The sequence below is a fragment of the Streptomyces sp. NPDC000134 genome, assembly GCF_042899225.1.
In the GTDB taxonomy this organism is placed as follows: Bacteria; Actinomycetota; Actinomycetes; order Streptomycetales; family Streptomycetaceae; genus Streptomyces.
The window spans coordinates 57,672-114,385 of the sequence record NZ_JBIAZN010000017.1; the positions used below are offsets into that span (position 1 = coordinate 57,672).

The 56,714-nt window shown below is 73.0% G+C and carries 46 protein-coding genes, 1 tRNA gene and 1 pseudogene (2 of these 48 cut by a window edge); 31 read left to right on the forward strand and 17 right to left on the reverse strand.

The window, feature by feature from the left end; all coding sequences use genetic code 11:
• A protein-coding gene (locus ACFY32_RS24480; protein WP_390675260.1) for a metallophosphoesterase crosses the window boundary here: on the reverse strand, positions 1-208 show its start. Its footprint begins 722 nt before the window's first position; only the first 208 of its 930 coding nucleotides appear in the window; the start codon lies at positions 206-208; its stop codon lies beyond the left edge, outside the window.
• 144 nt (positions 209-352) lie between these two features.
• Here ACFY32_RS24480 and ACFY32_RS24485 point away from each other — a divergent pair, with 144 nt between their 5' ends.
• A complete protein-coding gene (locus ACFY32_RS24485) occupies positions 353-817 on the forward strand; it encodes a GatB/YqeY domain-containing protein (protein ID WP_359203634.1) in 465 nt (154 codons plus the stop codon).
• A 257-nt stretch (positions 818-1,074) separates the two neighbouring features.
• On the opposite strand, the gene ACFY32_RS24490 is transcribed toward ACFY32_RS24485, so the two are convergent.
• The gene (locus ACFY32_RS24490) at positions 1,075-3,414 is read right to left on the reverse strand and encodes a transglycosylase domain-containing protein (protein ID WP_390675261.1); all 2,340 of its coding nucleotides are present in this window, start codon (positions 3,412-3,414) and stop codon (positions 1,075-1,077) included.
• Positions 3,415-3,873: 459 nt separating this feature from the next.
• Here ACFY32_RS24490 and wblA point away from each other — a divergent pair, with 459 nt between their 5' ends.
• Positions 3,874-4,209 (forward strand): transcriptional regulator WblA, encoded by a 336-nt coding sequence (gene wblA, locus ACFY32_RS24495; RefSeq protein ID WP_190202869.1) that lies wholly within the window; start codon positions 3,874-3,876, stop codon positions 4,207-4,209.
• Between the two features lie 64 nt (positions 4,210-4,273).
• Here the strand turns inward: wblA and ACFY32_RS24500 are convergent, their stop codons facing one another.
• Together ACFY32_RS24500 and ACFY32_RS24505 are read right to left on the reverse strand one after the other, a co-directional pair.
• On the reverse strand, positions 4,274-5,647 hold the full coding sequence (locus ACFY32_RS24500; protein ID WP_390675262.1) for an ArsA family ATPase: 1,374 nt from the start codon (positions 5,645-5,647) through the stop codon (positions 4,274-4,276).
• On the reverse strand, positions 5,644-6,621 hold the full coding sequence (locus ACFY32_RS24505) for an ArsA-related P-loop ATPase (protein WP_359203645.1): 978 nt from the start codon (positions 6,619-6,621) through the stop codon (positions 5,644-5,646). The genes ACFY32_RS24500 and ACFY32_RS24505 overlap by 4 nt, the downstream gene beginning before the upstream one ends.
• Before the next feature lie 71 nt (positions 6,622-6,692).
• Between ACFY32_RS24505 and ACFY32_RS24510 the strand changes: the two genes are divergently transcribed.
• The 5 genes from ACFY32_RS24510 (at position 6,693) to ACFY32_RS24530 (ending at position 10,402) form a co-directional block, all read left to right on the forward strand.
• Positions 6,693-6,851, forward strand: a complete 159-nt coding sequence (locus tag ACFY32_RS24510; protein ID WP_073947089.1) for a DUF4177 domain-containing protein — start codon at positions 6,693-6,695, stop codon at positions 6,849-6,851.
• Positions 6,848-7,315 (forward strand): RidA family protein, encoded by a 468-nt coding sequence (locus tag ACFY32_RS24515; RefSeq protein WP_359203649.1) that lies wholly within the window; start codon positions 6,848-6,850, stop codon positions 7,313-7,315. The genes ACFY32_RS24510 and ACFY32_RS24515 overlap by 4 nt, the downstream gene beginning before the upstream one ends.
• Before the next feature lie 290 nt (positions 7,316-7,605).
• Positions 7,606-8,601, forward strand: coding sequence for an alpha/beta fold hydrolase (locus tag ACFY32_RS24520; RefSeq protein ID WP_390675263.1), 996 nt, complete (start codon positions 7,606-7,608; stop codon positions 8,599-8,601).
• Between the two features lie 101 nt (positions 8,602-8,702).
• Positions 8,703-9,575, forward strand: a complete 873-nt coding sequence (locus ACFY32_RS24525) for an NUDIX hydrolase (RefSeq protein ID WP_390675264.1) — start codon at positions 8,703-8,705, stop codon at positions 9,573-9,575.
• On the forward strand, positions 9,572-10,402 hold the full coding sequence (locus ACFY32_RS24530) for an MBL fold metallo-hydrolase (protein ID WP_390675265.1): 831 nt from the start codon (positions 9,572-9,574) through the stop codon (positions 10,400-10,402). The genes ACFY32_RS24525 and ACFY32_RS24530 overlap by 4 nt, the downstream gene beginning before the upstream one ends.
• A gap of 24 nt (positions 10,403-10,426) precedes the next feature.
• Here the strand turns inward: ACFY32_RS24530 and ACFY32_RS24535 are convergent, their stop codons facing one another.
• A complete protein-coding gene (locus ACFY32_RS24535) occupies positions 10,427-11,101 on the reverse strand; it encodes a Crp/Fnr family transcriptional regulator (protein ID WP_190202863.1) in 675 nt (224 codons plus the stop codon).
• Positions 11,102-11,437: 336 nt separating this feature from the next.
• On the opposite strand from ACFY32_RS24535, the gene nth reads away from it, so the two are divergent.
• The 3 genes from nth (at position 11,438) to ACFY32_RS24550 (ending at position 14,537) form a co-directional block, all read left to right on the forward strand.
• Positions 11,438-12,502 (forward strand): endonuclease III, encoded by a 1,065-nt coding sequence (gene nth, locus ACFY32_RS24540; RefSeq protein WP_390675266.1) that lies wholly within the window; start codon positions 11,438-11,440, stop codon positions 12,500-12,502.
• Positions 12,503-12,554: 52 nt separating this feature from the next.
• Entirely contained in the window at positions 12,555-13,244 is a 690-nt protein-coding gene (locus ACFY32_RS24545) for a CoA pyrophosphatase (RefSeq protein WP_359203663.1), read from the forward strand.
• Between the two features lie 93 nt (positions 13,245-13,337).
• Complete coding sequence (locus ACFY32_RS24550; protein ID WP_359203666.1) at positions 13,338-14,537, forward strand: MarP family serine protease; 1,200 nt, start codon at positions 13,338-13,340, stop codon at positions 14,535-14,537.
• A gap of 9 nt (positions 14,538-14,546) precedes the next feature.
• Here the strand turns inward: ACFY32_RS24550 and ACFY32_RS24555 are convergent, their stop codons facing one another.
• The 6 genes from ACFY32_RS24555 to ACFY32_RS24580 form a co-directional block, all read right to left on the reverse strand.
• Positions 14,547-14,729, reverse strand: a complete 183-nt coding sequence (locus ACFY32_RS24555; protein WP_359203669.1) for a hypothetical protein — start codon at positions 14,727-14,729, stop codon at positions 14,547-14,549.
• A 148-nt stretch (positions 14,730-14,877) separates the two neighbouring features.
• Complete coding sequence (locus ACFY32_RS24560; RefSeq protein WP_390675267.1) at positions 14,878-15,828, reverse strand: alpha/beta fold hydrolase; 951 nt, start codon at positions 15,826-15,828, stop codon at positions 14,878-14,880.
• Positions 15,825-16,313, reverse strand: coding sequence for a phage holin family protein (locus tag ACFY32_RS24565; protein WP_359203675.1), 489 nt, complete (start codon positions 16,311-16,313; stop codon positions 15,825-15,827). The genes ACFY32_RS24560 and ACFY32_RS24565 overlap by 4 nt, the downstream gene beginning before the upstream one ends.
• A gap of 171 nt (positions 16,314-16,484) precedes the next feature.
• Positions 16,485-17,909 (reverse strand): Na+/H+ antiporter NhaA, encoded by a 1,425-nt coding sequence (gene nhaA, locus ACFY32_RS24570; protein WP_390675268.1) that lies wholly within the window; start codon positions 17,907-17,909, stop codon positions 16,485-16,487.
• Positions 17,910-18,173: 264 nt separating this feature from the next.
• Positions 18,174-20,129 (reverse strand): acetate--CoA ligase, encoded by a 1,956-nt coding sequence (gene acs / locus ACFY32_RS24575; RefSeq protein ID WP_390675269.1) that lies wholly within the window; start codon positions 20,127-20,129, stop codon positions 18,174-18,176.
• A gap of 276 nt (positions 20,130-20,405) precedes the next feature.
• Positions 20,406-22,742 (reverse strand): bifunctional SulP family inorganic anion transporter/carbonic anhydrase, encoded by a 2,337-nt coding sequence (locus ACFY32_RS24580; RefSeq protein WP_390675270.1) that lies wholly within the window; start codon positions 22,740-22,742, stop codon positions 20,406-20,408.
• Between the two features lie 312 nt (positions 22,743-23,054).
• On the opposite strand from ACFY32_RS24580, the gene ACFY32_RS24585 reads away from it, so the two are divergent.
• Entirely contained in the window at positions 23,055-24,323 is a 1,269-nt protein-coding gene (locus ACFY32_RS24585) for a hypothetical protein (protein ID WP_390675271.1), read from the forward strand.
• Positions 24,324-24,353: 30 nt separating this feature from the next.
• On the opposite strand, the gene ACFY32_RS24590 is transcribed toward ACFY32_RS24585, so the two are convergent.
• The gene (locus tag ACFY32_RS24590) at positions 24,354-25,343 is read right to left on the reverse strand and encodes an ATP-binding protein (RefSeq protein WP_359203686.1); all 990 of its coding nucleotides are present in this window, start codon (positions 25,341-25,343) and stop codon (positions 24,354-24,356) included.
• Positions 25,344-25,444: 101 nt separating this feature from the next.
• On the opposite strand from ACFY32_RS24590, the gene ACFY32_RS24595 reads away from it, so the two are divergent.
• Positions 25,445-26,284 carry an oxidoreductase gene (locus tag ACFY32_RS24595; RefSeq protein WP_359203689.1) on the forward strand — a complete coding sequence of 280 codons (840 nt, stop codon included), beginning with the start codon at positions 25,445-25,447 and terminating at the stop codon, positions 26,282-26,284.
• Positions 26,285-26,643: 359 nt separating this feature from the next.
• On the opposite strand, the gene ACFY32_RS24600 is transcribed toward ACFY32_RS24595, so the two are convergent.
• Entirely contained in the window at positions 26,644-27,477 is an 834-nt protein-coding gene (locus ACFY32_RS24600; protein WP_390675272.1) for an HAD family hydrolase, read from the reverse strand.
• Between the two features lie 595 nt (positions 27,478-28,072).
• Between ACFY32_RS24600 and ssd the strand changes: the two genes are divergently transcribed.
• The 7 genes and pseudogenes from ssd to ACFY32_RS24635 form a co-directional block, all read left to right on the forward strand.
• The gene (ssd, locus tag ACFY32_RS24605; protein WP_359203695.1) at positions 28,073-29,176 is read left to right on the forward strand and encodes a septum site-determining protein Ssd; all 1,104 of its coding nucleotides are present in this window, start codon (positions 28,073-28,075) and stop codon (positions 29,174-29,176) included.
• A gap of 20 nt (positions 29,177-29,196) precedes the next feature.
• Positions 29,197-30,576, forward strand: coding sequence for a TadA family conjugal transfer-associated ATPase (locus ACFY32_RS24610; protein WP_390675273.1), 1,380 nt, complete (start codon positions 29,197-29,199; stop codon positions 30,574-30,576).
• Positions 30,577-30,581: 5 nt separating this feature from the next.
• Positions 30,582-31,454, forward strand: a complete 873-nt coding sequence (locus ACFY32_RS24615; protein WP_390675274.1) for a type II secretion system F family protein — start codon at positions 30,582-30,584, stop codon at positions 31,452-31,454.
• Positions 31,451-32,245, forward strand: a complete 795-nt coding sequence (locus ACFY32_RS24620) for a type II secretion system F family protein (RefSeq protein ID WP_390675275.1) — start codon at positions 31,451-31,453, stop codon at positions 32,243-32,245. Before ACFY32_RS24615 ends, ACFY32_RS24620 begins: the two co-directional genes overlap by 4 nt.
• Before the next feature lie 70 nt (positions 32,246-32,315).
• On the forward strand, positions 32,316-32,522 hold the full coding sequence (locus tag ACFY32_RS24625; RefSeq protein WP_359200450.1) for a DUF4244 domain-containing protein: 207 nt from the start codon (positions 32,316-32,318) through the stop codon (positions 32,520-32,522).
• Positions 32,509-32,895, forward strand: coding sequence for a TadE family type IV pilus minor pilin (locus ACFY32_RS24630; RefSeq protein WP_359200448.1), 387 nt, complete (start codon positions 32,509-32,511; stop codon positions 32,893-32,895). The genes ACFY32_RS24625 and ACFY32_RS24630 overlap by 14 nt, the downstream gene beginning before the upstream one ends.
• Before the next feature lie 173 nt (positions 32,896-33,068).
• Positions 33,069-33,458, forward strand: a pseudogene (locus tag ACFY32_RS24635) (Rv3654c family TadE-like protein); the annotation flags it as partial.
• Between the two features lie 16 nt (positions 33,459-33,474).
• On the opposite strand, the gene ACFY32_RS24640 reads toward ACFY32_RS24635, so the two are convergent.
• The gene (locus tag ACFY32_RS24640) at positions 33,475-36,045 is read right to left on the reverse strand and encodes a DEAD/DEAH box helicase (RefSeq protein WP_390675276.1); all 2,571 of its coding nucleotides are present in this window, start codon (positions 36,043-36,045) and stop codon (positions 33,475-33,477) included.
• 82 nt (positions 36,046-36,127) lie between these two features.
• On the opposite strand from ACFY32_RS24640, the gene bldG reads away from it, so the two are divergent.
• From bldG to ACFY32_RS24695, 11 genes are all read left to right on the forward strand, one after another.
• On the forward strand, positions 36,128-36,469 hold the full coding sequence (bldG, locus tag ACFY32_RS24645; RefSeq protein WP_003975386.1) for an anti-sigma factor antagonist BldG: 342 nt from the start codon (positions 36,128-36,130) through the stop codon (positions 36,467-36,469).
• 118 nt (positions 36,470-36,587) lie between these two features.
• Positions 36,588-37,019 carry an ATP-binding protein gene (locus ACFY32_RS24650; RefSeq protein ID WP_359200444.1) on the forward strand — a complete coding sequence of 144 codons (432 nt, stop codon included), beginning with the start codon at positions 36,588-36,590 and terminating at the stop codon, positions 37,017-37,019.
• A gap of 261 nt (positions 37,020-37,280) precedes the next feature.
• Positions 37,281-39,686, forward strand: a complete 2,406-nt coding sequence (locus tag ACFY32_RS24655) for a sodium-translocating pyrophosphatase (RefSeq protein ID WP_359200442.1) — start codon at positions 37,281-37,283, stop codon at positions 39,684-39,686.
• A gap of 207 nt (positions 39,687-39,893) precedes the next feature.
• Positions 39,894-40,487: a small secreted protein gene (locus ACFY32_RS24660; RefSeq protein WP_359200440.1), complete on the forward strand. Its 594-nt coding sequence runs from the start codon at positions 39,894-39,896 to the stop codon at positions 40,485-40,487.
• A 46-nt stretch (positions 40,488-40,533) separates the two neighbouring features.
• Positions 40,534-42,054, forward strand: coding sequence for a methyltransferase (locus ACFY32_RS24665; RefSeq protein ID WP_359200438.1), 1,521 nt, complete (start codon positions 40,534-40,536; stop codon positions 42,052-42,054).
• 259 nt (positions 42,055-42,313) lie between these two features.
• Entirely contained in the window at positions 42,314-42,511 is a 198-nt protein-coding gene (locus ACFY32_RS24670; RefSeq protein WP_359200436.1) for a hypothetical protein, read from the forward strand.
• 273 nt (positions 42,512-42,784) lie between these two features.
• Entirely contained in the window at positions 42,785-45,658 is a 2,874-nt protein-coding gene (topA, locus tag ACFY32_RS24675; protein ID WP_359200434.1) for a type I DNA topoisomerase, read from the forward strand.
• Between the two features lie 134 nt (positions 45,659-45,792).
• Positions 45,793-49,167, forward strand: a complete 3,375-nt coding sequence (gene tmk, locus ACFY32_RS24680) for a dTMP kinase (protein ID WP_359200432.1) — start codon at positions 45,793-45,795, stop codon at positions 49,165-49,167.
• A gap of 226 nt (positions 49,168-49,393) precedes the next feature.
• Positions 49,394-50,599, forward strand: coding sequence for a DNA polymerase III subunit delta' (locus ACFY32_RS24685; protein ID WP_359200430.1), 1,206 nt, complete (start codon positions 49,394-49,396; stop codon positions 50,597-50,599).
• 111 nt (positions 50,600-50,710) lie between these two features.
• Positions 50,711-52,285, forward strand: coding sequence for an alpha/beta hydrolase (locus ACFY32_RS24690; RefSeq protein ID WP_390675277.1), 1,575 nt, complete (start codon positions 50,711-50,713; stop codon positions 52,283-52,285).
• A 106-nt stretch (positions 52,286-52,391) separates the two neighbouring features.
• Positions 52,392-52,468: transfer RNA gene (locus tag ACFY32_RS24695), tRNA-Thr, on the forward strand.
• Between the two features lie 86 nt (positions 52,469-52,554).
• Here ACFY32_RS24695 and ACFY32_RS24700 read toward each other — a convergent pair.
• The 3 genes from ACFY32_RS24700 to ACFY32_RS24710 form a co-directional block, all read right to left on the reverse strand.
• Complete coding sequence (locus ACFY32_RS24700; RefSeq protein WP_359200426.1) at positions 52,555-54,243, reverse strand: bifunctional 3'-5' exonuclease/DNA polymerase; 1,689 nt, start codon at positions 54,241-54,243, stop codon at positions 52,555-52,557.
• Between the two features lie 345 nt (positions 54,244-54,588).
• Positions 54,589-55,374 (reverse strand): Clp protease N-terminal domain-containing protein, encoded by a 786-nt coding sequence (locus ACFY32_RS24705; protein ID WP_390675278.1) that lies wholly within the window; start codon positions 55,372-55,374, stop codon positions 54,589-54,591.
• A 3-nt stretch (positions 55,375-55,377) separates the two neighbouring features.
• Positions 55,378-55,665 (reverse strand): hypothetical protein, encoded by a 288-nt coding sequence (locus ACFY32_RS24710; protein ID WP_390675279.1) that lies wholly within the window; start codon positions 55,663-55,665, stop codon positions 55,378-55,380.
• A 6-nt stretch (positions 55,666-55,671) separates the two neighbouring features.
• On the opposite strand from ACFY32_RS24710, the gene ACFY32_RS24715 reads away from it, so the two are divergent.
• Positions 55,672-56,714, forward strand: the 5' portion of a protein-coding gene (locus ACFY32_RS24715) for a DUF2786 domain-containing protein (RefSeq protein ID WP_390675280.1). 103 nt of this gene lie beyond the right edge of the window; the window shows 1,043 of its 1,146 coding nt (coding positions 1-1,043); it begins with the start codon at positions 55,672-55,674; its stop codon lies off the right edge, out of view.

The following is a 56,714-nucleotide window of genomic DNA, read 5'->3' on the forward strand; positions in this document are numbered from 1 at the left end:
AGTGCAGCCAGCGCTGCTTCTTGCGCTGGCCGCCGACCATGTGGATGTCGGAGACCTGGAGCACGCGCAGGGGGCGTATCCCCGAGGGCAGGACGGGGACCGTCACCCGTCGGAGGCGGAAGGAACGGGCCTCGAAGCCCGCGGCGTAGACCAGACCGGCGGCTCCAGCCGCCGCGATGGACAGGGGCACTCCGTATCGCGTGCGCATACCGCCATCGTGTCAGACGGCGGCGGGCAGGGAGCCGCCGCGGGGGGGCTTAAGTCCCGGTCGATGACCGTCGATTCGCCCCTCGGTCACCGTCCGGTGAATAAGGAAGGCGGCTTCCCACCCGTACCTGCGACAATCGACCGCATGACCACGCTCAAGTCGAAGCTGCAGGATGACCTCAACGCCGCGATCAAGGAGCGCGACGAGCTGCGCTCCTCGACGCTCCGGCTGACGCTCACCGCGATCACCAAGGAGGAGGTCGCGGGCGAGACGAAGCGCGAGCTGTCCGACGACGAGGTGCAGAAGGTGATCGCCCGGGAGGCGAAGAAGCGCCGGGAGGCGGCCGAGGCGTTCGCGCAGGGCGGCCGGGCCGAGAGCGCCGAGCGGGAGAAGGCCGAGGGCGAGGTGCTGGCCGTGTACCTGCCGAAGCAGTTGTCCGACGACGAGCTGCACGCGATCGTCGCCCAGGCCGTCGCGGAGGCGAAGGCCGCCGGGGCGGAGGGGCCCCGGGCCATGGGCGCCGTCATGAAGATCGTGAACCCGAAGGTGGCCGGCCAGGCCGAGGGCGGCCGGGTCGCCGCGGTGGTCAAGAAGCTGCTCGCCAACTGAGCCACCGAAGCCGAAGCCGAAGTCGAAGCTGAAGCCGGAACTGAAGCCGGAGCCGAAGCTGGAGCCGGAGCCGGAGCCGGAGCCGGAGCCGGAGCCGAATCTGCCGGGCCGCCGGGTCGCCGCGGCCGCGTGGCCACGCGGCCATCGTGCAAAAGGCTCAGCCACCACGGCCACCGCGGCCACAAAAAGGGCGGCCCCTCACTCCCACAGAGTGAGGGGCCGCCCTCTTCGGTTCGCGACCGGAGGCCGGGGCGGGCTCAGCCTCGCCTTCCCCCGGGTCCTCCGGTTCCCCCGGGACCGTTCCCGCCGTTGGTCATCCCCTGGAACAGGTTGTCCCAGTCGAAGCCACCGCCGCCACCGTCACCTCCGCCGTTGCCGCCGTCGCCGCCGGTGTCCCCGCCGCCGATGCCGCCGACGGCACCGGTGTCACCACCGCCCCCGTTGCCGCCGTTGCCCCCGTCGTCACCGTTGCCCCCGTCGTCACCGTTGCCCCCGTCGTCGTTGCCGCCGCCCGGGTTCCGGTCGGTGTTGCCGTCGGGGATGTCGACCTGGGTGAAGTCGGGGGCCTCCTTGCCCTCCAGCGCGCCGCTCATCATGTCGCGCCAGATCGGGCCGGGGACCTCACCGCCGTACACCTTGTCGTGCCAGACGCCGCCGATGCTGATGCCGACCATCCGGCGCTCGTGCGCGGGGTCGCCGACCCAGACCGCGCCGGCCATGTTCGGCGTGTAGCCGACGAACCAGGCGGCGTAGCGGTAGTCGGTGGTACCCGTCTTGCCCGCGCTGGGCCGGCTGGTCAGGCCGGCCTCGGTGCCGGTGCCGTCCTCGACGACGCCCTTGAGGAGCGTGTTGACCGTGTCGGCGGTGGTCTCCGACATCGCCCGCGAGCAGGTCGACTTCGGGACCTCCAGCGACTTGCTCTGCTGGCCGACGCGCTGGCTGATCGACTCGATGGCGACCGGCGTGCAGTACATGCCGCGCGAGGCGAAGGTCGCGTACGCGCTGGCCATGGTCAGCGGCGACATCTCCTGGGTGCCCAGGGCGATGGACGGCGCCTGGTCCATGGTGCGGCCGTCGGCGCGCTCGACGCCCATCTTCTGGGCCATCTCCGTCACCGGGCAGATGCCGACGTCGGCGATCAACTGCACGAAGTAGGTGTTGACCGACTTGGCGGTCGCGTCCTTCATGCCGTAGGGGCCGACCTCCGACTCGTTCTCGTTGGTGAGCTTGGCGCCCTCGGTGTTCACCCAGTTCTTGCCGTCGCAGGTCCGGATCGGGCTCGGGTACTGCATCTCGTACGGCGAGGAGTACGTCTTCGTCGCCGGGGTGCCGCCCTCGATCGCGGCGGCGGCGACGATCGGCTTGAACGTCGAACCCGGCTGGTAGCCGGCGCCGCCGCCCATGGAGGCGTCGACCGAGAGGTTGATCTGCGTCTCGTTCTTCCCGAAGCCGTACGGGCGGGACTGGCCCATGGCGAGGATCTTGCCGGTGCCGGGCTCCACGACGGTGGCGGCGGTCGCCACGTCGTCGTCCTTGTTGACGTGCTCCTTGATCGACGCCTGGGCGGACTCCTGGGCCTGCGGGTCCAGGGTGGTACGGATGGTCAGGCCGCCCTGGTTCCAGATCTTGGCCCGGTCCTCCTTGGTCTTGCCGAAGACCGGGTCGCTCAGGAACACCGCGCGGACGTAGTCGCAGAAGAAGCCGGCGCCGTCGACGGCGGTGATGCAGCCGTTCTTCGGGCGGCTGATCTTCAGGGCGAGCGGGGCCTTCTGCGCCTCGGCGGCCTCCGCCTGGGAGATGTCGCCGACCTGGGCCATGCGCTGGAGCACGGTGTTGCGGCGCTTGACGGCCTCCGCCTCGTCGTTCACCGGGTCGTAGCGGCTCGGCGACTGGACGATGCCGGCCAGCAGCGCGGACTCGGGGAGGGTGAGGTCCTTGGCGTGCTTGGAGAAGTACCGCTGGGCTGCGGCCTCGACACCGTACGCCTGCTGGCCGAAGAAGGTGATGTTCAGGTAGTTCTCGAGGATCTTCTTCTTGCCCAACTCCTCCTCGACCTGGATCGCGTACTTCAGCTCGCGGATCTTGCGGCCGAGCGTCTGCTGGGTGGCCTGGGCGACCTTCGTCGGGTCGTCGCCGGCCTCCTCCACGAAGACGTTCTTCACGTACTGCTGGGTGAGGGTGGAGGCGCCCTCGGCGACACCGCCGCTCTGCGCGTTCTTGTTGAGCGCGCGCAGCACGCCCTTCAGGTCGATGGCCCCGTGCTGGTAGAAGCGCGAGTCCTCGATCGCGACGATCGCCTTCTGCAGGTACGGCGAGATGTCCTTCAGCCCGACCACCGTGCGGTCGCGCGAGTACACCGTGGCGATGGTGCCGCCCTCGGCGTCGAGGATGCTGGTGCGCTGACTCAGCGGCGGTGTCTTCAGATTGGCCGGCAGCTCGTCGAAACTCTCCACCGAGCCCTTCGCGGCCAGGCCCAGCGCGCCGACCGCGGGCAGCGCGATGCCCGCCAGGACGGCTCCCGCGAGCACACTGACACCGAGGAACTTGGCGGCCTGCTGCGTGGGTGACAGACCACCGCCCGAGCGGTTCTTTGCCATGGGGGCAGCCTACGTTCTCATTCGCCGGACACACGGATATGCCTTGGCCTAAGCTGCTCTCAACTGTCACAGCAGTGCGGCCATGTATCAATACGTCCTGCGGCGTCGGATCGTTCCGGTCGGTTCGAATTTTTTTCGGCCCGGCGTCCGGAGGGGCGTGTTGGAGCACGGGGGCGCTTACCGGAGCGTGTGAAGTATGTGCCCGAATCCGCCTTGAGTGTCGTGCGGTGTCCGTTGTGGCGCACCGGTTACGAGTCCGATGCCGGGTTCGTCACGCATGTCGCCAGCTCACTCCCCCGGGTGATCTGCCGCTTCCCCATAGTCCGTTCGGGCCATTCAAGATTGGGCCCGAAGGGGGTGTTGCGCTGTGCCCACCTTCCGTAACGTCCTCAACTGGCGGCGGTGAATATGCCGCTGCCGCCGTGGGGGAGCCTCGATTCGGGAGAGGACGGCGCCGGTATGGGCTGGGTAACCGACTGGAGTGCGCAGGCCGCCTGCCGCACTACCGATCCGGATGAACTGTTCGTTCAGGGAGCAGCGCAGAACAGGGCCAAGGCGGTGTGCACCGGATGCCCGGTGCGGACCGAGTGCCTGGCCGACGCGTTGGACAACCGCGTCGAGTTCGGCGTGTGGGGAGGCATGACGGAGCGGGAGCGGCGCGCACTGCTGCGCCGGCGGCCCACCGTCACCTCCTGGCGCCGGCTCCTGGAGACGGCACGCACGGAGTACGAGCGGGGGGCCGGTCTCGTACCCCTCGACGACGAGGTGTACGAGGACTACGCGGCCGTCGGGTAGCCGTCACGCCGCTCGCCCAGGGCTCTCACTCGGGACGTCGTCGCCCCGGGAGGCGCCGCGGCACTCACTCGGCCGGGTCGGGCAGCTCCGGCCGGACCGTCGCCAGACGGTCGCCGATGTCCCGCAGCCCCGCCAGGTCGTGCACGTCGCCGGGCAGCGCGGCCACCTCGGTCACGGCCACCTCGGGGTGCCGGGCGGTGAAGCGGTCACGGGTGCGCTGCTCGCGGGAGAGCAGGTGCATGCGGTCGGCGTGCAGTCTCAGCAGGCTCGCGGCGAGCCGGTCGGCGGAGAGGTCCGGGTCCGCGGGGGCGTCCTCGGAGGTGTTCGCGGAGGTGTCCTCGGCACTCTCCGGGCCGTGGGGGCGGCCGAGAGGGCCGGGGTCGTCGGGCGTGCCTGAACTGCCGTACGTATCGGGAGAGTTACGAAGACCAGCTTTCCCGTCGTCCTGATCCACAATGCCGGGGTCCTCAAGATTTTCCGCGGCGGCCAGCGCCCGCTCCGCCGACAGGTGGTCGGCGCCGCTGCCGTGCACCCGGTTGAGCACCAGGCCCGCCAGCGGCATGTCCTCCGCCGCCAGCCGCTCCACGAAGTAGGCGGCCTCGCGCAGCGCGTCCCGCTCCGGGGCAGCGACCACCAGGAACGCCGTGCCGGGCGCCTGGAGCAGCTTGTAGGTGGCGTCCGCGCGGGTGCGGAAGCCGCCGAACATCGAGTCCATCGCGGCGACGAAGGTCTGCACGTCCTTCAGGAACTGGCCCCCGAGCACCTTCCCCAGGACGCCCGTCATCATGGACATGCCGACGTTGAGGAACTTCATGCCCGCCCGGCCGCCGACCTTCGCCGGGGCCAGCAGGACGCGGATCAGCTTGCCGTCCAGGAAGGAACCCAGGCGCTTGGGGGCGTCCAGGAAGTCCAGGGCCGAGCGGGACGGCGGGGTGTCCACGACGATCAGGTCCCACTCGTCGCGGGCCCGCAACTGCCCCAGCTTCTCCATCGCCATGTACTCCTGCGTGCCCGCGAAGCCCGCCGAGAGCGACTGGTAGAAGGGGTTGCCCAGGATCGCGGCGGCCCGCTCGCGGTCCGCGTGCGCCTCGACGATCTCGTCGAAGGTGCGCTTCATGTCCAGCATCATCGCGTGCAGCTCGCCGCCCGCCGTGTCATCGATGCCCTTCACCCGGCGCGGGGTGTTGTCCAGGGAGTCGATGCCCATGGACTGGGCGAGCCGGCGGGCCGGGTCGATGGTCAGCACGACCACCTTGCGGCCCCGCTCGGCGGCCCTGAGGCCCAGCGCCGCCGCCGTGGTCGTCTTGCCGACCCCGCCCGAGCCGCAGCACACCACGATCCGGGTCTCCGGGTCGTCGAGCAGCGGGTCGACGGCGAGTACCCGCGCGGGGGACAGACGGCGCGCGCCCTCCTGGGCGTGGGCCGGGTCCGGACTCATGCGATCCCCTGCTTCCGCAGCTCGGTGGCGAGTTCGTACAGGCCCGCCAGGTCCATGCCCTCGGCGAGCAGCGGCAGTTCGTGCAGCGGCAGGTCCAGTCGCCCGAGCACGGACCGCTGCTCCTGCTCCAGCGCGTACCGCGCGGCGTACTCCCCGGCCTGCCCCAGCAGCGGGTCCACCAGCTTCTCGGCGCGCCCGCCGCGCCGCGCCCCGCCCAGCCCGGCGGCCGACAGCGACCGTGCGAGGGAGGACCGCGGCAGCTCCCGTACGAGATCCAGGTCGGCGGCGTCCAGGATCTCCGGGCGGACCATGTTGACGACGACCCGGCCCACCGGGAGCTTGGCCGAGCGCAGTTCGGCGATGCCGTCGGCGGTCTCCTGGACGGGCATCTCCTCCAGCAGCGTCACCAGGTGCACGGCCGTCTCGCGGGACTTCAGCACCCGCATGACCGCCTGCGCCTGGTTGTGTATCGGGCCGATCCGGGCGAGCCCGGCCACCTCGTCGTTGACGTTCAGGAAGCGGGTGATGCGGCCGGTGGGGGGCGCGTCCATGACCACGTAGTCGTAGGCGAAGCCGCCGCGGCGGTCCTTGCGGCGCACCGCCTCGCACGCCTTGCCGGTCAGCAGGACGTCCCGGACACCGGGCGCGATGGTGGTCGCGAAGTCGATGGCGCCGAGCTTCTTCAGGGCCCGGCCGGCACCGCCCAGCTTGTAGAACATCTGGAGGTAGTCCAGCAGCGCCAGCTCGGGGTCGATGGCGAGGGCGTACACCTCCCCGCCCCCGGGAGCGACGGCGATCTTCCGCTCCTCATAGGGCAGCGCTTCGGTTTCGAAGAGCTGCGCGATGCCCTGCCGGCCCTCGACCTCGACGAGGAGCGTCCGCTTCCCCTCCGTGGCCAGGGCCAGCGCTAGGGCGGCGGCCACCGTCGTCTTGCCGGTTCCGCCCTTGCCGCTGACGACCTGGAGCCTGCTCACGTATTCGAGCGTAACCAGTCCGCGGCGGGCTACGCGGGAGGGTGTGGATAACAGCGGATACAGTCGGCCGCATGACCAAGTGGGAATACGCAACCGTGCCGCTGCTCGTCCATGCCACGAAGCAGATTCTGGACACCTGGGGCGAGGACGGCTGGGAGCTGGTGCAGGTCGTGCCCGGTCCCAACCCGGAGCAGCTCGTCGCCTACCTGAAGCGGGAGAAGCAGGGATGAGCGCCGTCGAGGCGAGGCTCGCCGAACTCGGCCTGACCCTGCCGGAGGTCGTCCCGCCGCTGGCCGCGTACCAGCCGGCCGTGCGGTCCGGGGTGTACGTGTACACCTCGGGCCAGCTTCCGATGGTCGAGGGCAAGCTCCCGGTCACCGGCAAGGTGGGCGGCGAGGTGACGGCGGAGGAGGCCAAGGGACTGGCCCGGATCTGCGCGCTGAACGCCCTGGCCGCCGTGAAGTCCGTCGCCGGCGACCTCGACCGCGTCGCGCACGTGGTGAAGGTCGTCGGCTTCGTGGCGTCCGCGCCCGACTTCACCGGGCAGCCCGGCGTGATCAACGGCGCCAGCGAGCTGCTGGGCGAGGTTCTGGGCGACAAGGGCGTGCACGCGCGCAGTGCGGTCGGCGTGGCGGTACTGCCGCTGGACGCGCCGGTGGAGGTCGAGGTCCAGGTGGAGCTGAGCGGGGAGTAGTCCCGCGCGGGGGGCGCCTTCGCCGGGTCCGTCCCGCGCGGGGGGCGCCTTCGCCGGGTCCGTCCCGCGCGGGGGGCGCCTTCGCCGGTCCGTCCCGCGCGGGGGCGGGCTTTTCGGCCCTTCCCGCCTTCCCGCGCGGGGGCGTGCTTTCCGACCGTCCTCGCGCGGCGCGTGTTGCCGGCCCGGCAACAAACCTCGTGGCGGGCGCCCCGGCCGCCGCAGGATCGCCACAGGTGCCCGGGTGGAACCCTCCGGGGGCCTGAACGCTCTTCACGTGCCCGGGAGGACCCATGCCGCAGCCGTCCGTCACCGACCGTCCCGTCCACCGCCTGGTGCCCGCGCCGGCCGGCCGTATCCACCTGGTGGAGCAGGGCAGCGGCCCGCTGGTCCTGCTGGTGCACGGCTTCCCGGAGTCCTGGTACTCCTGGCGCCGCCAGTTGCCCGCGCTGGCCGCCGCGGGCTTCCGCGCCGTCGCGATCGACGTGCGCGGCTACGGCCGCTCCTCCCGGCCCGCCGAGGCGGCCGCGTACCGGATGCTGGACCTGGTGGCGGACAACGCCGCCGTGGTGGAGGCGCTCGGCGAGCGCGAGGCGGTGATCGTCGGCCATGACTGGGGCTCGAACATCGCCTCCGCCTCCGCGCTGCTGCGGCCCGACGTCTTCCGCGCGGTGGGCCTGCTGAGCGTGCCGTACACCCCGCCGGGCGGGCCGCGGCCGAGCGAGGTCTTCGCGGGCCTGGGCGGACCCGATGGCGAACAGGAGTTCTACGTCTCGTACTTCCAGGAGCCCGGCCGCGCGGAGGCGGAGATCGAGCCCGACGTACGGGGCTGGCTGGCCGGTTTCTACGCCGCCCTGTCCGCCGACACCATGCCCGCGCCCGGCGCCCCCGACCCGCACTTCGTCGGCCGGGGCGGCACCCTGCGCGACCGGTTCCCGACCGGGAGGCGGCCGGCCTGGCTCACCGAGGCGGACCTCGACGTGTACGCGGGGGAGTTCGAGCGGACCGGTCTGACCGGCGCCCTCAACCGCTACCGCAACATGGACCGGGACTGGGCCGACCTGGCCGGCCACCGCGGCGCCCCCGTCGAGCAGCCGTCCCTGTTCCTCGGCGGCACCCTGGACGCCTCCACCACCTGGCTGTCCGACGCCATCGACGCCTACCCGGTGACCCTGCCCGGCCTGACCGCCTGCCACCTCCTGGACCGCTGCGGGCACTGGCTCCAGCAGGAGCGCCCCGAGGAGACCAACCGGCTGCTGACCGACTGGCTGGCCGCGCTGCCCGCCTGACACCGACACGGCGACCGGCACAGCGGGCGGCGCGGCGACCGGGGCTACGACCGGCACAGCAGCCACTCGAACATCCGCCCGTCACCGGATAGCCTCCGGCCATGGCGAACGGTCAGTGGTACCCACCGGAGTGGCCCGACCGCATCCGCGCGCTCGCGGACGGCAGCCTCACCCCGGTCACCCCGAGACGCGCGGCCACGGTGATGCTCCTGCGGGACCCCGGCCCCGCCGTGCACATGGTGCGCCGCCGCACCTCCATGGCGTTCGCCGGGGGCGCGTACGCCTATCCGGGCGGCGGCGTCGACCCGCGCGACGACGACCGCGACATCGGCTGGGCGGGCCCCGCACGCGCGTGGTGGGCGGACCGGCTCGGCGTCGACGAGGCGAGCGCCCAGGCGATCGTCTGCGCGGCCGTGCGGGAGACGTACGAGGAGGCGGGCGTGCTGCTCGCCGGGCCGGCCGGCGACCGTGTCGTCGGCGACACCACGGGCGCCGACTGGGAGGCGGACCGGGCCGCCCTGGTCGCCCGGGACCTGTCCTTCGCCGAGTTCCTGGACCGCCGAGGCCTGGTGCTCCGCTCCGACCTGCTGGGCGCCTGGGCCCGCTGGATCACCCCGGAGTTCGAGGCCCGGCGCTACGACACCTGGTTCTTCGTCGCCGCCCTCCCCGAGGGGCAGCGCACCCGCAACGCCTCCACGGAGGCCGACCGCACGGTCTGGACCACGCCCGCCGGGGCGGCCGCCGGGTACGACCGGGGCGAGCTGCTGATGATGCCGCCGACCATCGCGACCCTGCGGGCGCTGACCGAGTACGACACGGCGGCCGGGGCGCTGGCGGCGGCGGCCGGGCGGGACCTGACACCCGTACTGGCGCGGGCCCGACTGGAGGGCGGCGGGATCGTGCTGTCCTGGCCGGGCCACGACGAGTTCACCCAGCACGTCACGACCACCGAGACCGGGGGAGCCCCCGCATGACGGACGCCACCGCCCTGCCCGGACAGCCGCGTGGCGGGGCCCTGTCGGGGCCCGCCACCGAACGGGCCGTCAACGTCCTCGCGCCCAACGCGTCGGCGATGACGCTGGACGGCACCAACACCTGGATCGTCGCCGAACCCGGCTCTGACCTGGCCGTGGTGGTCGACCCCGGTCCGCTGGACGAGGGGCATCTGCGCAACGTCGTCGACACCGCCGAACGGGCGGGCCGGCGGATCGCCCTGACCCTGCTGACCCACGGTCACCCGGACCACGCCGAGGGCGCCGCCCGCTTCGCCGAGCTGACCCGCACCAGGGTGCGCGCGCTCGACCCGGCGCTGCGGCTGGGCGACGAGGGGCTGGGCCCGGGGGACGTGGTCACGGTCGGCGGCCTGGAGCTGCGGGTCGTGCCGACGCCGGGGCACACCGCCGACTCGCTCAGCTTCCATCTGCCCGCCGACCGGGCGGTGCTGACCGGCGACACGGTCCTCGGGCGCGGTACGACCCTCGTCGCCCACCCCGACGGGCGGCTCGGCGACTACCTGGACTCGCTGCGGCGGCTCAGGTCCCTCACGGTCGACGACGGTGTGCACACGGTGCTGCCGGGGCACGGGCCCGTCCTGGAGGACGCCCAGGGGGCGGTCGAGTACTACCTCGCCCACCGCGCCACCCGGCTCGCCCAGGTGGAGACGGCCGTGGAGGACGGCCACCGGACCCCGGAGCAGGTCGTGGCCCATGTGTACGCGGACGTGGACCGCTCGCTGTGGCCGGCGGCGGAGCTGTCGGTGCGGGCGCAGTTGGAGTACCTGGAGGAGCACGGGATCATCTGACCCGCGCCCCTCCGGCGGGGGCCGTCAGCGCGAGCGCTTCGCCAGGCGCTCGACGTCCAGCAGGATCACCGCGCGGGCCTCCAGGCGGAGCCAGCCGCGCTGGGCGAAGTCGGCGAGCGCCTTGTTGACCGTCTCCCGGGAGGCGCCCACCAACTGGGCGAGTTCCTCCTGGGTGAGGTCGTGCACCACGTGGATGCCCTCCTCCGACTGCACGCCGAAGCGGCGGGAGAGGTCCAGCAGGGCGCGGGCGACCCGGCCGGGGACGTCCGAGAACACCAGGTCCGACATGGCGTCGTTGGTCTTGCGCAGCCGGCGGGCGACCGCGCGCAGCAGCGCGGAGGCCACCTCCGGACGGGCGTTCAGCCAGGGCTGGAGGTCGCCGTGGCCGAGGCCGAGCAGCTTGGCCTCGGTGAGCGCGGTGGCCGTCGCGGTGCGCGGGCCCGGGTCGAACAGCGCCAGCTCGCCGATCAGCTCGCCGGGGCCGATGACGGCCAGCATGTTCTCGCGGCCGTCGGGGGACGTGCGGTGCAGCTTGACCTTGCCCTCGGTGACCACGTAGAGGCGGTCTCCGGGGTCCCCCTCGTGGAACAGCGAGTCACCACGGGCGAGGGTCACCTCGCTCATGGAGGCGCGGAGCTCCGCGGCCTGCTCGTCGTCGAGCGCCGCGAAGAGCGGGTTGCGCCGCAGAACGTCGTCCACGAGTTCTCTCCTATTCGACCTGCTCAGGGGATCTTCTTCCCCCGGTGTACCAGGGGTCCGTGGTGCCCATTTTGCCGGACGGTCCAAACAGTGTGATCTGTCACAAGGATGCCGCACACCTGTCCCGGGGTACGCGGCAGGGGTCCAATTGGGCGCCGATCTTCGGGGTCCGGGGCGGATGTCGGTGCCGGGCCGTAGGCTGGCCGGGTGTCCAAATCGCCGGTGGGAGCGCAGGCCGAGGGGGCTGGACGGGTGGGAGTACGGCGCGGTTCCGCTGTGGGCGAACAGGGTTCTGATGGCGGTAGCAAAACGGCGAACACGACGAACGTGACGAACGTGACGAAGAGGACGGCGGCGGTGAGCGAGCCCGGGGAGCGGCCGGAGGCGGCCGGGAAGAAGACGACGGCGGCGCCCGGGAAGAAGACGGCCCCCGCGAAGAAGGCCACGGCTACCGGGAAGGCCGCCGCCAAGAAGTCGGCGACCACCAAGAAGGCGGCGGCCGCCAAGAAATCGGCGACCGCCAAGAAGGCCCCCGCGCCCCTGAAGAAACCCGCCGTCGCCCCCGAGAAGGCGTCCGCCGCCGTCAAGGGCACCCCCGTGAAGACCGTCGCCGTGAAGACGCCGCGCGAGGAGTCCCGTACCGCCCTGGTCCGCCGCGCCCGGCGGATCGACCGGGAGCTGGCCGAGGTCTATCCGTACGCCCACCCCGAGCTGGACTTCGAGAACCCCTTCCAGCTCCTGGTGGCCACCGTCCTGTCCGCCCAGACCACCGACCTCCGCGTCAACCAGACGACCCCCGCCCTCTTCGCGAAGTACCCCACCCCCGAGGACCTGGCCGCCGCCAACCCGGAGGAGGTCGAGGAGATCCTCCGCCCCACCGGTTTCTTCCGGGCCAAGACCCGGTCCGTCATAGGGCTGTCCAAGGCCCTGACGGAGGAGTTCGGCGGCGAGGTGCCCGGCCGCCTGGAGGACCTCGTCAAGCTGCCCGGCGTCGGCCGCAAGACCGCCTTCGTCGTCCTGGGCAACGCCTACGGCCGCCCCGGCATCACCGTCGACACCCACTTCCAGCGCCTGGTGCGCCGCTGGCGGTGGACCGAGGAGACCGACCCCGACAAGATCGAGGCCGCCGTCGGCGCGCTGTTCCCCAAGAGCGACTGGACCGACCTCTCGCACCACGTGATCTGGCACGGCCGCCGCATCTGCCACGCCCGCAAGCCCGCCTGCGGGGCCTGCCCCATCGCCCCGCTCTGCCCGGCGTACGGCGAGGGCGAGACGGACCCGGAGAAGGCGAAGAAGCTGCTCAAGTACGAGAAGGGCGGCTTCCCCGGCCAGCGGCTGAACCCGCCGCAGGCATACCTCGACGCGGGCGGCACACCGGCCCCGCCACTGGGGGCCGGATGACGGAACGATCCCGGGGAGTCCGGGCGTTGGACAATGCGGAACGGGGGTGGCGATGACGCGGGCGAGCGATGTCGGAGACGTGGTGCTGGACCGGACGGGCCTGCCGGACTGGCTGGACCCGGTGGTGCGGGCCGTGGCGGCGGTGCGGCCCACCCAGCTCAGCCGCTTCCTGCCCCCCGAGGACGGCGGCGGCCGGCAGTCCGCCGTGCTGATCCTGTTCGGTGCGGGCGAGCGCGGCCCCGAGCTGCTGCTGATGGAGCGGGCCGGTTCGCTGCGTTCGCACGCCGGGCAGCCCGCCTTCCCGGGCGGCGCCCTCGACCCGGAGGACGGCGATCCGGCGGGCGACGGCCCGCTGCGCGCCGCGTTGCGCGAGGCCGAGGAGGAGACCGGCCTCGACCCGGCCGGGGTGCAGCTCTTCGGGGTGCTGCCCAAGCTCTACATCCCCGTCAGCGAGTTCGTCGTCACCCCCGTACTGGCCTGGTGGCGCGAGCCCAGCCCGGTCGGCGTGGTGGACCCGAACGAGACGGCGCGGGTGTTCACCGTCCCCGTGGCGGATCTCACGGACCCGGCCAACCGGGCCACCGCCGTCCACCCCCGGGGCCACAAGGGCCCGGCATTCCTGGTCGAATCGGCCCTGGTGTGGGGGTTCACCGCCGGCATCATCGACCGTCTGCTGCACTTCGCGGGCTGGGAGCGGCCCTGGGACCGCGACCGGCAGGTCCCGCTGGACTGGCACGCATGACAAGGTGGGCGCCGGGCTGTGCCGTCCGGGGGACGGCGGCCGGGCTCCCGGCCGGGCGGAAGCGAGCGGAATGACGAGGCGAGGCTACAAGCGGTGAACGTGCTGGACATCCTGTTGCTGGTCGCCGCCGTTTGGTTCGCGGTCGTCGGCTACCGCCAGGGCTTCGTCGTCGGCATCCTTTCGGTGATCGGTTTCCTCGGCGGCGGCCTGGTCGCCGTCTACGTCCTGCCCGTCGTCTGGGACGCCCTGACGGACAACGCGGAGGTGAGCACGACCGCCGCCGTCGTCGCGGTCGTCGTGGTCATCGTCTGCGCCTCCGTCGGCCAGGCCCTGACCACCCATCTGGGCAACAAGCTGCGCCGGTACATCACCTGGTCGCCGGCGCGCGCCCTGGACGCCACCGGCGGCGCCCTGGTCAACGTGGTGGCGATGCTGCTGGTCGCCTGGCTGATCGGCTCGGCCATCGCCGGGACCACGCTGCCGACGCTCGGCAAGGAGGTCCGCGGCTCCAAGGTGCTGCTCGGCGTCGCGCGGGCGCTGCCCGCGCAGGCCGACACCTGGTTCGCGGACTTCTCCACCGTCCTCGCGCAGAACGGCTTCCCACAGGTCTTCAGCCCGTTCTCCGACGAGCCGATCACCGAGGTGCAGCCGCCCGACCCGGCACTCGCCCGCAGCGCGGTCGCCGTCCGGGCCCAGCGCTCCATCGTCAAGGTGACCGGCACCGCCACCGGCTGCGGCAAGGTGCTGGAGGGCACCGGCTTCGTCTTCGACGACCGCCGGGTCATGACCAACGCCCACGTGGTGGGCGGCGTCGACGAACCCACCGTCCAGATAGGCGGCGAGGGCCGCATGTACGACGCGACGGTCGTCCTCTACGACTGGCAGCGCGACATCGCCGTACTCGACGTACCGGAGCTGCGCGCGCCCGTGCTGCGGTTCGCCGACGAGGACGCCTCCAGCGGGGACGGCGCGATCGTCGCGGGCTTCCCGGAGAACGGGTCGTACGACGTGCGCGCGGCGCGGGTGCGCGGGCGCATCACGGCCAGCGGCCCGGACATCTACCACCGGGACACCGTCCGCCGCGACGTGTACTCGCTGTACGCGACCGTCCGCCAGGGCAACTCCGGCGGACCGCTGCTCACCCCCGACGGCGAGGTGTACGGCGTGGTGTTCGCCAAGTCCCTCGATGACGCGGAGACCGGTTACGCGCTCACCGCCGACGAGATCCGCGAGGACATCGCCGAGGGGCGGGCCGCCAACCAGCAGGTGGACAGCGACACCTGCGCCCTGTAGCAGCCGGGCTCAGTCGCGGGTATGGCGCAGGCGCACGGTGACCCAGCGGGCGCGGCGGCGAAGGATGTGCGGGATACCCACCCGGAGGTCCGTGCCCGCGAGTTGCGGGGCAGCGCCCCGCTGGTGGGGGCTCACACCGTTCGGGGAGCGACGGGTGCGTGCTGCGTCACTGTAGTCGTGCGTCCAGCCCATACCCCGACGTGTGCCCCCGCCCCAAGGTCCATAACCGCCGCCGGGGCTCCGAATTGGCCTATGCGGCGGGCATTTGGCTGTTCGTCGGAAAGGCGTCACGCTCCGGATACCGGGCGCGGGCGTTCGCCCACCGGGCGCGCCCGTCCGGTCACCGGTCGGGTTCGGGGTCCCGCAGCCAGTTGATGAGTTCCGCCGAGAAGGCCACCGGGTCCTCCTCGTGCGGGAAGTGGCCGAGCCCGTCGAACAGCCGCCAGCGGTACGGCGCTTCGACGTACTCCCCGCTGCCCGCCGCGCTCCGGGTCCGCAGCACGGGGTCGAGCGAGCCGTGCAGATGCAGCGTCGGCACCCGCACCGGCCGCTTCATGCGCCGGTTGAACTGGATGCCGTCGGGCCGGGCGAGGGAGCGCACCATCCAGCGGTACGGCTCGATCGAGCAGTGCGCCGTGGAGGGGACGCACATGGCGCGGCGGTAGACCTCCACCGCCTCGTCCTCGGGCGGCCGGGGCCCGGACCACTCGCGGATCAGCTTGCCCACCAGCGCGCCGTCGTCGGCGGTGAGCTGCCGCTCCGGGACCCAGGGCCGCTGGAACCCCCAGACGTAGGACCCGGCGCGGGTCTGCCGGGCGTCCCTCAGCATGGCCGAGCGCCAGCGGCGCGGATGCGGCATCGAGGCCACCGCGAGCCGCCGGACCAGCTTGGGCCGCATCGCGGCGGCCGTCCACGCCAGATAGCCGCCCAGGTCGTGGCCGACCAGCGCGGCGTCCGGCTCGCCGAGCGAGCGGATCACGCCGGTGATGTCCAGGGCGAGGCCCGCGGGGTCGTAACCGCGGGGGGTGCGGTCGCTGCCGCCGACGCCGCGCAGGTCCATGGCGACCGCGCGGAAGCCCGCGTCGGCGAGCGCGACGAGCTGGTGCCGCCAGGTCCACCAGAACTGCGGGAAGCCGTGCAGCAGCAGGACCAGCGGCCCGTCGCCCAGCTCGGCGATGTGGAACCGGGCGCCGTTGGCGGCGACGTCCCGGTGGATCACCTCGCGGTCGCCGGGGACGGCGAGGCGTACGACCGAGAAGGGTTGCGCCGATGGAGTGGCGGGGTCCGTCATGAGGACGAGCGTGCCACAGCCTCGATGGCGGCGGGGCCGCGGCTGTCGGGCAGTTCCGGACGCGGGTGCGGCTTGGCGTTCTGCAGCACGCCCGCCGACTGCTTCATGGAGGCGGCGACCTTCTGCGGGCCGCGGCCCTGCTTGGCCTTCTTGGCGAAGACTACGCCGATCAGCGCGAGCAGGCCGGCGACCAGCACATTGGCGGCGAAGGACAGCAGGAAGCAGACGGCGAGGTTCCAGTGGCTCCAGGTCCGGATGCCGTACGCGAGCGCGAAGTTCAGCATCGGGAGCGAGAAGATCAGCACGGCGCCCGCGAGCGAGAATGCGCCCCCACTGGTCGCCCCGCGCTTGACGTCGTTCTTGAGCTGCGCCTTCGCCAGCGCGATCTCGTCATGCACGAGCGCCGACAAGTCGGTGGTCGCCGAGGCGAAAAGCTGGCCGATGCTGCGTTCGGTGCCGACCGGGCTGCCGTCGGGTGCGCTCATCGCGGTCTCCCTCTTCTGCGAGCCCCTCAGCGGGCTCTGACTCGGGCTCTGCTTCGGGCTCGTCTGCGTGATCGTCTGCGGGTTCTGCTTCGGGTTCTGCTGCGGGTTGTGCTGCGGGGTGCTGCTGCGGGTTGTGCTGTACGGTTCCGTCTTTTGTACCGTCTCGTCAGATCATGCCGGACGGCCGCCCTCCTCGCCTGCCCCGCCCGACACTTCGGCAAGCCGCGCCCGCTCCTTCTCCCGCGCGATCCGGCGGTGTTCGGCGGCCTTCTCCTCGTGGATCGCCGCCATCCGCAAGTGGTACGCCGGGTCGTCCTCCTCGTACACATCGGGTACGCCGCTGTGGTCGTCGTCGCGCTCCTCGGCCTCGTACAGGGCGCGGTACTTGGCGTTGCGTATCTTCAGCAGCACCGTCGCCAGCACGGCCGCGACGAGCGAGCCGGTGAGGACGGCGGCCTTGACCTCCTCGGTCATCGTCGCCTCGCCCTCGAAGGCCAGCTCGCCGATGAGCAGCGACACGGTGAAGCCGATGCCGGCCAGGGTGGCCACCGCGAACACGTCCGGCCAGGAGAGGTCGTCGCTGAGCGAGGCCCGGGTGAAGCGGGCCGTCAGCCAGGTGCCGCCGAAGACGCCGACCGTCTTGCCGACGACGAGCCCGAGCAGGACACCGAGCGTCTCCGGCTTGGTGAACACGTCGGCCATCGCCTCGCCCGAGAGGGAGACACCCGCGCTGAACAGGGCGAACAGCGGCACGGCCAGTCCCGCCGACAGGGGGCGCACGAGGTGCTCGATCCGCTCGCCGGGGGAGTGTTCCTCGCCCTCGTGGCGGTGGCAGCGCAGCATCAGGCCCATGGCGACGCCGGCGATGGTGGCGTGGACGCCGCTGTTGTACATCAGCGCCCAGATGACGAGGCCGAGCGGCACGTACACGTACCAGCCGCGGACGCCCGTGCGCAGCAGCAGCCAGAAGACGGCGAGCCCGGCGACCGCGCCGCCCAGCGCGGCGAAGTCCAGCGACTCGGTGAAGAAGACCGCGATGATCAGGATCGCGAAGAGGTCGTCGACGACGGCGAGGGTGAGCAGGAAGGCGCGCAGGGCGCTGGGCAGGGAGGTGCCGATGACGGCGAGCACGGCCAGCGCGAAGGCGATGTCGGTGGCGGTGGGCACCGCCCAGCCGGCCAGTGACCCGCCGCCGGCGCTGCTGGTCAGGGTGTAGACGAGGGCGGGTGCGGCCATGCCGCACAGCGCCGCGGCCACCGGCAGCGCGGCGGCCCTGGGGTCCTTGAGGTCGCCGGCCACCAGCTCGCGTTTGAGTTCGATCCCGGCGACGAAGAAGAAGATCGCGAGCAGTCCGTCGGCGGCCCAGTGCGCGACCGAGAGGTTCAGGCCGATCGCCCCGGGGCCCAGGTGGAAGTGGCTGACGCTCTCGTAGCCGTCCCGCAGCCCCGGAATGTTCGCCCAGGCCAGCGCGGCGATCGCGGCGACGAGCAGCAGGACACCGCCGACGGTCTCGGCGCGCAGGGCGTCGGCGACATAGGTCCGCTCGGGCAGCGAGAGACGGCCGAACAGCTTGCCGGTGGTGCGGGGCGCGGTCACGGGGAGGGCCTTCCGGTGGATGGACAGCACGGATCACATGCCGACCAGACTTCCCGGCGCACCTGTTGCGTTGTCGTACTTACGCTTTCATTACCCTACCCAACGCGCGGCGAGGAGGCTCGCCGACGGGGGCGCGCGACCGTGCCGCGAGCGGGCTTCGGCAGGCGGGGGTGCACCGTGTCGCGAGCGGGCTCGCCGGCCAGGCGCACGCGCCGGGGGCACCCGGCGTGGTGATCGCCGGGTGCCCCCGTGAGCAGGTGTCCGTCAGTCCTCGCTGGGGGCCGCCGGGAGCTTGTCCTGGATGAGCTGCATGACACCGCTGTCGGTCAGCGTGGTCACGTCACCCAGGGCGCGGTTCTCCGCCACGTCCCGCAGCAGCCGGCGCATGATCTTGCCGGAGCGGGTCTTGGGCAGCTCGGCCACCGGCAGGACCCGCTTGGGCTTGGCGATCGGGCCGAGCGTGGCGCCGACGTGGTCGCGCAGCTCGGCGACCAGGGTGTCGGTCTCCGCCGCCGAACCGCGCAGGATCACGAAGGCCACGATGGCCTGCCCGGTGGTCTCGTCCGCGGCGCCGACCACGGCGGCCTCGGCGACCGACGGGTGGGAGACGAGGGCGGACTCGACCTCGGTGGTGGAGATGTTGTGCCCGGAGACCAGCATCACGTCGTCGACCCGGCCGAGCAGCCAGATGTCGCCGTCGTCGTCCTTCTTGGCGCCGTCCCCGGCGAAGTACCGGCCCTCGAACCGGGACCAGTACGTGTCGATGAACCGCTGGTCGTCGCCCCAGATGGTGCGCAGCATCGACGGCCACGGCTCGGTGAGGACCAGGTAGCCGCCCCCGCCGTTCGGCACCTCCCGGGCCTCGTCGTCCACGACGGTGGCGGAGATGCCGGGCAGCGGGCGCTGCGCGGAGCCGGGCTTGGCCTCGGTGACGCCGGGCAGCGGCGAGATCATCATCGCGCCGGTTTCGGTCTGCCACCAGGTGTCGACCACCGGGATGCGGTCCGCGCCGATGTTCTTGCGGTACCAGACCCATGCCTCGGGATTGATCGGCTCGCCGACCGAGCCGAGCACCCGCAGGGAGGACAGGTCGAACTTCGCGGGGATGTCGTCGCCCCACTTCATGAACGTCCGGATCGCGGTCGGCGCGGTGTAGAGGATCGTCACGCCGTACTTCTGCACGATCTCCCAGAACCGGCCCTGGTGCGGGGTGTTCGGCGTGCCCTCGTACATCACCTGCGTCGCGCCGTTGGCCAGCGGACCGTAGACGATGTACGAGTGCCCGGTGACCCAGCCGACGTCGGCGGTGCACCAGTAGACGTCGGTCTCCGGCTTGAGGTCGAAGACCGCCCAGTGGGTGTACGCCGTCTGCGTCAGATAGCCGCCCGAGGTGTGCAGGATGCCCTTCGGCTTCCCCGTCGTCCCGGACGTGTAGAGGATGAACAGCGGGTGCTCCGCGTCGAACGCCTCCGGCGTGTGCTCGGCGGACTGCCCGTCGACGACCTCGTGCCACCACTTGTCGCGCGTGTCGTTCCACGCGATGTCCTGGCCGGTGCGGCGGACCACGAGCACGTGCTCCACGTTCCCGGCGCGCTCGACCGCCTCGTCGACGGCCGGCTTGAGCGCGGAGGGCTTGCCGCGGCGGTAACCGCCGTCGGAGGTGATGACCACCCGCGCGTCGGCGTCCTGGATACGGGTGGCGAGCGCGTCCGCCGAGAAGCCGCCGAAGACCACGGAGTGCGCGGCGCCGATCCGGGCGCAGGCCAGCATCGCGATCGCCGTCTCGGGGATCATCGGCATGTAGACGGCGACCCGGTCGCCCTTGCGCACGCCCAGCTCCAGCAGGGCGTTGGCGGCCTTGGAGACCTCGTCCTTGAGCTGGGCGTAGGTGATGGCGCGGCTGTCGCCGGGCTCGCCCTCGAAGTGGATGGCGACCCGGTCGCCATGCCCGGCCTCGACATGCCGGTCGACGCAGTTGTACGCGACGTTCAGCGTGCCGTCCTTGAACCATTTGGCGAACGGCGGGTTCGACCAGTCCAGCGTCTCGGTCGGTTCCTTCGCCCAGGTCAGCCGGCGGGCCTGCTCGGCCCAGAAGCCGAGCCTGTCAGCCTTGGCCTGTTCGTACGCCTCTGCCGTGACGTTGGCGTGGGCGGCCAGGTCGGCGGGCGGCGCGAACCTGCGGTTCTCGGTCAGCAGGTTGGCCAAGGAGTCATTGCTCACGACATCTCCCTTTCCCAGGGTTGTCCGTTGTGTCCCAGGCCACAGCTCATCAGACCGCATGGTGCGATGACAAGGGTCGACCGCACATTGGTGTAGACCTTTCGTCGTGGCCGGGCGGGTGGAGCGGGGTGGCGCGGGGCCGGGTCCCGCTCCGGCGGCCCGGTGCCGCCGGGCTCATCCGTACCCACGGACGCCGGACCGCCGCAGTTCAGTCCGGCCCGGCCCGGCCCGGCCCCGCCCCGCCCGCCGGTCACGACGGCTGCTCCCGCCCGCCGGTCAGACGGGCTGGTCGGCCTCCCGTACGGGGTCGAAGACCTGCGCGCCCGTCGCGTCGGTGAGCAGGTACGACTGGGCCTCGCCCACGTGGAAGTACATGCCGTGCAGCTCCAGCCTGCCCTCCCGCAGGGCGCGGTCGACCGCCTCGTGGGCGCGCAGATGCTCCAACTGCTGGACCACGTTGGTCAGGCAGAGCCGCTCGGCCGCGTCGGCGGGCCGCCGCCCGGCCAGCGGCGCCCAGGAACCGTCGTCCTCGGTCATCCGCCGCACGCTCGGCTGCCCGTGCCGCAGCCACCGCTTCAACGGCGTCCGCACGCCCCCGGGTTCGGTGGTGAGCAGCGCCTGCATCGCGCCGCACCCGGAGTGCCCGCACACCGTGATGGACCGCACCTTCAGCACCTCCACGGCGTACTCGATGGCGGCCGCCACCGAGTCGTCGCCGCTCTCCGCGCCGGGCAGCGGGACGAGGTTGCCGACATTGCGGACCACGAAGAGGTCGCCGGGACCACTGGAGGTGATCATCGAGGTGACCAGCCGTGAATCGGCACAGGTCAGGAACAGTTGGGAGGGTTGCTGTCCCTCGCGGGCGAGCCGGGCCAGCTCGTCGCGCACCAGGGGCGCGGTGTTGCGCTGGAAGGTGCTGATGCCGCGGGCCAGGTCCCGTCCGCTGTGCCTGCCGGGCCGCTCGGGCTGTCCACCGGGCGGGGGCGTGGGCCGCGGGCGGTCGCACTGGTGGTTGCGCCAGGCCGTCCAGGGGCGGCAGCGGCAGTTCCCCGATTCGGCGGGCTCGGCCAGGCGGGTGCCGGGGCGGCGGCCGGTGATCTCGACGGAGCCGCCCTGCGCGGTGTGCGTCTTCTGCCAGTCCTGGAGCGTCTCGTACGCCGCGTGGTCCATGAACGAGCCGTCCAGCTCCACGACGGCGCCGACCCCTTGGGGCACGAGATGCAGGGCCCGGCTGAGCCGCGGGACCGCGAGGAACGTCAACTGGCCTCGTACCTGGACGTGATGGACTCCTTCCCTCTCGACGTGGGTGATACGGGTGCGGGTCAGGCGGTGCAGGGCGACGCCGACGGCGAAGGCGACGCCCAGCGCGACGCCCTCCAGCACCCCGAACGCCACCACCCCGCAGGTGGTGACCGCGTACACCAGCACCTCACGGTGGCGGGTCACCGTGCGGATGTGGTGCAGGGACACCATCCGAAGGCCGACCGACATGACCAGGGCCGCGAGCGAGGCGAGCGGGATCAGCTCCAGGACCGGGACCATCAGCAGTGTGGCGATCACTACGAGAACGCCGTGCAGCATCGTGGAGTTCCGGCTGACGGCACCCGCGCCGACATTGGCGGTGCTGCGTACGGCGACGCCCGCGATGGGCAGTCCGCCGAGGGCGCCGGAGACGATGTTGCCGGCGCCCTGGCCGAGGAGTTCGCGGTCGAGCCGGGTGCGCGGGACGCGGCCGGAGAGGTCCGGGCGGGCGGCGACCAGCTTGTCCACGGCGACCGCGCCGAGCAGCGACTGCACGCTGCACACGAGCGTGATGGTGAGGACGGCGGCGACCAGGCCGAGCACCGGGCCCTCGGGCAGCGCGGCCAGGGCGTGGCTGCTCCAGGACGGCAGGTCGACCTTGGGCAGGCGGAGCCCGGCGAGCGCCGCGACCGTGGTGGCCCCGGCGACGGCGACCAGCGCGGCCGGGACCCGGCTCAGCACGGCGCCGATCCGGCCGGGCAGCTTCGGCCACAGGAACAGCAGGGCGAGGGTCAGCGCGCTCACCGACACATCGGCCGCGTGCAGGCCCGCCAACTGGGCGGGCAGCGCCCGCAGGTTGTCGGGGACGGCGCTCTGCGGGGTGCCGCCGAGGACGATGTGCAACTGGGCGACGGCGATGGTGACGCCGATGCCGGCGAGCATGCCGTGCACGATGGCGGGGCTGACGGCGAGCGCGGTGCGCGCCACGCGCAGGCAGCCCAGGGCGAGTTGGGTGATGCCGGCCAGTACGGTGATGGCGCAGGTGGCGCGCCATCCGTACTGCTGGATGAGGTCGGCGGTGACCACCGTGAGTCCGGCGGCGGGTCCGCTGACCTGGAGCGGGCAGCCGCCGAGCCGCCCGACGACGATCCCGCCCACGGCGGCGGCGACGAGGCCGGCCTGGAGCGGGGCGCCGGTGGCCAGGGCGATGCCCAGGGACAGTGGGAGCGCGATCAGGAAGACCGCGACGGCGGCCGACACATCGGCGCCCGCGATCCGGAAGCGGGGGCGCCGGCCGGGCGGCGGGCTGTGCGGCGGGTGGACGTGCTGGGGCCGAGGCGAGTCGGCACGGGTGGGAACGCAGGCTGACATGGTGTCTCCCGTCTCCTCCGGGGCAGCGCGGTCGCGGTCGGGGTGGTCCCCGCGCGGGGCGGGGTGGTCGCGGCCGTGGGTCACGGCGTACAGCGGCGGGATGGCCCGCGCGAGGAATCGCGCTGGGTAAATGGATCGTAATGCGAAGTAAAGGGAGAGAATAGATTTATCGCGCAAATGGAGTAATGGCTCACTCGTAAAGGTGATCTAGCCATTTGATCGGCTTGTCGTATTAATTCCTTCTCGGTCCCGTGCGACCTTGGCCGCGCTCATCAGCGTTTGGCCCTAGAGAAGGAAGAAGGTGGGCGGAACATGGCCGCCACCCAGAGGATCGCCGCGGGCACCGCGATCGCCGCGCTCTGTGCCGCGACGCTCGCAGGCTGCGGAACCGGCAGTGAGGAAACCGGAGACGCGGCGCACGGCCCGCAGAAGGGCGGACAGGCCCCGGCGCCCAGGAACGCGGTCCGGCTGATCGGCGACGGTTCCACCGCGTACACCGGAGCGCAGCCGCACCTGCCCAGACCCGAGCGCCTCAAGCCCGGCGAGAAGCCCCCGCAGTTCGTGGTGTTCTCCTGGGACGGCGCGGGGGAGGACAGCCAGAAGCTGTTCTCCCACTTCCGCAAGGTGGCCAAGGACAACAACGCCACGATGACGTACTTCCTGAGCGGCGTGTACCTGCTCCCCGAGGAGAAACGGGACCTGTACCGGCCGCCGCAGCACCCCCCGGGCCACTCCGACATCGGCTTCAACGACGAGCAGGGCATCGCCGACACCGTCGAGCAGTTGCGCCTGGCCTGGCGGGAGGGCAACGAGATCGGCACCCACTTCAACGGCCACTTCTGCGGCCCGGGGGGCGTCGGCGAGTGGTCGGTGGAGGAGTGGAAGGACGAGATCGCCCAGGCCAAGCAGTTCGTGAAGACCTGGCGGACCAACACCGGGTCGCGGACGGCGGCGCCCCTGCCCTTCGACTACGACAAGGAACTGATCGGCGCCCGCACCCCGTGCCTGGAGGGCCGGGAGAACTTCACCGAGGCCGCCGCCGAGATGGGCTTCCGCTACGACAGCAGCGGCGTCGACAACCAGGTCTGGCCGAAGCAGAAGCACGGACTGTGGGACCTGTCCATGCAGCTCGTGCCGTTCCCCGGGCACTCCTACGAGCAGCTCACCATGGACTACAACTTCATGGTCAACCAGTCGGGCACCAGCACCCAGGGCGACCCCGACCTGCACGAGTACTGGGGCGACCAGATGCGCGACGGCCTCCTCCAGGGCTTCCGCCGGGCGTACGACGGCAACCGCGCGCCCCTGATCATCGGCAACCACTTCGAGTCCTGGAACGGCGGCACCTACATGCGCGCCGTCCAGGAGGTCGTCGAGGCGGTGTGCACCAAGGACGACGTGCGCTGCGTCTCCTTCCGGCAGCTCGTCGACTGGCTGGACGCCCAGGACCCCGCGACCCTGGGCAAGCTGCGTGCCCTGAAGGTCGGCCAGGCTCCCAAGAAGGGCTGGGCGTCCTACCTGTCGGCCGGCCCCGCTCCGGCGCCCAAGGGCGTACCGGGAGCGCCGGCCGCCAGGCCTTGAATCCCGGCGGCGGTCGCCGCACCGGGCCGGTCACACCGGGGCGGCGGCCTCCTCGCCGAGACCGCCGAGCACGAAACCGGGGTCGACCTGCGCGGCCAGGTCGGCCCCGGTGCGCTCATTGGCCCAGGCGCGGGCGTTCTTCAGATGGAAGTGCACCATCTGACGCGTGTAGCGCTCGGCGTCCCGCAGCCCGTACGTCACGTCGGCGGCCGTGTGCAGCAGGCGCAGGGCGCGGCGGTTGGCGTCCTCCAGGAGGGCGAACCGGGGCGGCCGGCCCTTCTCCATGGCGCGCACCCAGTCCGAGTGCCCCACCGTCACCAGCAGGTCCTCCCCCACCTCGTCGCGGAGGAAGTCGAGGTCGTCCTGGCCCTGCACCTTGTTGCCGACGACCTTCAGGGTGATGCCGTAGTCGCGGGCGTACTCCTTGTACTGGCGGTAGACGGAGACCCCCTTGCGGGTCGGCTCGGCGACGAGGAACGTGATGTCGAAGCGGGTGAACATGCCGGAGGCGAACGAGTCCGAGCCCGCCGTCATGTCGACGACCACGTACTCGTCCGGGCCGTCGATCAGGTGGTTGAGGCACAGCTCCACCGCGCCCGTCTTGGAGTGGTAGCAGGCCACTCCCAGGTCGGCGTCGGTGAACGGCCCGGTGACCATCAAACGGACCGTGTCCCCGTCGAGTTCCACCGGCCGGGCGCAGGCGTCGTAGACCGGGTTGTCCTCGCGCACCCGCAGCAGCGTCGAGCCCTCGCCGGGCGGGGTCGTCTTGATCATCGTCTCGGCGGAGGTGATCCGCGGGTTGGTGCCGCGCAGGTACTCCTTGATCAGCGGGAGGTGGTCGCCCAGCGCGGGCAGCCCGGCCGCCACCGCCTCGTCCAGGCCGAGCGCCGCACCCAGGTGCTGGTTGATGTCGGCGTCGATCGCGACGACGGGCGCGCCGGTGGCGGCGAGATGGCGGATCAGCAGGGCGGACAGGGTCGTCTTGCCGCTGCCGCCCTTCCCGACGAAAGCAATTTTCATGTTCACCGAGGGTAGTGCGCCGGTGGCTGTGCGGAGCGCAAGGGCGTGAGGAAGACCACTCCATCGAGGGGTGCGGCGCCCGGGTGCGTAGGGTCGTACTCATGAGTACGCCAAGCTCGCGAACGAGCTCGAGCAACGGTGACCCGCTGGCGGCCCTGGGCGCGCTGCCCGGCGTGGCCGAGTCGGTGGAGTCCGTGCGCAAGGCCGTGGACCGGGTCTACGGCCACCGGATCATGCGCCGCCGCAGCAACGAGATCACCTCGGAGGCGGCGCTGCGCGGCGCCCGTGGCTCGGGCGCGCTGTCCGGCGCGGACTGGGCCCTGGAGGAGGTGCGCCGGCGCTCCGACTTCAGCGGCGACGGCGAGGCGCGCACCGTGGGCGCGGCGCTGCGGCTGACCGCCGAGGCGGGTCAGTTGCTGTCCGTGTGGCGGCAGTCGCCGCTGCGCGTGCTGGCCCGGCTGCACCTGGTGGCGGCGGCGGACAAGGCCGATCAGGTGGGCCGTCCTCGGCAGGCCGGCGAGCCGGTCGACGAGCCGCTGGTCGAGCTGCCGCTGCCCAGTGCCGAGGAGGCGCACGGCCGCCTGGAGGGGCTCGCGGAGCTGGTCCGCGCGGGCAGTTCCGCGCCGGCGCTGGTGACGGCCGCCGTGGTGCACGGCGAGCTGCTCGCGCTGCGGCCCTTCGTGTCCCACAACGGGCTGGTCGCGCGTGCGGCCGAACGCGTCGTCCTGGTGGGCAGCGGCCTGGACCCGAAGTCCGTCTGCCCGGCCGAGGTCGGGCACGCGGAGCTGGGCCGGGCGGCCTATCTGGCGGCCCTCGACGGCTATGTCTCCGGAACGCCCGAGGGAGTGGCCGCCTGGATCGCGCACTGCGGTCGGGCGGTCGGACTGGGCGCGCGGGAGTCGACGGCCGTGTGCGAGGCGCTCCAGCGCGGTGCGGCGTAAGGGCCGGCAGGACCCGCCCTGGACACAAGAGATGCGGCGGTACGCATCACCGTACCGCCGCTGGCACGCCCACCGGGTTACCAGGCGTCCTCGGTATATGCCCATCAGGTCGGGTTCTTCGCCCGTCACCTGGTGCGGCTGGCCCGTAATCGACGGGTCGACGTCGCGTGGGTGCCCGGTGCTCGTGCTCGGTCCGTGGGGCCTTGTGCGTTCTTAAGGTGATCCTTTCGGATGTTCCTCGGTCTCGCGGGCCGTTGATTCCTTTGTACTCCAGGAGGAGGGCGACCGGAAGCCCTGCCCGCACTTCTTTACTTTTGGGTTCAAACGGGCAAACGGGGTGTGAACGACCCTCCGTGAGGTCAGGCGGGGGCCGCCCGGCGCCGGCCGGCGTACCAGACGAGCCCCGCGGTGGCCGCCGCGGCGCCTATCGCGGCGGCGGCGACCAGCGCCGGGCGCGGCGGCACCGACAGGCCGGGAATCCGCTGCTTGAGCCGTACGGGCCGGTGGAAGTCCAGGATCGGCCACGCCCGCGTGAGGGCCTCGCGGCGCAGCGCGCGGTCCGGGTTGACGGCGTGCGGATGCCCGACCGACTCCAGCATCGGCAGGTCGGTGACCGAGTCGCTGTAGGCGTAGCAGCGGGAGAGGTCGTAGCCCTCGGAGGCGGCCAGTTCCTTGATGGCCTCCGCCTTGGTGGGGCCGTACGCGTAGTACTCCACCTCGCCGGTGAAGCAGCCGTCGTCGCCCACGACCATGCGGGTGGCCACCACGCGGTCGGCGCCGAGCAGCTCACCGATCGGCTCGACGACCTCGAACCCCGATGTGGAGACGATGACGACGTCGCGGCCGGCGGTGTGGTGCTCCTCGATCAGGGAGGCGGCCTCGTCGTAGATGATCGGGTCGATCAGGTCGTGCAGCGTTTCGGCGACGAGTTCCTGGACCTGTCGCACGTTCCAGCCGCGGCAGAGCGCGGACAGGTACTTGCGCATCCGCTCCATCTGGTCGTGGTCGGCGCCGCCCGCGAGGAAGACGAACTGGGCGTAAGCGGTGCGCAAGACGGCCCTGCGGTTGATCAGACCGCCTTGGTAGAACGACTTGCTGAACGTCAGCGTGCTCGACTTCGCAATGACCGTCTTGTCCAGGTCAAAGAAGGCCGCTGTGCGGGGCAACGAGTGGTTTTCCACGCCCCCGAGCATAGGCGCAGCCCATTCGGCGTAAGGTGGGGCGCGTGGGTTTGCCTGAGAGGGCTCTCGGGTACACCATGGAAGTCACGGATCGTTCGCGACCGTGCTAACCCGGTCCGACTCCTCCCCCCCCCGAGTCGGCCGTGGAGACGACCCCCGCTCTCCCCCCCGGCGGGGGTCGTCGCATGTCCGGATGGGTTTTCCTCCCTTGGCCGGACTCCGTCCGCCCTCCGGCGGCGGGAGCGAGCACGGTGTTGTCATGTACCTGACTAGTCACGGTGGGTAGTCGTCGGACTCCTCTGCGGAAGTCGTACAGGGGGCGGACGGGCTCACCGGTATGGGTGATGGCGATATTCACAAGCCGCCCGGTTGTCCACAGTTATCCACCAAGATCCACAAGATTTCCCGGTTCGTTGCACCGTGATTGCAACGCGTCCCGGCCGCGAGAGTTCGTGGCCGCTTCCGTTTGCCGGACGCGTATGGCCGGTTTTCGTCGGCCGCCCATATGGAGGGCGGTCGCCGGTTCTTACACGTCCGCGAATCGCCGGGTCCAAGAGGAACGGCGCGAGGACGCGCTCAGCGGACGTACTCAAGGGGGAAACGAAGCATGACCGGAACCGTCACCCACGATCCGCCGCCCGCCGCGGGAGGCGGACAGCGCGGACCACTGATCATCACCGAGGACGCCGGACTCCTGGACGACCTGCTGCGCCTGTGCGCGGCGGCGGGCGCCACACCCGAGGTCCACCCCTCGGCGCCACCGCGCCGGGGCACCTGGGAAGCGGCGCCGCTCGTCCTGGTCGGCGACGACGCCGCGCGGGGCGTGCGGGGCGCCGCCCGCCGACGCGGAGTGGTGCTGGTCGGCCGCGACCAGGACGATCCCGGGGTCTGGCGGCGGGCCGTCGAGATCGGCGCCGACCACGTCCTGATGCTGCCCGACGGCGAGCAGTGGCTGGTCGACCGCATCGCCGACGTGGCCGAGGGCGTCGGCCGGCCCGCCCTCACCGTCGGCGTCATCGGCGGCCGGGGCGGTGCCGGGGCCTCCACCCTGGCCTGCGCTCTCGCCGTCACCTCCGCCCGCGAGGGGCTGCGCACCCTGCTGGTGGACGCCGACCCGCTGGGCGGCGGGCTCGACGTGCTGCTCGGCGGCGAGACCACCGAGGGACTGCGCTGGCCCGCGTTCGCCGCCTCGCGCGGGCGGGTCGGCGGCGGCGCCCTGGAGGAGTCGCTGCCCGAGCTGCACTCCCTGCGGGTGCTGAGCTGGGACCGCGGGGACTGCGTCGCCGTGCCGCCCCAGGCCGTACGGGCGGTGCTCGCCGCGGCGCGGCGCCGGGGCGGGACGGTCGTCGTCGACCTGCCCCGCCGGGTCGACGACGGGGTCGCCGAGATCCTCGCCCAGCTCGACCTCGGACTCCTCGTCGTCCCCGCCGAACTGCGGGCCGTCGCGGCGGCCGGGCGGGTCGCCTCCGCCGTCGGCATGGTCCTCGCCGACCTGCGGGTCGCGGTACGGGGGCCGTACACCCCCGGGCTGGACGACCGCGAGGTCGCCCGGCTGCTCGGGCTGCCCCTGGCGGGCGAGGTCCCCGTGGAGGCGGGGCTGCTCCGCGCGAGCGAGGGCAGGGAACCGCCGGGCGCGACCGGGAGGGGGCCGCTGGCCCGCTTCTGCCGGGGGTTCTGGGAGCGGGCGTTGGTGGAGGTGGGGGCGGGGTGATGGGGGTCACGGGGGCTTCGATGGGGCGTGACCTGCGCCCGGGGGAGGGTTCGGCGGGGCAGCTCCGGGAAGCGGGTGCGGGGTCGGGGTTGCCGTCGGAGCCGCCGGTCAGGGTTGCGGGTGTGGGGTCCGGGTCGCCGTCGGGGCCGCCGGTCAGGGTCGCGGGTGTGGGGCCCGGGGCGCCGTCCGGGCCGGTGCGGGGCGCGGGTCCGGCACCCGGGTTGCCGTCGGGGCTGCTCGACGGTGTGCGGCGCCGGCTCGCCGAGAGCGGGGCGGAACCGACGCCCGCGCGGGTGGCACAGGCCCTGCGGGAACAGGGACGCGTCCTGGGGGACGCCGAGATCCTCGGCACCGCCGAGCACCTGCGCTCGGAACTGGTCGGCAGCGGGCCACTGGAGCCGCTGCTCGCCGATCCCTCGGTGACCGACGTGCTGGTGTCCGCCCCCGACCGGGTCTGGGTGGACCGCGGCGGCGGACTGGAGCTGACGTCCGTCCGCTTCGCCGACGCCGGTGCGGTACGGCGGCTGGCGCAGCGCCTCGCGGCCGTCGCCGGTCGGCGGCTCGACGACGCCCGGCCGTGGGTGGACGCCCGGTTGCCCGACGGGACCCGGCTGCACGCGGTGCTGCCCCCGGTCGCCGTCGGCTGCGCCTGCCTCGCCCTGCGGGTGGTGCGGCCCCGCGCGTTCACGCTGGACGAACTGGTGGCGGCGGGCACCGTGCCGCCGGGCGGGGACCGGGTGCTGCGGGCGCTGGTGGAGGCCCGGTCGTCGTTCCTGGTCAGCGGCGGCACCGGCAGCGGCAAGACGACGCTGCTGAGCGCACTGCTCGGCCTCGTCCGGCCGGACGAGCGGATCGTGCTCGCCGAGGACTCCACGGAGCTGCGCCCGGACCATCCGCACGTCGTACGCCTGGAGGCCAGACCCGCCAACCAGGAGGGCGCGGGCCTGGTGACCCTGGAGGACCTGGTGCGCCAAGCCCTGCGGATGCGCCCGGACCGGCTCGTCGTCGGCGAGGTCCGCGGCCCCGAGGTGGTCCATCTGCTGGCGGCTCTCAACACCGGCCACGCGGGCTGCGGCACGGTCCACGCCAACGCGGCGGCGGACGTCCCCGCCCGGCTGGAGGCGCTCGGCACCGCGGCCGGGCTCGACCGGGCCGCCCTGCACAGCCAGGTGGCCGCGGCGCTGTCGGTCGTCCTGCACCTGGTGCGGGACCGGACCGGCCGGCGGCGGATCGCGGAGGTGCGCGTGCTGGAACGGGACCCGTCGGGGCTGGTGCGGACGGTTCCCGCACTGCGGTGGGGAGCGGCGGCGTTCGCGTACGAGCGGGGCTGGGAGCGGCTGCGGGAACTGCTGCGCGAAGAACGCCCGGAAACGGGGCGGGACACAGGGGGACATGGATGACCGGGATGACCGGGATGACTGAGATGCCGGTGAGCGCGGCCGTGGCGTGTCTCGGGGCGGCGGTGTGGCTGACGGGCGGCCGGGACCGCGGGGCCCGGCGGGCACGGCTGCTGCTCGCGGGCGGCGGGGCGATCGGAACCGGACCGCCGGGCGCCACCCGGGCGACGGACGCGCTGCGCCGGCTCCGCGGGCGGCTGCGGCCCGAATGGTGGGCCCTGGCGGCGGGAGCGGTACTGGCGGTGCTGGGCGCCTCGCTCCTGCCGGTCCTCGCGGGGGCGGCCGGGGTGCCAATGCTGCGGCGGGCACGGCTGACCGGCCGGGACCGGCGGGCACGGGAGCGCCGGCAGGACGCGGTGATCGCCCTGTGCGGAGCGGTCGCGGGGGAGGTACGGGCGGGGCGGCAACCGGGCGAGGCACTGCTGCACGCCGCGCGTGACTCCGGCGGGCTCGGCGACGGGCGTACGGCAGTGCTGGCGGCGGCCCGGTTCGGCGGGGACGTGCCGGGCGCGCTCACGGCGGCGGCACGGCAGCCCGGCGCCGACGGGCTGCGGGGACTCGCCGCGTGCTGGCGGGTGGCCGTCGACCAGGGCGCCGGCCTCGCGGCCGGACTCGACCGCCTGGAGGCGGCGCTGCGCGCCGAGCGGGACCAGCGGGCCGACCTGCGGGCGCAGTTGGCGGGCGCCCGGACCACCGCGGCGATGCTCGCCGGCCTGCCGGCCCTGGGCCTGCTGCTCGGCGTCGCGCTCGGGGCCGACCCGCTGCGCGTCCTGCTGCACAGCGGACCGGGCCTGGGCTGCCTGTTGGCCGGCGGTGTGCTGGAGGGGCTCGGCCTGTGGTGGGTGGGGCGGATCGTACGACGGGCGGAGGCGGCGTCATGAGCGCGGAAGTTGTCCACAGGCTGGGGGTGATGGTGGGGACAGTGCTGCTCGCCGGGTGGCTGGTGCGATGGGCGGTCACCGCCCGCCGCGCCCACGGGGTGCGGCGCCGCCTCACCGGCCTCACCGTCCCCCGGCGGACACCCGCCGCCCCACGGCGCGTCGAGGTGCTCGCCAGGGCCCGCCCCTGGCTGCCCCTGCTGGCCACCGTGGGCGCCGGTTGGGCCCTGGTCGGGGGAATCGCCGGCCTGCTGGCGGGGCTGGCCGTGGCGGCCGGGCTCCGGCACTGGCAGCGGCGGCGCCCGCCCGCCGGCAAGGCCGCCGCAGACGCCGAGGTGGCCGAGGCGGCACGGCAACTGCCGTTGGCGGCCGACCTGCTGGCGGCCTGCGTCACGGCGGGCGCGGGACCGGTGGTGGCGGCGCAGGCCGTGGGTGACGCCCTCGGCGGGCCCATCGGCGACGCCCTGGCGCGGGGCGCGGCGGAGGTCCGCCTCGGCGGTGAGCCGGAGGGCGCCTGGCATCACCTGGCGGCGTTCCCGGGCGCCCCGCCCTTGGCCCGGCTGCTGGAACGCGCCGGAGTGTCCGGGCTGCCCGCCGCCGGACCGGTCGCGCGCCTCGCCGCACAGGCCCGCGAGGAGTGGGCCCGCACCACCACGGCGCGGGCCCGGCGGGCGGCCGTCCTGGTCAGCGCGCCGGTCGGGCTCTGCTTCCTGCCCGCCTTCATCGCGGTGGGAATCCTCCCCGTGGTGATCGGCCTGGCGGGCGGGGCGCTGGGCGGAAACGGCGGTGGATGACCCACCCGGAACAGCGAACGGCCAGCACGACCACAACTGACGAACACGAAGAATTCTTACGGGGGTTGAGATGTATCAGATGGTACGGACACGACTGCGGGCCCTGGTGCGCCGGGCACGTGCGCGACGGGACGCGGGCATGGTGACGTCCGAGTACGCGATGGGCATCGTGGCGGCGGTGGCGTTCGCCGTGGTGCTCTACAAGGTGCTCACGAGCGGGGCGGTCGGCGCGGAACTCGAGAGCATCGTGAAAGAGGCGCTCGATGCGCGGATGTGAGCGGCGGGCGGGCGGTCCGGCCGACGACGGGTTCGTGACGGCGGAGTCGGCCGTGGTGCTGCCGGTGCTGGTGATGTTCGCGATGGCGCTGGTGTGGGGCCTGCTCACGGTGGCCGCGCAGATCCAGTGCGTGGACGCGGCGCGGACCGGCGCCCGCGCGGCGGCCCGGCAGGACCCGGCCGACGCGGTCGTCGAGGTCACCCGACAGGCGGCACCCGACGGAGCGGACGTCACGGTCAGCCGGGAGGCGCGACACGTCCGGGTCGTCGTCACGGCGAAGCCACCCGCCTTGAGCGGACTGCCGTTCGAGGTACGGGAGGAGGCCGTGGCCTCGGTGGAGTGGACGACGGCGGGGACGGGGGTGAGGACGTGAGGGACGCCGGGCGTATGCCCCATCGGACGGCACGGGGGCGGGCGGTCCTGGCTCGGGCGGTCCTGAGTCCGGCGGTCTCAGGCTGGGCGGTCCTGAGTCCGGCGGTCCCCATCCGGGCGTCGGGACGGACCGCACCTCACCGGGGAGCGACGTGCCGGACGCCGCCGTACCGGATGCCATCGAGCCGGGTGGCACGCCGCTGCGCGGACCGTGGATCCGCCACCGTCTGGAGTGTCGGGGCGATCGCCGTGCTGTGCGTGGTGTTCGGCGTCGTCCTGGCCCTCGGGCAGGCGGTCGTGGCCCGGCACCGGGCGGCCGGGGGCGCCGATCTCGCGGCCCTCGCGGCGGCGGACCACTGGGCAGGGGGCCGCGCGGCGGCGTGCGGGCGCGCGGACCAAGTGGCCCGCGCCCAGGGCGCGCGGCTGGTGCGGTGCGCCCTCACCGGCCAGGTGTCCGACGTGACGGCGGCCTCGGGCCGGGGTCCGTTCACGGCGGAGGTCAGGGCACGGGCGGGCCCGGCGGAAGCGCCCGCGGTGACGGCTCCGCCGCCGGCTCGGCCGCCGGCTCCATCGGTCCCCCCTACGCCGCCGGACCATCCGACGCCCCTGGCCCACCCATCGCCGTGGGACTCCCTGACGCCCCCGGTCTCCCTGACGCCCCCAGTCCCCCCGCCGCACCCGGTCCCCCCGAGGCCCCCGAATCCTCCGCCGCCCCCCGCAACAGCACCGTGAGCAGCCGGACCGCCCCGCGCTTGTGCAAGGGATCGTTGCCGTTGCCGCACTTGGGGGACTGGATGCAGGACGGGCAGCCCGCGTCGCATTCGCAGGAGGCGATGGCCTCGCGGGTCGCGGTGAGCCAGTCGCGGGCCGTGTGGAAGGCGCGCTCGGCGAATCCCGCGCCGCCGGGGTGGCCGTCGTAGACGAAGACCGTCGGCAGGAGGGTGTCGGGGTGCAGGGGGACGGAGACGCCGCCGATGTCCCAGCGGTCGCAGGTGGCGAACAGCGGGAGCATGCCGATGGACGCGTGCTCGGCGGCGTGCAGGGCCCCGCCGAGGATCTCCGGGTTGATCCGGGCGGCGTCGAGCTGGTCCTCGGTGACCGTCCACCACACGGCGCGGGTGCGCAGCGTACGAGGCGGGAGGTCGAGCTTGGACTCGCCGAGGACTTCGCCGGTGATCAGGCGGCGGCGCAGGAAGGAGACCACCTGGTTGGTGACCTCGACGGAGCCGTAGCACAGGCGGCCGTCGCCCCACGGGATCTCGACGTCGGTCTCCAGGACGGAGATGGCGGTGGTGTCGCGGGCCACCGTCGAGTACGGCGGACTGGCCTGTTCGACGAGGGCGACGGAGTCGTCCAGGTCCAGGGAGCGGACGAGATAGGTGCGGCCCTGGTGGAGGTGGACCGCGCCCTCGTGGACCGTGGTGTGGGCGGCGTCGGCATCGACCGTGCCCAGCAGCCGGCCCGTCCCGGCCTCGACCACCTGGACCGGCCGGCCGCCCTCGCCGCGGATGTCGGTGAGGTCGGCGGCCCGTTCGCGGCGCGTCCAGTGCCAGGCCCGGGTCCGGCGGCGCAGCAGCCTGGCCGCCTCCAACTGGGGGAGCAGTTCCTCGCACGCGGGGCCGAAAAGCTTGAGGTCCTCGTCCGTCAGGGGCAGTTCCGCCGCCGCGGCGCACAGGTGCGGGGCGAGGACGTACGGGTTGTCGGGGTCGAGGACGGTGGACTCGACCGGCTGGTCGAACAGGGCCTCGGGGTGGTGGACGAGGAAGGTGTCCAGCGGGTCGTCGCGGGCGACCAGCACCGCCAGCGCGCCCTGCCCGGCCCGGCCCGCCCGGCCCGCCTGCTGCCACAGGGAGGCCCGCGTCCCCGGATAGCCGGCGATGACCACGGCGTCCAGGCCGGAGATGTCGAGGCCGAGTTCCAGGGCGTTGGTCGCGGCGAGGCCGAGCAGGTCGCCGGAGTGCAGGGCGCGTTCCAGGGCGCGGCGCTCCTCGGGGAGGTAGCCGCCGCGGTACGCCGCGACACGCCGGGCGAGGGACCGGTCGACCTCGGCGAGGCGTTCCTGGGCGATGACGGAGATCAGCTCGGCGCCGCGCCGGGAGCGGACGAAGACGATGGAGCGCATGCCCTGCACGGTGAGGTCGGTGAGGAGGTCGGCGGCCTCGGCGGTGGCCGTGCGTCGAACGGGCGCGCCCTTCTCGCCCTCCAGTTCGGTCAAGGGCGGCTCCCAGAGGGCGAACACCAGTTCACCACGGGGTGAGGCGTCGTCGGCGACCTCCACCACCGGCAGTCCGGTGAGCCGGCGGGCGGCGACCGCGGGCTCGGCGGCGGTGGCGGAGGCCAGCAGGAACACCGGCGACGCGCCGTAGCGGGCGCACAGCCTGCGCAGCCTGCGCAGCACCTGGGCGACGTGCGAGCCGAAGACGCCGCGGTAGGTGTGGCACTCGTCGATGACGACGTACTTCAGCGCCTTCAGGAAGGAGGACCAGCGGGGGTGGGAGGGCAGGATGCCGCGGTGCAGCATGTCCGGGTTGGTCAGGACGTACGTGCCGTACTGGCGGACCCATTCGCGTTCTTCGAACGGCGTGTCGCCGTCGTAGACCGCGGCGCGCACGGACGCGCCGAGCGGTTGTGAAAGTTCCTTCACCGACCGGCACTGATCGGCGGCGAGGGCCTTCGTCGGGGCCAGGTAGAGGGCGGTCGCGCCACGCCCGTTGGGGGCCTCGGAGCCGTCCAGGAGCGCCGACAGCACCGGGACCAGGTAGGCGAGGGACTTGCCGGAGGCGGTGCCGGTGGCGACGACGACCGAATCGCCGTCGAGGGCGTGCTCGGCCGCGCGGGCCTGGTGGGCCCAGGGGTGTGCGATGCCCGCGGCCTGCACCGCCGCGACGACCTCGGGACGAATCCGGTCCGGCCAGACGGCATGGCGGCCCGCACGCGGGGGCAAGTGCTCCGTATGAGTGATGCGCGAAGCCCGGCTCGGTCCCGCCGAGAGGCGGCCCAGGACCGTGCCCGGACCCGGCCGCGAGGCGGGGTCCGTCGGGGGTCCATCGGATCGGTGATTCTTGGCCATCGGCATCGAGTGTGTCACCGGCGTGACGGACAATGGGACCAAGGCGTCGTGCACGCCCGCCGGTAAGTGATTGAATGCCATCGCGGCTGGCGAACCGTCCCGGGGGCCCCAAGCCGAGGTGTCCCGAGGGACGACCGCTCGATAGCAAGGTGCTGGAGGATCCGTGGACCTGTCCCTGTCGACCCGTACCGTCGGCGATCGTACGGTCGTCGAGGTCGGTGGCGAAATTGACGTATACACCGCGCCCAAGCTGCGCGAGCAGTTGGTCGAGCTGGTGAACGACGGGAGTTTCCACCTCGTCGTCGACATGGAGGGCGTGGACTTCCTCGACTCCACCGGACTCGGCGTGCTGGTCGGCGGGCTGAAGCGGGTGCGGGCCCACGAGGGCTCGCTGCGCCTGGTCTGCAACCAGGAGCGCATTCTCAAGATCTTCCGTATCACCGGCCTCACCAAGGTGTTCCCCATTCACACCTCGGTCGAGGAAGCGGTGGCGGCCACCGACTGACGACGATCACCGATCCCGGGCCCTCGACGAGCCCGGGACGTCGATGAGCATCACCAGGGGGCCGGGCTTTCGGCGGCCCGGTCCCTCGACAGCACGCCCGTAGTACCGAGGGGGATGCATGGCCACCGTTGAACTCCGTTTCAGCGCGCTGCCCGAGCACGTCAGGACCGCCCGGCTGGTGGCGGCCGCGGTGGCACGCAGGGCCGGAGTGGACGAGGCCGTCCTCGACGAGGTCAGGCTCGCCGTCGGCGAGGCATGCACCCGAGCCGTCGGACTCCACCAGAACGGCGGCATCACCGCGCCGGTGAAGGTGGCGCTGATCGAAGAGGAGAAACAGTTCTCCATCGAGGTCGGCGACGAGGCGCCGCACGCGGCCCCCGGCGGCGCCCCCGGCGCCCTCGGCGACGACCCGGAGGTCGAGGAGGACGAGATGGGCCTCGCGGTCATCAGCGGGCTCGTCGACGACGTGGAGGTCACGGCCGACCAGGACGGCGGACTGATCCGCATGACCTGGCCGACGACCCCGCCCCCGGCGCTCCCGCTGAACTGACATCCGCTTCCGCCAACCGCAGGGCCCTACCGCGTAGGGCCCTTTGTCATGTGCGGAAGACGATCGTCCCGCATACAGTGGCTCTGTGCGCGCGTTAAGTGATTCCATTCACGATCAATGCGCTTGTGAATGAATGCTTCGAAGGCGTTACGGCTTTTGGCTTGACGGGCCGAATAGATTTGTCAGGCACTGTTTTGATCAGGTTCCGGTACCTACAATCCGTCCACATCTTGAGCTCAGCCCAAGCGTCAAGGAGGACGAATGGCGGAGCTTTCCCTTTCATATGGCTCGGGTCACCCCACGAACCTCGCAGCCGCCGTGCTCACCGACGGCAACCGCGTCCTGGTCGCCGTCATCGCCGTCGTGGCGCTGGCCGCGCTGGTGGTCGCGGGGGTCCTGGTGCGCCAGGTGCTCGCGGCGGGCGAGGGCACGGACAGCATGAAGAAGATCGCGGCGGCGGTCCAGGAAGGCGCCAACGCCTATCTGGCCAGGCAGTTGCGCACCCTCGGCGTATTCGCCGTCGTGGTGTTCTTCCTGCTCATGCTGCTGCCCGCGGACGACTGGAAACAGCGGGCCGGACGTTCGATCTTCTTTCTGATCGGTGCGGCGTTCTCGGCGGCCACCGGGTATATCGGCATGTGGCTCGCCGTCCGCAGTAATGTGCGCGTCGCCGCGGCGGCGCGGGAAGCGACACCGGCCGAGGGTGAACCGAAAAAGGATCTCACCCTCGTCTCGCACAAAGCGATGAAGATCGCATTTCGCACGGGCGGCGTCGTCGGCATGTTCACGGTGGGGCTCGGTCTGCTCGGCGCCTCCTGCGTGGTGCTGGTGTACGCGGCCGACGCGCCGAAGGTCCTGGAGGGCTTCGGCCTCGGGGCCGCCCTGATCGCGATGTTCATGAGGGTCGGCGGCGGCATCTTCACCAAGGCCGCCGACGTCGGCGCCGACCTGGTCGGCAAGGTCGAGCAGGGCATCCCGGAGGACGACCCGCGCAACGCCGCGACCATCGCCGACAACGTGGGCGACAACGTCGGCGACTGCGCGGGCATGGCGGCCGACCTCTTCGAGTCGTACGCCGTGACGCTGGTCGCCGCGCTGATCCTCGGCAAGGTGGCCTTCGGCGACTCGGGGCTGGCGTTCCCGCTGCTGGTCCCGGCCATCGGGGTGATCACCGCGATGATCGGGATCTTCGCGGTGGCGCCGCGCCGCAGCGACCGCAGCGGGATGAGCGCGATCAACCGCGGCTTCTTCATCTCCGCGGTGATCTCGCTGGTGCTGGTGGCGGTGGCCGTCTACGTCTACCTGCCGGGCACGTACGCCGACCTCGACGGCGTCACCGACGCGGCGATCGCGGGCAAGGACGGCGACCCGCGGGTCCTCGCGCTCGTCGCCGTGGCCATCGGCATCGTGCTCGCCGCCCTGATCCAGCAGCTCACCGGCTACTTCACCGAGACCACCCGGCGCCCCGTGCGGGACATCGGCAAGAGCTCGCTCACCGGACCGGCCACCGTCGTCCTGGCCGGCATCTCCATCGGCCTGGAATCGGCCGTCTACACCGCCCTGCTGATCGGCCTCGGCGTCTACGGGGCCTTCCTGCTCGGCGGCGCGTCGATCATGCTGGCGCTGTTCGCGGTGGCGCTGGCCGGCACCGGCCTGCTCACCACGGTCGGCGTGATCGTCGCCATGGACACCTTCGGGCCGGTCTCCGACAACGCCCAGGGCATCGCCGAGATGTCCGGCGACGTCACGGGCGCGGGCGCGCAGGTCCTCACCGACCTGGACGCGGTCGGCAACACCACCAAGGCCATCACCAAGGGCATCGCCATCGCCACCGCCGTGCTCGCCGCGTCGGCGCTGTTCGGGTCGTACCGCGACGCCATCACCACCGGCGCCCGGGACGTCGGTGAGCAGCTCAGCGGGCCGGGGGCGCCGATGAGCCTGATGATGGACATCTCCCAGCCCAACAACCTGGTCGGGCTGATCGCCGGCGCGGCGGTCGTCTTCCTCTTCTCCGGCCTGGCGATCAACGCGGTGTCCCGGTCGGCGGGCGCGGTCGTCTTCGAGGTGCGCCGGCAGTTCCGGGAGAAACCCGGGATCATGGACTACAGCCAGACACCGGAGTACGGGAAAGTCGTCGACATCTGCACGAAGGACGCCCTGCGCGAACTCGCCACGCCCGGACTGCTCGCCGTGCTGGCGCCGATCTTCATCGGGTTCACGCTCGGTGTGGGCGCCCTCGGCGCGTTCCTGGCGGGCGCGATCGGCGCGGGCACGCTGATGGCGGTCTTCCTCGCCAACTCCGGCGGCGCCTGGGACAACGCCAAGAAACTCGTCGAGGACGGCCACCACGGCGGCAAGGGCAGCGACGCGCACGCCGCCACCGTCATCGGCGACACGGTCGGCGACCCCTTCAAGGACACCGCGGGACCGGCCATCAACCCGCTGCTGAAGGTGATGAACCTGGTGTCGCTGCTCATCGCCCCCGCGGTGATCAAGTTCTCGTACGGACCCGACAAGAGCGTGGGCGTACGGGTGCTGATCGCGCTGCTGGCCCTCGCGGTCGTCGTCGGCGCGGTGTACGTCTCCAAGCGGCGCGGCATCGCCATGGGCGACGAGGACGGCACCGGCCGGAAGCCCGAGCCGGCGGACACGGCGGTGGTTTCCTAGGTCCGGTCTGCCACTCGGGGCGCGCGGCCCGGCTCAAGGCGCGGGCGTACGGCGTGTGGTGACGCGCCGTGCGCCCGCGTCCGCGTGCCGGGGAGGTATGCCGTGAGCCTTCTCTCGCCTGGTGCAAATGGCTGCAATTAACGTCGTATCGGATGTTGGTCACGCGGGTGTCGCCCGGATGGCGTGTATGTTCCGGGGCCGAGAGCCATGGAAGGGACCAATCCGGTGAACAAGAAGCTCGCGGCCGCACTGTCCGGCGGTGCGGTACTGGTACTGGCGCTGACGGGATGCGGCGGCGACGACGAAGGCAACGACAAGCTGGACTCCTGGGCCCAGCAGGTCTGCGACGGCGTCCAGCCGCAGGCGAAGAAGATCGAGGCCGCCAACGCCGCGATCCAGAAGCAGACCTCGGACAACAGCAGCCCGCAGGACGTCCGGAAGACCGACGCCCAGGCGTTCCAGGACATGTCCGACGCCTACAAGGCGATGGGCGACGCCGTGCGCAAGGCCGGCGTGCCGGACGTCGAGGACGGCGAGAAGAAGCAGAAGGACGCCGTCCGGGAACTGAACACGCTCTCCTCGTCGTACGCCTCCCTGAGGAAGCAGGTGGAGGCGCTGGAGACCAAGGACCAGGCGAAGTTCGCCGACGGCCTCAAGGACGTCGCCACCGAGCTGGACAAGCTCTCCCGCAGCGGCAACGACGCCCTGAAGGCACTGGAGGAGGGCGAGGTCGGCCAGGCCATGGCCAAGCAGCCGAGCTGCAAGTCGGCCTCCGCCTCGGCGTCCGCCACGACGAGCTGACGTCCGCCGCGGTGGCCCCGCGCGGAGGGCGCGTCACAATGGGGGCGTGAGCAACGCCGACCTCTCCCCCCTGCCCCGCGCCGACCGTCCCGACGTCACCGCCCGGCTCCGGGAGGCCCTTCTCGGGGCCGCCTTCACCGCCGACGGCCTGCTGGAACTGCTCGGGGCGCCCGCGTACGCGGCCCTCTCCCGCAGCGAGACCGTGCCCGCGCTGCGCGCCACGCGCGGCGACACGCCGCTGGAGACGCTCGTCCGGCTGTTCCTGCTCCAGCAGCCCGTGCCGCACGCACGCGTGGCGGACGTCCTGCCCGTCGGCGCGTGCCTGGAGAGCGGCTGGCTGACGCGGACCGGCGGGGACGAGGTGGCGGCCACCGTGGACGTGCGGCCCTACGGCGGGTCCGACGGCGAGGACTGGTTCATCGTCTCCGACCTGGGCTGCGCGGTCGGCGGCGCGGGCGGCATCGGCAGCCAGGCCGAGGGCGTCGTCCTGGGCGTGGGCGGCGCCTCCACCACGCTCGCCGGCCTCACCGTGCGCACCCCCGTCGCCGCCGCCCTCGACCTCGGCACCGGTTCCGGCATCCAGGCCCTGCACGCCTCCCGGCACGCCACGCGCGTGACGGCGACCGACGTCAACCCGCGCGCCCTGCACATCACCGCGCTCACCCTCGCGCTCTCCGGCGCCCCGGCGGCCGACCTGCGCGAGGGCTCCCTGTTCGCACCGGTCGGCGCGGACGACCGCTACGACCTGATCGTCTCCAACCCGCCGTTCGTGATCTCGCCGGGCGCGCGGCTCACCTACCGCGACGGCGGGATGGGCGGGGACGATCTGTGCCGCACGCTCGTTCAGGAAGCGGGGGGACGGCTGACCGAGGGCGGGTTCGCGCAGTTCCTCGCCAACTGGCAGCACGTGGAGGGGGAGGAATGGACGGACCGGCTGCGCTCCTGGGTGCCGCCGGGCTGCGACGCGTGGATCGTGCAGCGCGAGGTCCAGGACATCACGCAGTACGCCGAGTTGTGGCTCAGGGACGCCGGGGACCACCGCGGTGACCTCACCGAGTACCAGGCGCGGTACGACGCGTGGCTGGACGAGTTCGAGGCGCGCAAGGTCAAGGGGGTCGGCTTCGGCTGGATCACCCTGCGCCGCAGCGACGCCGCCGAGCCGTCGATCGTCGTCGAGGAATGGCCGCATCCGGTCGAGCAGCCGCTCGGCGAGACCGTCCGGGCCCACTTCGACCGCATCGACTACCTGCGCGCCCACGACGACGCGGCCCTGCTCGAAGCGAGCTTCACCCTGGCCGGCGAGATCGTCCAGGAACAGGTCGGGCTGCCCGGCGCCGAGGACCCCGAGCACGTCGTGCTGCGCCAGCACCGCGGCATGCGCCGGGCGACCCGGGTCGACACCGTCGGCGCGGGCTTCGCCGGCGTCTGCGACGGCACGATGAGCGCGGGCCGCATCCTGGACGCCATCGCCCAGCTCATGGGCGAGGACCCGGTCCTGCTGCGCGACCGCACGCCGGCCCAGATCCGGCTCCTGGTGGAACAGGGCTTCCTCGAACCGGCACGGTGACGCGCCCGGGACGCCCGCGGACCCGGGGCGGTGACGCGCCCGGGGCGTCCGTGAACCGCACCCACCGGGTTTCGGACGCCGGGGACGCCCGGAAACCGGCGTACGCGGGTGCCGCCGGGCCCGTACGCGGTGTCCGGAACGTGTCGTGACGAGGCCCGCCGGGCCCCCGTTCACCTCGGGTTCGCCTGGGCGCCGCCCGCGCGTGTCAGCCTCGCCGGGGCTGGACACGCGCGGACGGAGAAAAGGGGCACGGGGAGCCATGGAGAGTGGGCCGGCGATCTTCGCGGGAACGGTGTTCGCCCTGTTCGGCGCCGGTCTGCTGGTGTGGACCCTGACCCGGGTCAGGCACCGCCGGCCCGTCGCCGAGGGTGTGAGCCCCGTCGCATCGGCGGCCGTCGCGAGCGTCGCCGCCGTGCTCGCGCTGGCGCTCGGCGCATGGTGCCTGACCCGCGTCTGAACGGCGGCTTCCGGACGTCCGGGACCCTGCGGACCCGGTAATCGAAAGGTCGCGCTCCGGATACGCCTCCGCAAGCACGTGGCGACTCCGGGCGGCAGGAAGAGGGTTAGTCGGGTTACCGTTCGAGTGGCCGTTGCGGGCTTTTCCCGTTTGACACGGGGGCGGGAGGTACCGTCACACTCCGCAGCGTCACGAGCGAACAAGGAACAGGACCCGACCCCCGGGACCCACGCCGGGGGCGTCCCCCAGCGCCGACCGGAGAGAAGAGCGAAGTTGTCCCCGACCAGCGAGACCGCAAAGGGCGGCCGCCGACTCGTCATCGTCGAGTCGCCTGCCAAGGCGAAGACGATCAAGGGCTACCTCGGCCCCGGGTACGTCGTCGAAGCGAGCGTCGGGCACATCCGCGACCTTCCCAACGGCGCCGCCGAGGTGCCGGAGAAGTACACCGGAGAGGTCCGCCGGCTCGGTGTGGACGTCGAACACGACTTCCAGCCGATCTATGTGGTCAACGCCGACAAGAAGGCGCAGGTCAAGAAGCTCAAGGACCTGCTGAAGGACTCCGACGAGCTGTTCCTCGCCACCGATGAGGACCGCGAGGGCGAGGCCATCGCCTGGCACCTCCAGGAAGTCCTCAAGCCGAAGATCCCGGTCAAGCGCATGGTGTTCCACGAGATCACCAAGGACGCCATCCGGGCCGCCGTGGCCAACCCGCGCCAGCTCAACCAGAAGCTGGTCGACGCCCAGGAGACCCGCCGCATCCTCGACCGCCTCTACGGCTACGAGGTCTCGCCGGTCCTGTGGAAGAAGGTCATGCCGCGGCTGTCCGCGGGCCGCGTCCAGTCCGTCGCCACCCGGCTCGTCGTCGAACGGGAACGCGAGCGCATCGCCTTCCGCTCCGCCGAGTACTGGGACCTGACGGGCACCTTCTCCCCCACCTCCGGCTTCGCTCCGGCGGGGGGACCCCCATCCGGCCGCGCGGGAGACGCCTCCGACCCGTCGTCCCTCGTCGCCCGCCTCCAGACCGTCGACGGCCGGCGGGTCGCGCAGGGCCGCGACTTCGACTCCTTGGGGCAGCTCAAGAGCGCCAACACCCTCCACCTCGACGAGGCCGGCGCCCGCGCGCTGGCCGCCGCCCTGGAGGACACGCGGTTCGCCGTCCGCTCCGTCGAGTCCAAGCCGTACCGCCGCTCGCCGTACGCCCCGTTCCGCACCACCACGCTCCAGCAGGAGGCGTCCCGCAAGCTCGGCTTCGGGGCGAAGGCGACCATGCAGGTCGCCCAGAAGCTGTACGAGAACGGCTACATCACGTACATGCGTACGGACTCCACGACCCTGAGCGACACGGCGGTCGCCGCCGCCCGCGCCCAGGTGACGCAGTTGTACGGCGCCGACTACCTGCCGGCGCAGCCGCGCACGTACGCCGGGAAGGTCAAGAACGCGCAGGAGGCGCACGAGGCGATCCGCCCCTCCGGCGACCGCTTCCGCACGCCCGCCGAGACGGGACTGACCGGCGACCAGTTCAAGCTGTACGAGCTGATCTGGAAGCGGACCGTCGCCTCCCAGATGAAGGACGCCACCGGCAACAGCGTCACCGTCAAGATCGGCGGTACCGCGGCCGACGGCCGGGACGTCGAGTTCACCGCCTCCGGCAAGACGATCACCTTCCACGGCTTCCTGAAGGCGTACGTCGAGGGCGCCGACGACCCCAACGCCGAGCTGGACGACCGCGAGCGCCGGCTGCCGCAGGTCGCCGAGGGCGACGCGCTGACCGCCGAGGAGATCACGGTCGACGGGCACGCCACCAAGCCCCCGGCCCGCTACACCGAGGCGTCGCTGGTCAAGGAGCTGGAGGAGCGCGAGATCGGCCGCCCGTCGACATACGCGTCGATCCTCGGCACGATCCTCGACCGCGGCTACGTCTTCAAGAAGGGCACCGCGCTCGTCCCGTCCTTCCTCTCCTTCGCCGTGGTCAACCTCCTGGAGAAGCACTTCGGGCGGCTCGTCGACTACGACTTCACCGCCAAGATGGAGGACGACCTCGACCGCATCGCCCGCGGCGAGGCCCAGGCCGTGCCGTGGCTGCGCCGCTTCTACTTCGGCGAGGGCTCGGGCGCCGGAGTCGCGGCCGACGCGGGCAACGGCGACGGCGACCACCTCGGCGGCCTCAAGGAACTCGTCACCGACCTCGGCGCCATCGACGCCCGCGAGGTGTCCTCGTTCCCGGTCGGCAACGACATCGTGCTGCGCGTCGGCCGCTACGGCCCGTACGTCGAGCGCGGCGAGAAGGACTCCGAGAACCACCAGCGCGCCGACGTCCCCGAGGACCTCGCGCCCGACGAGCTGTCCGTGGAGCTGGCGGAGGAACTGCTCGCCAAGCCCAGCGGCGACTTCGAACTGGGCACCGACCCGGCCACCGGGCACACCATCGTCGCCAAGGACGGCCGCTACGGCCCGTACGTCACCGAGGTACTCCCCGAGGGCACCCCGAAGACCGGCAAGAACGCGGTGAAGCCGCGGACGGCCTCGCTGTTCAAGTCGATGTCGCTGGACACGGTCACCCTGGACGACGCCCTGAAGCTGATGTCGCTGCCGCGCGTCGTCGGCACCGACACCGACGGCACCGAGATCACCGCGCAGAACGGCCGCTACGGCCCGTATCTGAAGAAGGGCACGGACTCGCGCTCCCTGCAGACCGAGGATCAGCTCTTCACGATCACGCTGGAAGAGGCGCAGGCGATCTACGCCCAGCCCAAGCAGCGCGGCCGGGCCGCGGCCAAGCCGCCGCTGAAGGAGCTGGGCACCGACCCGGTCAGCGAGAAGCCGGTCGTGGTCAAGGACGGCCGCTTCGGCCCGTACGTCACCGACGGGGAGACCAACGCGACCCTGCGCTCCGGCGACAGCGTCGAGACGATCACCCCCGAGCGCGGCTTCGAACTGCTCGCCGAGAAGCGGGCCAAGGCCCCCGCCAAGAAGACGGCGAAGAAGACGGCCGCCAAGAAGACCGCCGCCAAGAAGGCCCCCGCCAAGAAGACGGCGGCCAAGAAGACGGCGACCAAGAAGACGACGACCGTGAAGAAGACCACGGCGGCCGCGAAGAAGTCCACCGCCGCCGCCAAGGCGACCGCGGCCAACACGCCGGAGGACTGAGCGCCGCGCCCGGGTGCCGTTTCCCGGCACCGGGCCTTCGCGAAACGAACGCCTCGGCATCGATTCGGTGTCGGGGCGGTCGTACGTTCGGGCATGTACGCGGGGCTGTCCGTGGCTGCCGATAGGCTGAACGCATGACGCGAGCCGAGCAGCCAACGGCCACTCACCCGGCCCCAGACGACGCCCTGGTCGCGGACTCCCGCGAGCGTGCCGTCCGCGCCCTGCTGCGCCGGCCGCAACTGCGGCGGTTGTGGAGTGCGCACCTGGTGAGCGGTGTCGGCGACACCCTTGCCCTGCTGGTGCTGGTCCTGCTCGCCGTGCAGGCGGCGATCGCGGCCGGTTCGTTCGGCGGCGGCTACCGCGGCGTGGCGTTCGCAGTGGCGACCGTTTTCGCGGTGCGCATCCTGGGGACGCTGCTGTTCGGCGCCGTCCTGCTCGGGCCGCTCACCTCGCTCACCTCCCAGGACGGTCCGCTGGACCGCCGCCTGACCATGGTGGGCGCGGACGGCCTGCGGGCGGTGCTGCTGATCGTCGCGCCGCTGTGGATCGACTGGACGCCGGACGACGCGCTCGCCGCCCTGCTGGCCACCGCCTTCGTCGTCGCTGTCGCCGAGCGCTTCTGGACGGTGTGCCGGGAGAGCGCCGCCCCGGCGCTGCTGCCCGCCCCGCCCCCCGAGGGCGCCTCGGTACGCCCGCTGCCCGACCACATGGACGCGCTGCGCCGGCTGTCGCTGCGGACGAGCTTCGTCGCCGTACCGCTCGCGGCGCTCGCCCTGGTCGTCGCCGGGCTGGTCAACAACCTGCTCGGGGCCGGCGTCGACTGGTTCGCCCAGCACCGGGCGGCGCTCGCCGCGTACGTGGCGGCCGGGCTCTTCGCCGGGTCCCTGTGCCTGCTTCTCTTCCTGGAGCTGCCCGGCGTCCGCACCCCGCGTGCGCGGTCGCCGCTGGAGGGGCTGCGCCGCCCCAGGACGGCCGCCGGTCCCGAGAAGGGCCGCACGGGCGCGCTGCCGCTGCTGGTGCTCGCCTGCACCGCGGTCGCCGGCGCGATCGCCGTCGCCGTCGCCGTGGCCGTGCTGCACGCCAAGGACCTGGGCGGCGGTCCGGTGCTGTTCGGGCTGCTGGCCGGCGCGCTGACCGGCGGTGTCGTCGTCGGCATCCGTACGGCGCCCGCCCTGCTGCCCTCGCTGTCCCGGCGGCGGCTGCTGTCCCTGGCCATCGCCTTCGAGGGCGTCGCCCTGCTGGCCGCCGGGCTCGTCCCGGACGACACCACCGTGCTGCTGCTCGCCGTGCTGGCCGGGGCCGGCGCGGGCATCGCCGCCAACATCGGGCACGCCCTCCTCGACCAGGAGACCGAGCACCACCGCCGGACACGCGTCACCGACCACCTGCACGCCTGCGTGCGGGTCTGCGTGGCGCTCGCCGCGGTGGTCGCCCCCCTGGTGGCCGCGGGCATCGGACCGCACCGCCTGGAGAACGGCAGGTTCGTCTTCGCGCACGGCGGCGCCGCGTTCACCCTGATGCTGGTCGGCGCGCTGCTGCTGCCGGTGGCCGCGCTGGTCCTCGCCAAGGTCGACGACCGCTCCGGGGTCCCGCTCCGGCACGATCTGCGGGACGCGCTGCTCGGCGGCGACGACCCGGTGCAGACCCCCGCGACGAACGGTTTCTTCATCGCTCTGGAGGGCGGCGACGGCGCCGGGAAGTCCACCCAGGCGGAGGCGCTCGCCGAATGGGTCCGCGGCAAGGGCCACGAAGTCGTGCTCACCCGCGAGCCGGGCGCCACGCCGGTGGGCAAGCGCCTGCGCTCCATCCTGCTGGACGTCTCCAGCGCCGGGCTGTCGCACCGCGCGGAGGCCCTGCTGTACGCCGCCGACCGCGCGGAGCACGTCGACACAGTGGTCCGGCCCGCACTGGAGCGCGGCGCGGTCGTCATCTCCGACCGGTACATCGACTCCTCGGTGGCCTACCAGGGCGCCGGGCGCGATCTGTCCCCGACCGAGATCGCCCGTATCAACCGCTGGGCGACCAACGGGCTCGTCCCGCATCTGACGGTGCTGCTGGACGTCTCCCCGGAGACGGCCCGCGAGCGGTTCACCGAGGCGCCGGACCGGCTGGAGTCGGAGCCCGCCGAGTTCCACGCACGCGTGCGGGCCGGTTTCCTCACGCTGGCCGCGGCCGACCCCGGCCGCTACCTCGTGGTGGACGCCGGGCAGGAGCCCGAGGCCGTCACCACCGCCCTGCGCCACCGGCTCGACCAGGTGCTGCCGCTGTCCCAGGCCGAGATCGAGGCCCGCGAGGAGGCCCGGCGCAAGGCCGAGGAGGAGGCGCGCCGCAAGGCCGAGGAGGAGGCCGCGCGCAAGGCCGAGGAGGAGCGCCTGGAGCGCGAGCGCCAGGAGCAGTTGGAGAAGTTGCGCGCCGAGGAGGAGGAGCGCAAGCGGCGCGAGCTGGAGGAGGCCCAGCGCCGCGAGGCCGAACGGCAGGCCGAGGAGGCCCGGCGGCGCGCCGAGGAAGCGCGCCGCAAGGCCGAGGAGGAGCGGGCACGACTCCTCGCGGAGGAGAAGGCGCGCGCCGAGGAGGAGGCCCGCCGCAAGGCGGAGGAGGAGCGCCGCCGCCGGCAGGCCGAGGAGGAGGCGCGGCTGCGGGCCGAGGCCGAGGCGCGGCGCCTGGAGAAGCAGCGCAAGGCCGAGGAGGCCCTGCTCCGCGCGGAGGAGGCACGCCGGGCGGCCGAGCAGGCGGCGGCAGCGGCGGCGACCGGCCCGAAGCCGGCGGTACCGCCCGCGGCACGGGCTCCCCGGCCCGCGCCCCTGGACGACGCGACCGTGCCGACGCCGGTGGTGACCCCGACGGACGCCTCCGGCGGTCCGGTGGAGGACACGGCGGTACTGCGTCCGGTGCGGGAGGAGGCGGACGGGACCGCCGACGGCCGCCCGGCCGGGCCGCGGGCGTCCTCCGGGGCCGGGGCGGCGACGCCCTCCGAGGCCGAGGCGACGGCCGAACTGCCGAGGCCGCCGGTACCTCCGGGCGGGGCGGGCCCGGCCGACGAGACGGCGGTGCTGCCCCAGGTGGACCCGGGCGCGGCGGACGAGACGGCGGTGCTGCCCCAGGTGGACCCGGGCGCGGCGGACGAGACGGCGGTACTTCCGCCGGTGTCGCCCGGCGCGGCCGACGAGACCGCCGTGCTCCCGCCGGTACGCGGGGAGGACCCGGCCGACCGGGTGCCGCCGGGGTACTTCCGGGACGAGGACCGGGACGAAGACCGGGGCGACGCGGCCGACGGCGGCGGGAACGACCGTACGCGGGAGCTGCCCCAGGTCGACCCGGGCGCGGTGGACGCCGGACCCGCCGCCGACCGGGCGCGGGGCCGTCGGCGCCGGTCCGACTGGGCCGAGGAGACGCCGCTGGACGACCTGCCGACGCTCGCGGACGAGCTGCTGGGCCCGCACGCGGACGACCCGGACGACGAGGACCGCGGAGGCGGCCACCGGGGCGGCCGGGGCCGTCGGGGGCGCTGATCCGCCGCGGCGGGCGGGGTCGCTGGCCCCGCCCTCGGCCGGTGGGGTGCGGGCGCTGACCGGCGCTGACCCGGCCGTCGGCCCGCCCGGACGGGCCTCGGTGGTGAGGCCGGTGAGGCCGATGACGCGGTGACGCCGGTCACGGCGGTGACGCCGGGGCCCGTTGTCAGTGGCCGCCCGCACAATGGGTGGAGCGACGTGATGTGACGGAAGGACGGCGTGACCCATGAGCGTGTGGGACGACCTGGTCGGACAGGAGAAGGTGAGCGAGCAGCTCGCCGCCGCTGCCCGGGACGCCGACGCGTTCGTCACCGCCGCCGCGAGCGACGCCCCGCCGCCCGAGGCGTCGAAGATGACCCACGCCTGGCTGTTCACCGGCCCGCCCGGCGCGGGACGGGAGCAGACGGCGCGGGCCTTCGCCGCCGCGCTCCAGTGCGTCAGCCCCGACCGGGCCCTCGGTGGCGTCCCCGGCTGCGGCTTCTGCGACGGCTGCCACACCGCCCTGATCGGCACCCACGCGGACGTCACCACGGTCGCCGCCATCGGCACCCAGATCCTCGCCGACGACATGCGGGACACCGTCCGCAAGTCCTTCACCTCCCCGGCGAACGGCCGCTGGCAGGTCATCCTCGTCGAGGACGCCGAGCGGTTGAACGAGAAATCGGCCAACGCCGTCCTGAAGGCCGTCGAGGAGCCGGCCCCCCGCACGGTGTGGCTGCTGTGCGCCCCCTCCATCGAGGACGTGCTGCCCACCATCCGCTCCCGCTGCCGCCACCTGAATCTGCGTACGCCCTCGGTCGAGGCCGTCGCCGACATGCTCGTACGCCGGGAAGGCGTCGAGCCGCAGGTCGCCGCCGCGGCGGCCCGCGCCACCCAGGGCCACGTCGACCGGGCCCGCCGGCTGGCCACCGACCCGGCCGCCCGCGAGCGCCGGGCCGCCGTACTGAAGCTGCCGCTGCGGGTCGAGGAGATCGGCGGCGCCCTGAAGGCCGCGCAGGAGCTGGTCGACGCGGCGACCGAGGACGCCAAGCGGCTCGCGGAGGAGCGGGACGGCAAGGAGACCGAGGAGCTGAAGACGGCGATGGGCGCGGGCCAGGGCGGCCGGATGCCGCGCGGCACGGCGGGCGTCATGAAGGACCTGGAGGACAAGCAGAAGCGGCGCCGGACCCGTACCCAGCGCGACAGCCTCGACGTCGCGCTGACCGACCTCACCGCGTTCTACCGCGATGTCCTCGCCCTCCAGCTCGGCTCCCGCGTCGCCATCGCCAACGCCGAGGCGGAGGACGCCCTGGAGAGACTGGCCCGCGCCGGCACCCCGGAGTCCACCCTGCGCCGCATCGAGGCGATCAACGCCTGCCGCGAGGCCCTCGACCGCAATGTCGCGCCGCTGCTGGCCGTGGAGGCGATGACGATGGCCCTCAGAGCCGGCTGACGGGCACGGCCCCGGGAAGCAAGCGGCAGCGAAGGCAGGAGGGGATAACTCGTACGAGGCACATCCGACACGAAGCGCGTCTGCTCCGTCGCTGAGCGTTACGCTCGCTGGATGTACTCAAGGCGCACTCACCGCAGAACCCGTACCGGTCTCGTCCTCGCCGCCGCCGCGCTGCTGGCCACCGCCTGCTCCGCGCACGGCGCCTCGACCTCCGCGAGTTCGGCGTCGGGAGCGTCCCTGGCGGCCCTGCCGCGGGCCACGCCGTCGGAGCTGTCGCCGTACTACGGGCAGAAGCTGAGCTGGCGGGAGTGCGGCGTCCCCGGCTTCCAGTGCGCCACGATGAAGGCCCCGCTTGACTACGCCGAGCCCACCGACGGTGACGTCCGGCTAGCCGTGGCCCGCAAGAAGGCCACCGGCCCCGGAAAGCGGCTCGGGTCGCTGCTGGTCAACCCGGGCGGACCGGGCGGCTCGGCGATCGGCTACCTCCAGCAGTACGCGGGCATCGGCTACCCGGAGGAGGTCCGCGCCCGCTACGACATGGTGGCCGTCGACCCGCGTGGCGTGGCCCGCAGCGAGCCCGTGGAATGCCTCGACGGCCCCGCCATGGACACGTACACCCAGACCGACACCACCCCCGACGACGAGCGGGAGACGGAGCGGCTCGTCGCCGCGTACCAGAAGTTCGCCGAGGGCTGCGGCGCCGGCGCGCCGAAGCTGCTGCGCCATGTGTCGACCGTCGAGACGGCCCGCGACATGGACCTGCTGCGGGCGGTCCTCGGCGACGAGAAGCTGAACTACGTCGGAGCGTCGTACGGCACCTTCCTCGGGGCGACGTACGCCGGGCTGTTCCCCGACCGCACGGGCCGGCTGGTGCTGGACGGCGCGATGGACCCCTCGCTGCCGGCCCGGAGGCTGAACCTGGAGCAGACGGCGGGCTTCGAGACCGCGTTCCAGTCGTTCGCGAAGGACTGCGTCCGGCGGGCCGACTGCCCGCTCGGCGGCAAGGGCACCCCGCCCTACCGGGTCGGCGAGAACCTCAAGGCGTTCTTCCGCAAGCTCGACGCCCGGCCCGTCCCCACCGGCGACACCGCCGGCCGCAAGCTCACCGAGTCCCTGGCCACCACCGGCGTGATCGCGGCCATGTACGACGAGGGCGCCTGGCAGCAGCTCCGCGAGGTCCTCGGCGCGGCGATGAAGAAGAACGACGGCGTCGGACTGCTGGCGCTGTCCGACGGCTACTACGAACGCGGCGCCGACGGCGGCTACAGCAACCTGATGTCCGCCAACGCCGCCGTGAACTGCCTCGACCTGCCCGCCGCCTTCGCCACCCCGGACCAGGTGCGCGAGGCGCTCCCCGACTTCCGCAAGGCGTCCCCCGTGTTCGGCGAGGGCCTCGCCTGGGCCTCCCTGACCTGCGCGTACTGGCCGGTCCAGCCTTCGGGCGAGCCGCACCGCATCGTCGCCGCCGGCGCCGCCCCGATCGTCGTGGTCGGCACCACCCGCGACCCCGCCACCCCCTACCGGTGGGCCCAGTCCCTGGCCGGCCAGCTCTCCTCCGGCCGCCTCCTCACCTACGACGGCGACGGCCACACCGCCTACGGCCGCGGCAGCACCTGCGTCGACTCCACCATCGACGCCTACCTCCTGCGGGGCACCGTCCCGCCGGACGGGAAGCGCTGCTCCTGACGGAGGCGGCGCCGGCCCCCGAAGGCCCTCGGGGGCCGGTACGGAGCACCCTGCGAAACTGTGTAGACTTACCGCGTTGCTGATCGCACCATGGTGCCGACAGCGCGCCGCCTTAGCTCAGATGGCCAGAGCAACGCACTCGTAATGCGTAGGTCTCGGGTTCGAATCCCGAAGGCGGCTCCACTGAAGACCAGCCCGGACAGTGTCTGAGCTGGTCTTTTTTCGTTCGTCCGAGCCGTCGGTTCCGTGGGCCTCAGCGGCTGCGTCGGCTACTTGGCGTCCGCATAGCAGTCCACCACCGCTGTGGTGAACGGGAAGCGGACCGGGGTGTCGCCGAAGGTGAGGCGGCCCGCGAGGGTCGCCGCCTCCCGTATCGCCGTGACGACCGTGTCGGTCTCCGCCTCGGGGCAGTGGACGATGACCTCGTCGTGCTGGAAGAAGACCAGCTCGGCGGCCATCGTCGCGCAGGTGCGGCGCAGGGCGGCCAGCATCAGCAGGGCCCAGTCGGCCGCACTGCCCTGGACGACGAAGTTGCGGGCGAAGCGGCCTCGGGCGCGGGCGTCCGTCGAGGCGTAGCCCGGCGCCCACTCCTGCTGGGGGCCGTCGGGTGCCTCCTCCTGGGGCAGGCCCGCCTCTCCGCCGGGATCGTCGCCCGGCCGGGCCGCCGGTGGGCAGGTGCGGCCGAGCCAGGTGCGGACCAGGCGGCCCTCCTCGCCGGCGCGGGCCGCGTCGTCGACGTAGGCCACGGCCCGGGGGAAGCGGCGGCGGAGCAGGGCGAGGTTCTTCAGGCCGTCCCCGGAGGTCTGCCCGTAGACCGCGCCGAGCACGGCGAGCTTGGCCTGGGCGCGGTCGCCCGCGAAGGCGCGGTCGGAGACGGACTGGTAGAGGTCGGTCTCCCGGCCGGCGACCTCCATCAGGCCGGGGTCGCGGGAGATCGCGGCCAGCACGCGCGGTTCCATCTGGTCGGCGTCCGCGACCACCAGCTTCCAGCCCGGGTCGGCGACCACGGCCCGGCGGATCACCTTGGGGATCTGCAGGCCGCCCCCGCCATTGGTCACCCAGCGTCCGCTGACCGTGCCGCCGGCCAGGAACTCGGGCCGGAACCGGCCGTCCCGCACCCAGTCCTGGAGCCAGGACCAGCCGTGGGCGACCCAGATCCGGTACAGCCTCTTGTACTCGATCAGCGGTTTCACGGCCGGATGGTCGACGGACTCGATCTCCCAGCGGCGGGTGGAACGGATCTTGATGCCGGCCCCCGCGAACGCCTTGACGACGTCCGCGGGCAGGTCGGGCCGGACCCGGCGGCCGAAGGCGGCGGAGATCTCGTCGGCCAGCTCGGCCAGGCGGCGCGGCTCTCCGCCGCCCGCGTACCGCTCGCCGAGCAGGTCGTGCAGGACCTCGCGGTGCACGTCGGCCCGCCACGGCAGCCCCGCGCGGTTCATCTCGGCGGCGATCAGCATCCCCGCCGACTCGCTCGCCGTCAGCAGCCGCATCCGGTCGGGGTGCTCGGCGCGGTCGTGCCGGCGCTGCTGCTCGGCGTAGACGGCGACGAGGTCACCCAGCGGCAGGGGGACGCCCTCCGGCTCGAACAGCGGGGACTGCGCGCCCGGTTCGGCGGCGCGCTGCGGCGGGTCGGACGGGACCGGTCCGCCGCGCAGCCGGGCCAGGGCGGCGGCCGCCGAACGCGGCTCCCCGTACCGCCCCTCGTGGCCGAGCAGGAGGGTCTCGGCGTCCTCGATGTCGTAGCACCGCTCCACCCGCACCCCCGCGGCGAGCAGGCGCGGGTAGACCTCGGCGGTGGACCGCCAGACCCATCGGGCGACCTCGGGACGGGCGCGGACGGCCTCGGCGGGGCCGGACTCCCGGCGTACCGGCCCGGCGGGCAGCCCGTCGGGGCCGAGGGGGGCGACCTCCGCACCACCGTCCTCGGCCACGGCGAGCACCCACCGGTCGGCCATACCGCGAGTCTCGCAGCAGGGTCTGACAACGGCCTTTCGAGGCGGTCGGGTGTCGCTTCGCGGCTGGTCGGGTGGCTGGGGGGGGGGTGTCGGTTCGCGGGCTGGTCGGGTGGCTGGTGGGGTGTCGGTTCGCGGGCCCGTCCGGTGGCTGGGGGGTGTCGGTTCGCGGGTCCGTCCGGTGGCTGGTCCGGTGTCGGCTTTTCGAGCCGACCGCCTGGCGGCGCGCGGGTCGGTCCGGTCGCAGACACTGAGCCGGACCCTGTCGCGCCCCGCCCCTGTCGGCTCCCACGCCCGCCGCCCACCCGCACGCCCACACACCCGGCACCCCGTGGCGTGGGCCCGGCGTCAGCCCTGTTCCGGCTGCTTCCCGGCGGGTTCCCCGGCTCCCGCCTCCGGCCCTGCCTCCGCCTCCGTCGTCTTCAGGAACTGTGACACCAGCTCGACGACGTACGTCTCCACCCGCGCCTTCTCGATGCCGAGGCCGCTCAGGACGCCCTGGCCGTTCTCGTGTTCGAGGAGGGCGAGGAGGAGGTGTTCCGTGCCGATGTAGTTGTGGCCGAGGCGGAGGGCCTCGCGGAAGGTGAGTTCCAGGGCCTTCTTGGCGCCGGGGCCGTACGGCACCAGCTCCGGGACCTCCTCGGCGGCCGGCGGCAGCGCGGCGCGGGCCGCCTCGCGGACCTCGTCGAGGGTGACGCCCTGCGCGGTGAGCGCCTTGACGGCGAGGCCGTCGGGTTCGTGGAGCAGTCCGAGGACGAGGTGCTCGGGGGTGCCCTCGGCGTTGCGCGCGGCCTTGGCCTCGTTGTGCGCGGCCATCACCACGTTGCGTGCGCGGGGCGTGAAGCGGCTGAAGCCCTGTTCGGCGTCGAGGTCGGTGGACTCCTTGGGCACGAAGCGCTTCTGGGCGGCCTGCCGGGTGACCCCCATCCTCCGGCCGATGTCCGTCCAGGAGGCCCCGGAACGCCGGGCCTGGTCCACGAAGTGGCCGATGAGATGGTCGGCGACCTCTCCGAGGTGCTCGCCGGCGATGACGGCGTCCTGGAGTTGTTCGAGCGGCTCGGCGTGCACCTTCTTGATGGCCGCGATCAGATCGTCGAGGCGTACGGATGACGTGATGCTCGGGTTGGTCGACATGTGTCAACCGTAGGTTGCACCCCGAGGGAGCGTCAACCGTCGGTTGACACTTTTCTGCTTCGGTGAGGTCACCGCCAGCCGCACCGCCAGGCCGGCGGACACCGTCCCGGAGACGATGTCGAGCCAGCGGTTCCCCCGGGTACCGCGCCGCGACAGGTCGGCCGGCCGCCCCGCGGGCAGCCCCACGAAGGCGTCCCGCAGGAAGCCGGGCACCACCGGCGTCACGCCGAGCAGCAGGAGCTGGCCCGGTACATGGCCGGAGCGGGACGGCCGGGCCGGGCGTGGCACCATCGCGGGGTGACCACGCCCAGCACCGCCGACCATGCCTTCCGTACCGCCCTGTACGACACCGCCGACGCCGCCCTCGACACGGCGGCGTCCCTGCTCGCCGCCGACCCGGCGGCGGACGCCGAGGTGGCCCGGCGGGGCGAGGAGTTCGTGGCCGCGGCCTGGCGGCGCCACTGGCAGCCCGCCGATGTCGTACGGATCGTGCGGCGGGAACTGGACGACGTCCATGTGCGGCTGGTCGCGGAGCTGATCCGGGCCCAGGCGGCGCACGACCGGGCGCGCGGGCCCCGCTGGACGGCGCAGATCGCGACCCTGCCGGCGCCCGGTCCGGCCGCGCGCCCCGACCGGTTCGCGCACGCCACGGCCGTACTGGAGTTGTACCGGCTGCTGCTGCGCCTGCCCTATCTCGAACCCCTGGACGAATCCGGTGGCCGGCAGACCCGCGCGGGGGCCGGCGCGGCGGGGGCCGGTGCGAGTGCCGGTGCCGAGTCCCGTTCGCTCGCCCGTATCCGCGCCCTGCTCGCCAAGGCCGAGGCGACCGGGTATCCGGAGGAGGCGGAGGCGCTGAGCGCCAAGGCGCAGGAGCTGATGGCCCGTTACAGCGTCGACGAGGCGCTGCTGGCGGCCCGCGCGCCCGCGCCCGACGCCCCCGGCGCCTGCCGGATCGAGGTCGAGCCGCCGTACGAGCAGGCCAAGGCGGTGCTGCTGGACGCGGTGGCCGACGCGAACCACTGCCGGGCGGTGTGGAACGAACCGTTCGGCTTCTCCACGGTGGTCGGCTTCGAGGGCGACCTCCAGGCGGTCGAACTCCTCTACACCTCACTGCTCGTGCAGGCCGAGACGGCGATGACCAGGGCGGAGGCGGCCCAGCGGGCGGGCGGCCGGAAGCGGACCAAGAGCTTCCGGCAGTCGTTCCTGGCGGCCTACGCGCACCGCGTCGGCACCCGGCTGCGCGCCGCCGCCGAGGCCCCGGTGAGCGACGATCTGCTGCCGGTGCTGGCCTCCCGCGAGGTCGCGGTCACCGACCGGCTGCAGCGGATGTTCCCGGCGAC

What these genes read in the sequence shown, in the direction of transcription:
- ACFY32_RS24490 (WP_390675261.1), bottom strand. Translation starts at nt 3,414, where the DNA reads ATGGCAAAGAACCGCTCGGGCGGTGGTCTGTCACCCACGCAGCAGGCC.
- ACFY32_RS24650 (WP_359200444.1), top strand. Translation starts at nt 36,588, where the DNA reads ATGGCCACCGTTGAACTCCGTTTCAGCGCGCTGCCCGAGCACGTCAGG.
- ACFY32_RS24640 (WP_390675276.1), bottom strand. Translation starts at nt 36,045, where the DNA reads ATGGCATTCAATCACTTACCGGCGGGCGTGCACGACGCCTTGGTCCCA.
- ACFY32_RS24620 (WP_390675275.1), top strand. Translation starts at nt 31,451, where the DNA reads ATGAGCGCGGAAGTTGTCCACAGGCTGGGGGTGATGGTGGGGACAGTG.
- ACFY32_RS24565 (WP_359203675.1), bottom strand. Translation starts at nt 16,313, where the DNA reads ATGAGCGCACCCGACGGCAGCCCGGTCGGCACCGAACGCAGCATCGGC.
- ACFY32_RS24580 (WP_390675270.1), bottom strand. Translation starts at nt 22,742, where the DNA reads ATGTCAGCCTGCGTTCCCACCCGTGCCGACTCGCCTCGGCCCCAGCAC.
- tmk (WP_359200432.1), top strand. Translation starts at nt 45,793, where the DNA reads ATGACGCGAGCCGAGCAGCCAACGGCCACTCACCCGGCCCCAGACGAC.
- ACFY32_RS24560 (WP_390675267.1), bottom strand. Translation starts at nt 15,828, where the DNA reads ATGACGGACCCCGCCACTCCATCGGCGCAACCCTTCTCGGTCGTACGC.
- ACFY32_RS24590 (WP_359203686.1), bottom strand. Translation starts at nt 25,343, where the DNA reads ATGAAAATTGCTTTCGTCGGGAAGGGCGGCAGCGGCAAGACGACCCTG.
- ACFY32_RS24625 (WP_359200450.1), top strand. Translation starts at nt 32,316, where the DNA reads ATGTATCAGATGGTACGGACACGACTGCGGGCCCTGGTGCGCCGGGCA.
- ssd (WP_359203695.1), top strand. Translation starts at nt 28,073, where the DNA reads ATGACCGGAACCGTCACCCACGATCCGCCGCCCGCCGCGGGAGGCGGA.
- ACFY32_RS24595 (WP_359203689.1), top strand. Translation starts at nt 25,445, where the DNA reads ATGAGTACGCCAAGCTCGCGAACGAGCTCGAGCAACGGTGACCCGCTG.
- ACFY32_RS24525 (WP_390675264.1), top strand. Translation starts at nt 8,703, where the DNA reads ATGGCGAACGGTCAGTGGTACCCACCGGAGTGGCCCGACCGCATCCGC.
- ACFY32_RS24670 (WP_359200436.1), top strand. Translation starts at nt 42,314, where the DNA reads ATGGAGAGTGGGCCGGCGATCTTCGCGGGAACGGTGTTCGCCCTGTTC.
- ACFY32_RS24500 (WP_390675262.1), bottom strand. Translation starts at nt 5,647, where the DNA reads ATGAGTCCGGACCCGGCCCACGCCCAGGAGGGCGCGCGCCGTCTGTCC.
- ACFY32_RS24690 (WP_390675277.1), top strand. Translation starts at nt 50,711, where the DNA reads ATGTACTCAAGGCGCACTCACCGCAGAACCCGTACCGGTCTCGTCCTC.
- ACFY32_RS24615 (WP_390675274.1), top strand. Translation starts at nt 30,582, where the DNA reads ATGACCGGGATGACTGAGATGCCGGTGAGCGCGGCCGTGGCGTGTCTC.
- ACFY32_RS24685 (WP_359200430.1), top strand. Translation starts at nt 49,394, where the DNA reads ATGAGCGTGTGGGACGACCTGGTCGGACAGGAGAAGGTGAGCGAGCAG.
- ACFY32_RS24515 (WP_359203649.1), top strand. Translation starts at nt 6,848, where the DNA reads ATGAGCGCCGTCGAGGCGAGGCTCGCCGAACTCGGCCTGACCCTGCCG.
- ACFY32_RS24600 (WP_390675272.1), bottom strand. Translation starts at nt 27,477, where the DNA reads ATGCTCGGGGGCGTGGAAAACCACTCGTTGCCCCGCACAGCGGCCTTC.
- ACFY32_RS24545 (WP_359203663.1), top strand. Translation starts at nt 12,555, where the DNA reads ATGACGCGGGCGAGCGATGTCGGAGACGTGGTGCTGGACCGGACGGGC.
- ACFY32_RS24705 (WP_390675278.1), bottom strand. Translation starts at nt 55,374, where the DNA reads ATGTCGACCAACCCGAGCATCACGTCATCCGTACGCCTCGACGATCTG.
- ACFY32_RS24530 (WP_390675265.1), top strand. Translation starts at nt 9,572, where the DNA reads ATGACGGACGCCACCGCCCTGCCCGGACAGCCGCGTGGCGGGGCCCTG.
- ACFY32_RS24510 (WP_073947089.1), top strand. Translation starts at nt 6,693, where the DNA reads ATGACCAAGTGGGAATACGCAACCGTGCCGCTGCTCGTCCATGCCACG.
- ACFY32_RS24485 (WP_359203634.1), top strand. Translation starts at nt 353, where the DNA reads ATGACCACGCTCAAGTCGAAGCTGCAGGATGACCTCAACGCCGCGATC.
- ACFY32_RS24610 (WP_390675273.1), top strand. Translation starts at nt 29,197, where the DNA reads ATGGGGCGTGACCTGCGCCCGGGGGAGGGTTCGGCGGGGCAGCTCCGG.
- ACFY32_RS24660 (WP_359200440.1), top strand. Translation starts at nt 39,894, where the DNA reads ATGGAAGGGACCAATCCGGTGAACAAGAAGCTCGCGGCCGCACTGTCC.
- ACFY32_RS24710 (WP_390675279.1), bottom strand. Translation starts at nt 55,665, where the DNA reads ATGGTGCCACGCCCGGCCCGGCCGTCCCGCTCCGGCCATGTACCGGGC.
- ACFY32_RS24555 (WP_359203669.1), bottom strand. Translation starts at nt 14,729, where the DNA reads ATGGGCTGGACGCACGACTACAGTGACGCAGCACGCACCCGTCGCTCC.
- ACFY32_RS24630 (WP_359200448.1), top strand. Translation starts at nt 32,509, where the DNA reads ATGCGCGGATGTGAGCGGCGGGCGGGCGGTCCGGCCGACGACGGGTTC.
- ACFY32_RS24700 (WP_359200426.1), bottom strand. Translation starts at nt 54,243, where the DNA reads ATGGCCGACCGGTGGGTGCTCGCCGTGGCCGAGGACGGTGGTGCGGAG.
- ACFY32_RS24520 (WP_390675263.1), top strand. Translation starts at nt 7,606, where the DNA reads ATGCCGCAGCCGTCCGTCACCGACCGTCCCGTCCACCGCCTGGTGCCC.
- ACFY32_RS24655 (WP_359200442.1), top strand. Translation starts at nt 37,281, where the DNA reads ATGGCGGAGCTTTCCCTTTCATATGGCTCGGGTCACCCCACGAACCTC.
- wblA (WP_190202869.1), top strand. Translation starts at nt 3,874, where the DNA reads ATGGGCTGGGTAACCGACTGGAGTGCGCAGGCCGCCTGCCGCACTACC.
- ACFY32_RS24585 (WP_390675271.1), top strand. Translation starts at nt 23,055, where the DNA reads ATGGCCGCCACCCAGAGGATCGCCGCGGGCACCGCGATCGCCGCGCTC.